At 69.5% G+C, this 55934-nt stretch carries 52 protein-coding genes, 1 tRNA gene and 3 pseudogenes (1 of these 56 running past the window's edge); 22 read left to right on the forward strand and 34 right to left on the reverse strand.

Annotated elements, in window-relative coordinates:
- The 4 genes and pseudogenes from ACIBTS_RS17040 to ACIBTS_RS17055 form a co-directional block, all read left to right on the forward strand.
- Positions 1–95, forward strand: a pseudogene (locus ACIBTS_RS17040) (carbohydrate ABC transporter permease); the annotation flags it as partial.
- 40 nt (positions 96–135) lie between these two features.
- Complete coding sequence (locus tag ACIBTS_RS17045; RefSeq protein ID WP_399320491.1) at positions 136–1449, forward strand: glycoside hydrolase family 36 protein; 1314 nt, start codon at positions 136–138, stop codon at positions 1447–1449.
- Positions 1449–3470: a beta-galactosidase gene (locus ACIBTS_RS17050; RefSeq protein ID WP_399320139.1), complete on the forward strand. Its 2022-nt coding sequence runs from the start codon at positions 1449–1451 to the stop codon at positions 3468–3470. Before ACIBTS_RS17045 ends, ACIBTS_RS17050 begins: the two co-directional genes overlap by 1 nt.
- Before the next feature lie 5 nt (positions 3471–3475).
- Positions 3476–3637: a hypothetical protein gene (locus ACIBTS_RS17055; protein ID WP_399320140.1), complete on the forward strand. Its 162-nt coding sequence runs from the start codon at positions 3476–3478 to the stop codon at positions 3635–3637.
- A 140-nt stretch (positions 3638–3777) separates the two neighbouring features.
- On the opposite strand, the gene ACIBTS_RS17060 is transcribed toward ACIBTS_RS17055, so the two are convergent.
- The 4 genes from ACIBTS_RS17060 to ACIBTS_RS17075 all read right to left on the reverse strand — a co-directional run bounded on the left by ACIBTS_RS17060 (position 3778) and on the right by ACIBTS_RS17075 (position 8619).
- Positions 3778–5208, reverse strand: a complete 1431-nt coding sequence (locus ACIBTS_RS17060; protein WP_399320141.1) for a GH1 family beta-glucosidase — start codon at positions 5206–5208, stop codon at positions 3778–3780.
- Between the two features lie 134 nt (positions 5209–5342).
- Complete coding sequence (locus ACIBTS_RS17065) at positions 5343–6260, reverse strand: carbohydrate ABC transporter permease (RefSeq protein WP_399320143.1); 918 nt, start codon at positions 6258–6260, stop codon at positions 5343–5345.
- An 11-nt stretch (positions 6261–6271) separates the two neighbouring features.
- On the reverse strand, positions 6272–7282 hold the full coding sequence (locus ACIBTS_RS17070) for a carbohydrate ABC transporter permease (RefSeq protein ID WP_399320492.1): 1011 nt from the start codon (positions 7280–7282) through the stop codon (positions 6272–6274).
- Between the two features lie 5 nt (positions 7283–7287).
- A complete protein-coding gene (locus ACIBTS_RS17075; protein ID WP_319675762.1) occupies positions 7288–8619 on the reverse strand; it encodes an extracellular solute-binding protein in 1332 nt (443 codons plus the stop codon).
- Positions 8620–9024: 405 nt separating this feature from the next.
- Here ACIBTS_RS17075 and ACIBTS_RS17080 point away from each other — a divergent pair, with 405 nt between their 5' ends.
- Positions 9025–10080, forward strand: coding sequence for a LacI family DNA-binding transcriptional regulator (locus ACIBTS_RS17080; protein ID WP_399320145.1), 1056 nt, complete (start codon positions 9025–9027; stop codon positions 10078–10080).
- A 60-nt stretch (positions 10081–10140) separates the two neighbouring features.
- Here the strand turns inward: ACIBTS_RS17080 and ACIBTS_RS17085 are convergent, their stop codons facing one another.
- The 5 genes from ACIBTS_RS17085 to ACIBTS_RS17105 form a co-directional block, all read right to left on the reverse strand.
- Entirely contained in the window at positions 10141–10656 is a 516-nt protein-coding gene (locus tag ACIBTS_RS17085) for a GNAT family N-acetyltransferase (RefSeq protein WP_399320146.1), read from the reverse strand.
- Positions 10657–10731: 75 nt separating this feature from the next.
- Positions 10732–10804: transfer RNA gene (locus ACIBTS_RS17090), tRNA-His, on the reverse strand.
- A 106-nt stretch (positions 10805–10910) separates the two neighbouring features.
- Positions 10911–11513 carry an oligoribonuclease gene (gene orn, locus ACIBTS_RS17095; RefSeq protein WP_319675759.1) on the reverse strand — a complete coding sequence of 201 codons (603 nt, stop codon included), beginning with the start codon at positions 11511–11513 and terminating at the stop codon, positions 10911–10913.
- Between the two features lie 138 nt (positions 11514–11651).
- On the reverse strand, positions 11652–12884 hold the full coding sequence (locus ACIBTS_RS17100) for a helix-turn-helix domain-containing protein (protein ID WP_399320148.1): 1233 nt from the start codon (positions 12882–12884) through the stop codon (positions 11652–11654).
- Positions 12885–13261: 377 nt separating this feature from the next.
- Positions 13262–13531, reverse strand: coding sequence for a hypothetical protein (locus ACIBTS_RS17105; protein ID WP_079665041.1), 270 nt, complete (start codon positions 13529–13531; stop codon positions 13262–13264).
- Positions 13532–13933: 402 nt separating this feature from the next.
- Between ACIBTS_RS17105 and ACIBTS_RS17110 the strand changes: the two genes are divergently transcribed.
- Both ACIBTS_RS17110 and ACIBTS_RS17115 read left to right on the forward strand, forming a co-directional pair.
- Entirely contained in the window at positions 13934–14461 is a 528-nt protein-coding gene (locus ACIBTS_RS17110) for a universal stress protein (protein ID WP_319673324.1), read from the forward strand.
- 174 nt (positions 14462–14635) lie between these two features.
- The gene (locus ACIBTS_RS17115; RefSeq protein WP_399320150.1) at positions 14636–15202 is read left to right on the forward strand and encodes a GPR1/FUN34/YaaH family transporter; all 567 of its coding nucleotides are present in this window, start codon (positions 14636–14638) and stop codon (positions 15200–15202) included.
- Between the two features lie 180 nt (positions 15203–15382).
- Here the strand turns inward: ACIBTS_RS17115 and glmS are convergent, their stop codons facing one another.
- Positions 15383–17200 (reverse strand): glutamine--fructose-6-phosphate transaminase (isomerizing), encoded by a 1818-nt coding sequence (glmS, locus tag ACIBTS_RS17120; protein ID WP_319673326.1) that lies wholly within the window; start codon positions 17198–17200, stop codon positions 15383–15385.
- Between the two features lie 24 nt (positions 17201–17224).
- A complete protein-coding gene (locus ACIBTS_RS17125) occupies positions 17225–17482 on the reverse strand; it encodes a hypothetical protein (protein ID WP_319673327.1) in 258 nt (85 codons plus the stop codon).
- Positions 17483–17667: 185 nt separating this feature from the next.
- On the opposite strand from ACIBTS_RS17125, the gene ACIBTS_RS17130 reads away from it, so the two are divergent.
- Positions 17668–19230, forward strand: a complete 1563-nt coding sequence (locus ACIBTS_RS17130; protein WP_399320152.1) for a purple acid phosphatase family protein — start codon at positions 17668–17670, stop codon at positions 19228–19230.
- A 67-nt stretch (positions 19231–19297) separates the two neighbouring features.
- Here ACIBTS_RS17130 and ACIBTS_RS17135 read toward each other — a convergent pair whose 3' ends face one another.
- The 11 genes from ACIBTS_RS17135 to ACIBTS_RS17185 form a co-directional block, all read right to left on the reverse strand.
- A complete protein-coding gene (locus tag ACIBTS_RS17135; RefSeq protein WP_399320154.1) occupies positions 19298–20170 on the reverse strand; it encodes a DUF4429 domain-containing protein in 873 nt (290 codons plus the stop codon).
- Between the two features lie 70 nt (positions 20171–20240).
- Complete coding sequence (locus ACIBTS_RS17140) at positions 20241–22010, reverse strand: IucA/IucC family protein (RefSeq protein ID WP_399320155.1); 1770 nt, start codon at positions 22008–22010, stop codon at positions 20241–20243.
- On the reverse strand, positions 22007–22564 hold the full coding sequence (locus ACIBTS_RS17145; RefSeq protein ID WP_399320157.1) for a GNAT family N-acetyltransferase: 558 nt from the start codon (positions 22562–22564) through the stop codon (positions 22007–22009). Before ACIBTS_RS17145 ends, ACIBTS_RS17140 begins: the two co-directional genes overlap by 4 nt.
- Positions 22561–23841 carry a lysine N(6)-hydroxylase/L-ornithine N(5)-oxygenase family protein gene (locus tag ACIBTS_RS17150; RefSeq protein ID WP_399320158.1) on the reverse strand — a complete coding sequence of 427 codons (1281 nt, stop codon included), beginning with the start codon at positions 23839–23841 and terminating at the stop codon, positions 22561–22563. Before ACIBTS_RS17150 ends, ACIBTS_RS17145 begins: the two co-directional genes overlap by 4 nt.
- Positions 23825–25267 carry a lysine decarboxylase DesA gene (gene desA, locus ACIBTS_RS17155; protein ID WP_399320160.1) on the reverse strand — a complete coding sequence of 481 codons (1443 nt, stop codon included), beginning with the start codon at positions 25265–25267 and terminating at the stop codon, positions 23825–23827. The genes ACIBTS_RS17150 and desA overlap by 17 nt, the downstream gene beginning before the upstream one ends.
- A gap of 95 nt (positions 25268–25362) precedes the next feature.
- Entirely contained in the window at positions 25363–26172 is an 810-nt protein-coding gene (locus ACIBTS_RS17160) for a siderophore-interacting protein (protein ID WP_399320161.1), read from the reverse strand.
- A 183-nt stretch (positions 26173–26355) separates the two neighbouring features.
- Positions 26356–27405, reverse strand: a complete 1050-nt coding sequence (locus ACIBTS_RS17165) for an ABC transporter substrate-binding protein (RefSeq protein WP_399320162.1) — start codon at positions 27403–27405, stop codon at positions 26356–26358.
- Between the two features lie 179 nt (positions 27406–27584).
- Positions 27585–28745, reverse strand: coding sequence for an acyl-CoA dehydrogenase family protein (locus ACIBTS_RS17170; protein ID WP_399320164.1), 1161 nt, complete (start codon positions 28743–28745; stop codon positions 27585–27587).
- A 6-nt stretch (positions 28746–28751) separates the two neighbouring features.
- Positions 28752–29687: a hydroxymethylglutaryl-CoA lyase gene (locus tag ACIBTS_RS17175; RefSeq protein WP_399320493.1), complete on the reverse strand. Its 936-nt coding sequence runs from the start codon at positions 29685–29687 to the stop codon at positions 28752–28754.
- 8 nt (positions 29688–29695) lie between these two features.
- Positions 29696–31891, reverse strand: coding sequence for an acetyl/propionyl/methylcrotonyl-CoA carboxylase subunit alpha (locus tag ACIBTS_RS17180; RefSeq protein ID WP_399320494.1), 2196 nt, complete (start codon positions 31889–31891; stop codon positions 29696–29698).
- A gap of 14 nt (positions 31892–31905) precedes the next feature.
- Complete coding sequence (locus ACIBTS_RS17185; RefSeq protein WP_399320165.1) at positions 31906–33522, reverse strand: carboxyl transferase domain-containing protein; 1617 nt, start codon at positions 33520–33522, stop codon at positions 31906–31908.
- Positions 33523–33631: 109 nt separating this feature from the next.
- Here ACIBTS_RS17185 and ACIBTS_RS17190 point away from each other — a divergent pair, with 109 nt between their 5' ends.
- From ACIBTS_RS17190 to ACIBTS_RS17205, 4 genes are all read left to right on the forward strand, one after another.
- Entirely contained in the window at positions 33632–34225 is a 594-nt protein-coding gene (locus ACIBTS_RS17190) for a TetR/AcrR family transcriptional regulator (RefSeq protein WP_319342056.1), read from the forward strand.
- Between the two features lie 130 nt (positions 34226–34355).
- Entirely contained in the window at positions 34356–35513 is a 1158-nt protein-coding gene (locus ACIBTS_RS17195; RefSeq protein ID WP_057574840.1) for an acyl-CoA dehydrogenase family protein, read from the forward strand.
- Positions 35514–35559: 46 nt separating this feature from the next.
- Positions 35560–36432, forward strand: a complete 873-nt coding sequence (locus tag ACIBTS_RS17200; protein ID WP_399320167.1) for an acyl-CoA thioesterase — start codon at positions 35560–35562, stop codon at positions 36430–36432.
- 353 nt (positions 36433–36785) lie between these two features.
- On the forward strand, positions 36786–37124 hold the full coding sequence (locus ACIBTS_RS17205; protein ID WP_399320169.1) for a hypothetical protein: 339 nt from the start codon (positions 36786–36788) through the stop codon (positions 37122–37124).
- A gap of 67 nt (positions 37125–37191) precedes the next feature.
- On the opposite strand, the gene ACIBTS_RS17210 is transcribed toward ACIBTS_RS17205, so the two are convergent.
- A complete protein-coding gene (locus ACIBTS_RS17210) occupies positions 37192–37983 on the reverse strand; it encodes a phosphatase (protein ID WP_319342050.1) in 792 nt (263 codons plus the stop codon).
- A 224-nt stretch (positions 37984–38207) separates the two neighbouring features.
- Here ACIBTS_RS17210 and speB point away from each other — a divergent pair, with 224 nt between their 5' ends.
- Together speB and ACIBTS_RS17220 are read left to right on the forward strand one after the other, a co-directional pair.
- A complete protein-coding gene (gene speB / locus ACIBTS_RS17215) occupies positions 38208–39188 on the forward strand; it encodes an agmatinase (RefSeq protein ID WP_399320170.1) in 981 nt (326 codons plus the stop codon).
- Complete coding sequence (locus ACIBTS_RS17220; RefSeq protein ID WP_399320171.1) at positions 39185–40876, forward strand: thiamine pyrophosphate-binding protein; 1692 nt, start codon at positions 39185–39187, stop codon at positions 40874–40876. The genes speB and ACIBTS_RS17220 overlap by 4 nt, the downstream gene beginning before the upstream one ends.
- Before the next feature lie 44 nt (positions 40877–40920).
- On the opposite strand, the gene ACIBTS_RS17225 is transcribed toward ACIBTS_RS17220, so the two are convergent.
- Entirely contained in the window at positions 40921–41223 is a 303-nt protein-coding gene (locus tag ACIBTS_RS17225) for a hypothetical protein (protein WP_399320172.1), read from the reverse strand.
- A complete protein-coding gene (locus tag ACIBTS_RS17230; RefSeq protein ID WP_399320174.1) occupies positions 41220–41639 on the reverse strand; it encodes an ATP-binding protein in 420 nt (139 codons plus the stop codon). The genes ACIBTS_RS17225 and ACIBTS_RS17230 overlap by 4 nt, the downstream gene beginning before the upstream one ends.
- 194 nt (positions 41640–41833) lie before the next feature.
- On the opposite strand from ACIBTS_RS17230, the gene ACIBTS_RS17235 reads away from it, so the two are divergent.
- The 3 genes from ACIBTS_RS17235 (at position 41834) to ACIBTS_RS17245 (ending at position 43372) form a co-directional block, all read left to right on the forward strand.
- Positions 41834–42682, forward strand: a complete 849-nt coding sequence (locus ACIBTS_RS17235; RefSeq protein WP_399320176.1) for a helix-turn-helix domain-containing protein — start codon at positions 41834–41836, stop codon at positions 42680–42682.
- Between the two features lie 13 nt (positions 42683–42695).
- Positions 42696–42893, forward strand: coding sequence for a DUF397 domain-containing protein (locus ACIBTS_RS17240; protein ID WP_399320178.1), 198 nt, complete (start codon positions 42696–42698; stop codon positions 42891–42893).
- A gap of 95 nt (positions 42894–42988) precedes the next feature.
- A complete protein-coding gene (locus ACIBTS_RS17245) occupies positions 42989–43372 on the forward strand; it encodes a contact-dependent growth inhibition system immunity protein (RefSeq protein WP_399320180.1) in 384 nt (127 codons plus the stop codon).
- Positions 43373–43415: 43 nt separating this feature from the next.
- Here ACIBTS_RS17245 and ACIBTS_RS17250 read toward each other — a convergent pair.
- The 4 genes and pseudogenes from ACIBTS_RS17250 to ACIBTS_RS17265 all read right to left on the reverse strand — a co-directional run.
- Positions 43416–43616, reverse strand: a pseudogene (locus ACIBTS_RS17250) (IS5/IS1182 family transposase); the annotation flags it as partial.
- Between the two features lie 712 nt (positions 43617–44328).
- The gene (locus ACIBTS_RS17255) at positions 44329–44517 is read right to left on the reverse strand and encodes a hypothetical protein (protein ID WP_399320182.1); all 189 of its coding nucleotides are present in this window, start codon (positions 44515–44517) and stop codon (positions 44329–44331) included.
- Positions 44518–44876: 359 nt separating this feature from the next.
- Complete coding sequence (locus ACIBTS_RS17260) at positions 44877–46253, reverse strand: IS1380 family transposase (RefSeq protein WP_399320184.1); 1377 nt, start codon at positions 46251–46253, stop codon at positions 44877–44879.
- A gap of 200 nt (positions 46254–46453) precedes the next feature.
- Positions 46454–46663 (reverse strand): hypothetical protein, encoded by a 210-nt coding sequence (locus tag ACIBTS_RS17265; protein WP_399320186.1) that lies wholly within the window; start codon positions 46661–46663, stop codon positions 46454–46456.
- A gap of 143 nt (positions 46664–46806) precedes the next feature.
- Here ACIBTS_RS17265 and ACIBTS_RS17270 point away from each other — a divergent pair, with 143 nt between their 5' ends.
- Positions 46807–47013, forward strand: coding sequence for a DUF1737 domain-containing protein (locus ACIBTS_RS17270; protein WP_399320187.1), 207 nt, complete (start codon positions 46807–46809; stop codon positions 47011–47013).
- A 3-nt stretch (positions 47014–47016) separates the two neighbouring features.
- Positions 47017–47712 carry a hypothetical protein gene (locus ACIBTS_RS17275; protein WP_399320189.1) on the forward strand — a complete coding sequence of 232 codons (696 nt, stop codon included), beginning with the start codon at positions 47017–47019 and terminating at the stop codon, positions 47710–47712.
- Positions 47713–47718: 6 nt separating this feature from the next.
- On the opposite strand, the gene ACIBTS_RS17280 is transcribed toward ACIBTS_RS17275, so the two are convergent.
- The gene (locus ACIBTS_RS17280) at positions 47719–48069 is read right to left on the reverse strand and encodes a peptidase inhibitor family I36 protein (RefSeq protein WP_399320190.1); all 351 of its coding nucleotides are present in this window, start codon (positions 48067–48069) and stop codon (positions 47719–47721) included.
- 237 nt (positions 48070–48306) lie between these two features.
- Between ACIBTS_RS17280 and ACIBTS_RS17285 the strand changes: the two are divergent.
- Together ACIBTS_RS17285 and ACIBTS_RS17290 are read left to right on the forward strand one after the other, a co-directional pair.
- Positions 48307–48504 (forward strand): annotated as a pseudogene (locus ACIBTS_RS17285) (AMP-binding protein); the annotation flags it as partial.
- Between the two features lie 130 nt (positions 48505–48634).
- Positions 48635–49006, forward strand: a complete 372-nt coding sequence (locus ACIBTS_RS17290; RefSeq protein WP_399320191.1) for a hypothetical protein — start codon at positions 48635–48637, stop codon at positions 49004–49006.
- 288 nt (positions 49007–49294) lie between these two features.
- On the opposite strand, the gene ACIBTS_RS17295 is transcribed toward ACIBTS_RS17290, so the two are convergent.
- The 4 genes from ACIBTS_RS17295 to ACIBTS_RS17310 form a co-directional block, all read right to left on the reverse strand.
- Entirely contained in the window at positions 49295–50119 is an 825-nt protein-coding gene (locus tag ACIBTS_RS17295; RefSeq protein WP_399320193.1) for an SDR family oxidoreductase, read from the reverse strand.
- 636 nt (positions 50120–50755) lie between these two features.
- On the reverse strand, positions 50756–51625 hold the full coding sequence (locus ACIBTS_RS17300) for an SGNH/GDSL hydrolase family protein (protein WP_399320195.1): 870 nt from the start codon (positions 51623–51625) through the stop codon (positions 50756–50758).
- 33 nt (positions 51626–51658) lie between these two features.
- Positions 51659–52729 carry a rhamnogalacturonan acetylesterase gene (locus ACIBTS_RS17305; RefSeq protein WP_399320197.1) on the reverse strand — a complete coding sequence of 357 codons (1071 nt, stop codon included), beginning with the start codon at positions 52727–52729 and terminating at the stop codon, positions 51659–51661.
- A 69-nt stretch (positions 52730–52798) separates the two neighbouring features.
- Positions 52799–53857: a glycosyl hydrolase 53 family protein gene (locus tag ACIBTS_RS17310; protein ID WP_399320199.1), complete on the reverse strand. Its 1059-nt coding sequence runs from the start codon at positions 53855–53857 to the stop codon at positions 52799–52801.
- A 678-nt stretch (positions 53858–54535) separates the two neighbouring features.
- Between ACIBTS_RS17310 and ACIBTS_RS17315 the strand changes: the two genes are divergently transcribed.
- On the forward strand, positions 54536–55934 hold the 5' portion of the coding sequence (locus ACIBTS_RS17315) for a rhamnogalacturonan lyase (protein ID WP_399320200.1). It continues 506 nt past the right edge of the window; 1399 of the gene's 1905 nt are visible here — the first part of the coding sequence; it begins with the start codon at positions 54536–54538; its stop codon lies beyond the right edge, outside the window.

Here is a 55934-nt window from a genome sequence, read left to right on the forward strand (position 1 = left end):
GCGCCCTGCTCACCGCGATCCCCACGCTGATCGTGTACTTCGTCCTCCAGCGCCAGTTCGTCAGCGGCCTGACCCTGGGCGCCAACAAGGGCTGAGCAGGCCGAGCTGCTCCGTCCCGTCGTGAAAGAGATCTCCGTGCAGCACCCCTTCACCCACGTTGCCACCGTCCCCGTGGACCCGCGGCGCGCCCGTGTCCACGAGGAGGGCTGGCAGTCCTGGAGCCCCAGCGGCGCCTACGCCCTCGACGCCGCCCCGTACCGCCCGACCAACGCCAACTGGGCGACGGTCTGCTACCGGCCGGGCGTGACCGTGCCCGCCGGGGTCTTCCAGGGGGAGGGACTGCTGGCCCTCGACCCCGGCGACGGCTCACCGGTACGCCTGTGGGCGGCACCGGACCCGACGCGCGAGGTGCCGTCCATCCGTCTGACGGCACAGGACGCGATGGCCGAGATCAGTGCCGACGGCCCGGTGAAGGAGTACACGGGCACGGGGATCCAGGCGGTACTCGCCGACTGGGCCGCCGGTCTCGGGTACCCCGCCCCCCGCCCGGCCCCCACCGTCTGGTGCTCCTGGTACGAGTACTTCACCGCCGTCACCGAGGACGACGTCCACGAGAACCTGCGCGCCATGGACACCCTCGACCTGCCCGTCGACGTCGTCCAGATCGACGACGGCTACCAGCGCGCCCTCGGCGACTGGCTCACGCTCTCCGGCCGCTTCCGCTCCCGTGCCGGCATCGCCGACGCCATCCGCGCCCGGGGCCGCCGGGCCGGCATCTGGACGGCTCCCTTCCTCGTCGACCCGAGCAGCGAACTGGCCGCCGGGCACCCCGACTGGCTGGTCGCCTCCGCCGACGGCGGCTTCGCGCACGCCGGCCACAACTGGGGCCACGACCTGCGCGTCCTGGACACCACCCACCCGGAGGCGGCGGCGTATCTGACGGACGTCTTTCGCACCCTGCGCGCCGAGGGCTACGACTACTTCAAGGTCGACTTCCTGTACGCGGGCGCCCTGGACGGCGTCCGGCACGACCGGACCGCGGACCCCCTGACGGCCTACCGCTCGGGCATCGAACTCATCCGGGCCGCGATCGGCCCGGAGTCCTACCTCCTGGGCTGCGGCGCGCCGATCCTCCCCTCCCTCGGCCTGTTCGACGCGATGCGGGTCAGCCCGGACACGGCACCGCACCGCCGCCCCGAGGCCGACGACTACAGCCAGCCCGGCCAGGACCCGGCCGAGTTCACCGGCGCCGGCCGCCAGTGGCAGCACGGCCGCCTCTGGGTCAACGACCCCGACTGCCTGATGGCCCGCCCCGCGGTGGAGACCCGCGAGCAGTGGGCGGCGCACGTCGAGGCGACGGGCGGTCTGATGGCCTCCAGCGACCGCCTGCTGTCGCTCGACGAGTGGGGCGTGTACACCACGCGCCGACTGCTGTCGGGAGGCGAGTGATGGAGCGCGCACTGAACGTCCCCGGCCTCGCCTACGGCGGCGACTACAACCCCGAGCAGTGGTCCGAGGAGGTCTGGGCCGAGGACATGCGGCTCATGGCCGAGGCCGGCGTGACCATGGTCAGCGTCAACATCTTCTCCTGGGCGCTGCTGGAGCCCGCCGAGGGCGTGTACGACTTCTCGCGCCTGGACCGCATCCTCGACATGCTCTACGCCCACGGCATCGCCGCCGACCTGGCCACCCCGACGGCCGCGCCACCGGCGTGGTTCTTCCGGGCCCACCCCGAGGCGCTGCCGGTGGACCAGGACGGCCGGGGACTGTCGTACGGCAGCCGCCAGACGTTCTGCCCGTCGAGCCCCGCCTACCGGGAGGCGGCACTGCGGATCGCCCGCGCGCTCGGCGAGCGGTACGCCGACCATCCGGCGGTCGTCATGTGGCACGTCCACAACGAATACGGCTGCCACAACGCGGAGTGCTTCTGCGACACGAGCGCGCAGGCGTTCCGCCGCTGGCTGCGAACCAGGTACGCCGATGACCTGAAGGCGCTCAACGACGCCTGGGGCACCGCCTTCTGGAGCCAGTGGTACTACGACTGGGACGAGATCATCCCGCCCCGGGCGACCGGCGCCGTCCCCAACCCCACCCACCGGCTGGACTGGCGCCGCTTCTGCAGCGACGAACTGCTGTCGCTGTGCACGGCGGAGCGGGACGAGCTGCGGGCGGCCGCCCCGTCGACGCCCGCCACTACCAACTTCATGGTGATGTACAACTTCGACGCGCTGGACTACTGGCGCTGGGCGCCGCAACTGGACATCGTCTCCAACGACCACTACCTGCGTTCCACGGACCCCGCCTCGGAGATCGACATCGCCATGAGCGGCGACCTGGTCCGCTCCCTGGCCAGTGGCCGCCCCTGGCTGCTGATGGAGCACTCGACGGGCGCGGTGAACTGGCAGCCCGTCAACAGGGCGAAGACGCCAGGGGAGTTGCGCCGCAACGCGCTCGCGCACGTCGCCCGCGGCGCCGACGGCATCGCCTACTTCCAGTGGCGGGCGGCGAAGGCGGGCGCCGAGCAGTGGCACTCGGCGATGCTGCCGCACGCGGGCACGGACAGCGTGATCTGGCAGGACGTCGTGGCGCTCGGCGCGGATCTGAAGGCGCTGGCGGAGGTGCGCGGCAGCACCGGCACGGCCGAGACGGCGATCGTCTGGGACTGGAACGCGAAGTGGGCGCTGGAACTCCCGTCCCAGCCGAGCGAGTCGATCCGGTACCTGGACCTGGTGCGCGCCTGGTACGAGCCGCTGTGGCGGGCGGGCGTCGCCGTGGACTTCGTCCGCCCGGACGCGGACCTGTCGGCGTACCGCCTGGTCCTCGCCCCGAGCCTGTACCTGGTCGACGACGCGGGCGCGGCGAACCTGACCGCGTTCACCGAGCAGGGCGGCACGCTGGCGGTCGGCTTCCACAGCGGGGCGGTGGACGAGAACTGCCATGTGCGGCTGGGCGGTTACCCGGGCGCGTTCCGCGAGACGCTCGGCGTCCGCACGGACGAACTGTTCCCGCTGCTGCCGGGCGAGACGGTCGGCCTGGACGGCGGCGGCAGGGGCTCCCTGTGGTCGGAGCGGGTACGGCCGGCCGGCGCGCAGACGGTGTCCTCGTACACGCAGGGCCCGCTGGCGGGCGTCCCGGCGATCACCCGACACGGCTACGGCACGGGCACGGCCTGGTACGTGGCGACCCTGCCCGACCCGCCGACCCTGGCGGCGCTGCTGGACCGTGTCCGGGAGGAGACGGGCGTACGGCCGGTGCTGGACGGCGGCCTGCCGACCGGCGTGGAGGCGGTCCGCCGCCGGGGGAACGACGCCGACTACCTCTTCCTCATCGACCACGGCGGGGAGGGCGCACAGGTCGGCGTCGCCGCCGGGGCGACGGAACTCCTCACCGGAAAGCCGGTGTCGCCGGACGGCTCGGTGTACGTCCCGCCGGGCGGCGTGGCGGTCGTACGGGAACCGCGCACGGCGTAGTCCCCGTGACCGAAGACATCCTCCGCATCCTCGGCCTGCGAGGCATCGTGGTCTTCGACGACGCTCGCGAGCGCATCACCTCCTGTACCGACTTGGACACCCTGGGCGTCTGGTTCGACCGGGCGCTCACGGCCGTGAACACCGACGAGCTGTTCGAGGTGGCGTAACCGGCGGCCGGCAGCCAGTCGAAAGACAGCGGGGCGCGGCACGCCCCCACCGCGTGCCGCGCCCCGTTCCCCGCTCCCCGGGTCAGGTGGCCATGTGTGGCCAAGTCATCAGGCCTTTTCGAGGCCAGGCCCTCTCGACGTCAGGCCGTCTCAGGCCCCGGCAGCGTCCCCGTCCTCGCCGCCTCGCCGTACCACCGGGCGCTCGACTTCGGGGTGCGGGCCAGCGTCGCGTAGTCCACGTACACCGCGCCGAACCGCTTCTCGTAGCCGTACGCCCACTCGAAGTTGTCCAGCAGGGACCACAGGTAGTAGCCCCGGACGTCCGCGCCGTCGGCGATGGCCCGGTGGACGGCCGAGAGGTGGCCGCGCAGGTAGGCGATGCGCTCCGGGTCGTGGACGCGGCCGTCGGGGTCGGGCTTGTCGTCGTAGGCGGCGCCGTTCTCCGTCACGTACAGCGGCAGGCCCGGGGCCTCCCGGGTGTAGCGCATGATCAGCTCGTGCAGGCCCGTCGGGTCGATCGTCCAGCCCATCTCGGTGCGGTCGCCGGGCGTCTGGTGGAAGGCGACGTCGTCGGCGGCCGGCCAGGGGGAGTGGTCGCTCGCGCCGTGGCCGTCCGTGCGCGGGCCCTTCACGGTGGCGTCCGCCGCCGAGACCAGCGTGGGCGTGTAGTAGTTCAACCCCAGCGCGTCCAGCGGCTGGTTGATGCTGCGCAGATCGCCGTCCAGGACGTACGACCAGTCCGTCAGGGACGAGGTCGCCGCCAGCAGGGTCTCCGGGTACGCGCCCCGCAGGATCGGGTCGTGGAAGACGCCGTTCGCCAGGTCGTCGATCTTCCGGACCGCCGCGAGGTCCGCCGGGTCGCCCGGGGACAGCGGACGCACCACCGACGAGTTGAGGCTGAGCGCCACCGTGTTGCGGGCCGGCATGGTCGCGCGCAGCGCCGAGGTGCCGAGGCCGTGCGCCAGGTTCAGGTGGTGGGCCGCCTTCAGCGAGGCCGCCGGGTCCGTGCGCCCCGGCGCGTGCACCCCGGAGGCATAGCCGAGGAACGCGCTGCACCACGGCTCGTTCAGCGTGATCCAGTTCTCCACGCGGTCGCCGAGCGCCTCCCCGACGATCTGCGCGTACTCCGCGAACCGGTACGCCGTGTCCCGCTCCGGCCAGCCGCCCGCGTCCTCCAACTCCTGCGGAAGGTCCCAGTGGTAGAGGGTGACGGCGGGCTTGATGCCCTTCGCCAGCAGCTCGTCCACCAGCCGGCGGTAGAAGTCCAGGCCCACCTGGACCGCGGGACCGCGCCCCGTCGGCTGGACCCGCGACCAGGAGATCGAGAAGCGGTAGGCCGTGAGGCCCAGCTCCGCCATCAGCGCCACGTCGTCGCGGTAGCGGTGGTAGTGGTCGACAGCGATGTCACCGTGCTCGCCGCCGGCCGTCTTGCCCGGCGTATGGCTGAAGGTGTCCCAGATCGAGGGCGTGCGGCCGTCCTCGCGCACCGCCCCCTCGATCTGGTACGCGGACGTCGCGGCGCCCCAGAGGAAAGCGGGAGGAAAGGTGACCGCAGTGACGGGCTCAGGCATGGAAGCGCTCCCATGAAAGGTCGTCGAGACCGACGAAGGTTGGGGGGAAGTGGTGCGAAGGGGGCCGAGACGGCGGTGACCCGGCCCCTGGGGAAGTCACGGGCGGGGGGCGTCGTACGGCGAGGCGGGCGTCGTCACCCCTTCACCGCGCCCTGCATGATGCCGCCCACGATCTGCTTGCCGAAGATCGCGAAGACCAGCAGCAGCGGCAGCGTGCCCAGCAGCGCGCCCGCCATGATCAGGGACTGGTCCGGGGTGTAGCCACGGCCCAGGCCCGCGACCGCGACCTGCACGGTCGGGTTGCCGGTCTGGCTCAGCACCAGGAACGGCCACAGGAAGTCGTTCCACGTCTGGACGAACATCAGCATGCCGAGCACCGCCATCGCGGGGCGCGCCGCGGGGAACACCACGTGCCACACCACACGCCAGCTGCTCGCGCCGTCCACCCGGGCCGCCTCGATGATCTCGTCGGGCAGCGCCTGGATGAGGTACTGCCGCATGAAGAACACCCCGAACGCGCTCACCAGCGACGGCAGGATCACCGCCTGCAGCTGATCCGTCCACTCCAGCTTGGCGACCATCATGTACAGCGGGATCACGCTCAGCTGCGGCGGCACCATCATCGTGCCGATCACGATCAGCATCAGCGCGCCCCGGCCCCGGAACCGCAGCTTGGCGAAGGCGAACCCGGCGATCGTCGACAGGAAGACGATCGTCGCCGCCGACGTGCCGGCCACGATCGTCGTGTTGACGAACGCCTTGCCCAGGTTCGCGTCGTTCCAGGCCACGTCCAGGTTGTGGAAGAGGTTGGAGCCGAACACGAACGGCGGCGGGTTCTGCGCCAGCCGGTTGTTGTCGCGGGAGGCGGCGATCGCCGTCCACACCAGCGGGAACAGCGAGCCGATGGTGAACAGGATCAGGATCGCGTACGCGATCGGGCCGCCGTGCAGCTGCCCGCCCGCCCGCGCGGACTTCGGCCGGTGCACCTTGCGGGCCGCCGGCCCGGCGTCCCCGGGTTCCACGGTCTTCGCGGTCGTTGTCGTCGTCGTCACGGCCGGTACTCCTAACTACTGGCGCGCAGCCGGCGCGAGATGACGTAGTTGACGATGCCGACCACGATCAGGATGAGGAACATCGTCCAGGCGATCGCCGAGGCCCGGCCCAGGTGCTGGTTCACCCAGCCCTGCTCGTACAGGTACAGGCCCAGCGTCTGGAACTGGTGCTCCGCGCCGCCCGACGCGCCCTTGTTGGCGTCGAACAGCAGCGGCTCGCCGAAGACCTGAGAGGCGCCGATCGTCGACACGACGACCGTGAACAGGATCGTCGGCCGCAGCGAAGGCAGCGTGACGTGCAGGAACTGCCTCCAGCGGCTCGCGCCGTCCAGCGCCGCCGACTCATAGAGGTCCTGCGGGATCGCCTGCATCGCGGCCAGATAGATCAGCGCGTTGTAGCCCGTCCACCGCCAGATGACGATCGACGACACCGCGATCTGCGACGGCCACTTGTCGTTCTGCCAGTCGATCGCGTCGATCCCGACGAAGTGCAGCGCCCAGTTGATCATGCCGTAGTCGCGCCCGAAGAGCAGCACGAAGACGAGCGAGGCGGCCGCGATCGACGTCGCGTACGGCGCGAGCATCGCGACCCGGTAGAAGGTCGAGGCCCGCAGCCTGTAGTTGAGGATGTGGGCCAGGCCCATGGCCATCAGCAGCTGCGGAACGGTGGAGATGATCCCGATCGTCAGGGTGTTCTTCGCCGCGTTCCAGAAGAAGTCGTCGTCGAAGATGCGCGTGTAGTTGCGCATCCCCACCCACGTCATGTCGGTGGGCGCGGTCAGCTCCACCTGGTGCAGCGAGGCCCAGCCGGTGTAGAGCAGCGGAAACAGGCCGAACGCGAGGAAGAGCAGGAAGAACGGCGAGACGAACGCGTACGGGCTCCAGCGGATGTCCCGCTGCCAGCGGCGGGAGAGCCGGGTCCGGCGCCGCTGTTCCGCCTCCGTGAGGACGGCGGGCGGGCGGCCCGGGGCCGCGCCCCCCTCCTTCACGGGGGGCGCGGCGGTGTCGTGGCGGGTGGCCATACGGGTCACTTGTCCAGGTTGTTGTCGATGGTCTTGGTCGCCGCGTCCCAGGCGTCCGCCGCCGACTTGCCCTTCGTCACCAGGATGACGCCGTTGTCGCTCAGACCCTGCATGATGATCTGGTCCTTCGGGCCGATCACCTGGACCGGGGCGGCCTTGGCGGCCTCGGCGAAGATCGTGCCGATGTTCTGCTCACCGGTCATCTGGTTCTTCGCGCCGGTGACTTCGGGCATCGTGTACGTGCTCGGCGCGCTCGGGAAGTTGCCCTGCACCTTGAACAGCTTCGCCTGCTGCTCGGGCGCGGTCAGCCAGGCGGCCAGCTTCTCGGCCTCCTTCACGTGCTTGCCGCTGGAGGGCACGCCCAGGAAGGCGCCGCCCCAGTTGCCGGACTTCGGCGCCACCGCGACGGCCCACTTGCCGGACGATTCGGGCTTCGACTTGCCCTTGATCGTGCCGAGCATCCACGGCGGGCAGGCGATGGTGGCGAACTTGCTGTTGGCGATCGTCGTGTCCCAGGTCTGCTGGAACTGCGTCTGGGGCTGGACCAGGCCCGCCTCGGCGGCCTTGGCGGTCAGGTTGAAGCCGGCTTTGACGGCGGGGTTCGACTTGTAGATGATCTCGCCGGAGGAGTCGTAGAACTTCTCCTTCTCACTGCTGAGGACCGCGTTGAGCAGCCCGCCGGGGGAGTCCATGAAGTACGTGCCCGAGGGCGCCTTCTTCTTGTACTGCTCGCCGACCGAGATGAACTTGTTCCAGTCACCCGCCCACAGTGCGCCGACCGCCTTGGGGTCGGTGGGCAGACCGGCCTGCTTGAAGAGGTCCGTGCGGTAGCAGAGGGCCATCGGACCGACGTCGGTGCCGAGGCCGATCGTCTTGTTGTCCTTGGCCGTGGCCTGCGCCCACTTCCATTCCAGCCAGTTGCTCTTGCTCACCCCCGAGACCTTGGACATGTCCTGGAACTTGCCCGCCTGGGTCGCGACGACCTCGGCGATGTTGGCCACTTCGATGGCCTGGACGTCCATCAGACCGCTGTTGGTGGTCAGGTGGTTGACGAGCGCGGGGTAGTAGTTCTCGTTCCGCTCGACGACGTTCTCGGCGATCTTGATGTTCGGGTTGAGCTTCTCGTACTCGGCGTAGAGTCCGGCTTCCTTGTAGCCGAAGGTGCCGAAAAGGCCGAGCGTGATCGTGGTCTTGCCCTTGCCGCCGCCCGACGACGCGCCGTCCGAGGCGTTGTCGTCGCCGCTGTCGTCGGCACAGCCGGCCAGCAGACCGGCGCCCAGTGTCGCGACGGTCGCGAGGACTACCGCCCGGCGGGCGGTTCGGGTACGTGCTCGCATTGCGTCCTCCTGTTGCCCTGACGTGCCGACCCCCCGGCCAACTGCATTGTTGGGCCCGTTAGTTACTCGCTGCGGCTCGGGCGGGGAACGTGCGGGATGTGTATGTGTCAGGTACCGTGGGAGCGCTCCCACAGGTGATGTGTTGAAGAGTCGTCGGTTCGGGCGGGGGTGTCAAGGGCGGGGGCCCGGAGAGATGCGTTCAGTTATCGGCCCGTTAGCTAACTCGCCCGGACAGCGCTTTCTCGCCAGGGGAGGCCGAGTTGGGCCCGTCACGCGCGCGGCGCCGACGGCTCGCGCGGTGGTTCCGGGGCGCGCGCCGCCCGGCGACGGCGGCCCGACCGGGCCGGATCGGACAGGACTGTTAGATTCCAGGCCAGCGCGAACAACGGCGGGAAGGCGGAGCCCATGGCAAGCCACGGAACGCGGGGGCGGAGCGGTGGCCGGCCGACCCTCGAAGAGGTGGCCGCACGTGCCGGCGTCGGCCGCGGCACGGTCTCCCGGGTGATCAACGGCTCGCCCCGGGTCAGCGACGCGACCCGCGCGGCGGTGGAGGCGGCGGTCGCCGAGCTCGGCTATGTCCCGAACACCGCGGCCCGCGCCCTCGCCGCCAACCGCACGGACGCGATCGCGTTGGTGGTCCCCGAACCGGAGACCCGTTTCTTCGCGGAACCGTACTTCTCGGACATGCTGCGCGGTGTCGGCGCGGAGCTCTCGGAGACCGAGATGCAGCTGCTGCTGATCTTCGCGGGTAGCGACCGCGAACGCCGCCGGCTGGCCCAGTATCTGGCGGCGCACCGGGTGGACGGCGTCCTGCTGGTCTCGGTCCACGCCGACGACCCCCTGCCCGATCTGCTCGCCCAGCTGGAGATCCCGGCGGTGATCAGCGGCCCGCGCTCGGCCGGGGAGACGCTTCCCTCGGTGGACTCCGACAACTACGGCGGCGCCCGCTCGGCGGTCGAGCATCTGCTGGCCCGCGGCCGCACCCGTATCGCCCACATCACCGGCCGCCTCGATGTCTACGGCGCCCAGCGGCGCGTCGACGGCTATCGCGACGCCCTGCGCGACGCGGGGTACGAGGTGGACGAGGGTCTCATCGCCCCGGGCGACTTCACCGAGGAGGGCGGCCACCGCGCGATGCGTGAACTCCTCGCCCGCACCCCCGCCCCCGACGCGGTCTTCGCCGGCTCCGACGTCATGGCGGCCGGCGCCCGCCAGGCCCTGCGCGAGGCGGGCGTGCGCATCCCGGAGGACGTCGCCCTGGTCGGCTACGACGACTCGGCCATCGCCCGCCACATGGACCCGCCGCTGACCAGCGTCCGCCAGCCCATCGAGGAGATGGGCCGCAGAATGCTGGACCTGCTGCTGACCGAGATCGCGGACCGCCGCCCGGCGGTGTCCCGGGGCCTGGAACGCCGACAGGTGGTGCTGGCCACGGAGTTGGTGGGACGGGCCTCGTCCTGAGGCAGTCCGGGCGGGAGCATCGCCAGGGCGGTCGGGAGCCCCGGCGCCGGACGGTGTGGGTCACTGCCGCAAACGCGACCGCCACCGGATCTCGCCGTCGTGTTCCTCGCCCGTCGGCGACAGTCCCGCCGCCGCGGCGACGGCGGCCGAGGCGTGGTGGTCCGGGTGGATGTGCGCGATGACCGTGTGCACGCCCTGCTCGCGCAGCCACCCCACGAGCCCTCGCGCCGCCTCCGAGGCGAGGCCGCGGCCCTGCCAGGGGACGCCGGTGACCCAGGCGATCTCGGCGGTGCGGCCCCGGTCCGTGACCGTCGCCTGGACGGTGCCGGTCAGGCGGCCGGCGTCGCGCAGGCGCAGGACCCAGTTGCACCAGGAGACGGCCGGGTCGGGGGAGCCGGCGACAAGACGTCCGTAGCGGGTGTGCAGGGCTTCGGGGGTGCTGGGGGCGCCGCCGATGAAGGTGTGCAGGGCGGGATCGGCCAGCACGGTCGCCATCTCCGCCGCGTGGTCCACACGCAGGGGGAGCAGGTCGAGACGGGCGGTGCCGATCGGTTCGGCGTGGACTGCCGGCCCCATGAACGAACGCTCCCGTTCTCGGAAACACATCAGCCGGTGACCTCCCTTGCGGGAAGTCACCGGCTGATGACTCAGGGTGAGTGACGGGACTCGAACCCGCGGCATCCTGGACCACAACCAGGTGCTCTACCAGCTGAGCTACACCCACCACGTCCGGCAGTTGGACTTTGTGGTCTCCCTACCGGCCGAGAAAAAGTGTACAGGGTCCGAAGGGGTGCTCGCGCACGGCTTTTCCGGGCGCCTCCCGCGGCCCGCTACTCGGCGCGCAGGACGTGCTTCGCGGCGATGGCCTTGGCCGTGTCGGAGTCCGGCCCGGGCTGCGGTACGAAGACGGCCTCGCGGTAGTAGCGCAGTTCCGCGATGGACTCGCGGATGTCGGCGAGCGCGCGGTGGTTGCCGTTCTTCTCCGGGCTGTTGAAGTACGCCCGCGGGTACCAGCGCCGGGCGAGTTCCTTGATGGAGGAGACGTCCACGATGCGGTAGTGGAGGTAGTTCTCCAGGGCCGCCATGTCCCGCGCCAGGAAACCGCGGTCGGTGCCGACGGAGTTGCCGCACAGGGGCGCCTTGCCGGGCTCCTTCACGTGCTTGCGCACATACGCCAGCACCTGCGCCTCGGCCTCCGCGAGCGTCGTCCCGCCGGCCAGCTCGTCGAGCAGCCCGGACGAGGTGTGCATCGCGCGCACCACCTCCGGCATCGTCTCCAGTGCCTTGGCCGGCGGGCGGATGACGATGTCCACACCGTCGCCGAGGATGTTCAGCTCGGAGTCGGTGACGAGGGCGGCAACCTCGATGAGAGCGTCGTCCGACAGCGAGAGGCCGGTCATCTCGCAGTCGATCCACACCATGCGATCGTTCATGCGACCACCCTAAAGCTGACGTCGAGTTTTGGGACGCCCCGCGTTTGTGTGGGCCTTGTCCGGGAGTGCACGTCCGCGAGGGCCGCGTCGAACGCCGGACGGGTCGAGTCGGTCCACCCGTCCGGCGTCACGAGGTACTCAGCTACCGCTGCGCTGCCCCGGCAGACTCGCCCGCGACGTCGCGTACGCCTCGCGCGCGTGCTCGGACGGCAGGGACGCCGACGAGCCCACCGCGCCGGCCGCCGCGGTCGCCGTGCGCCGGATCTGCGGTGGGACCGGCCCCGGCCCCTCCGGGTGCAGGGACGGCGGCGGTGGCGGCGACGACGGCTCGCTGTCCGCCGTGCGTTCGCCCTGCGGCCTGCGCGCCCGGTACGCCGCCCGGTACGCCGCCGGGGACGAACCCAGCTGGCGCCGGAAGTGGCCGCGCAGGGCCACCGGCGAGCGGAAGCCGCAGCGGCCCGCGACCTCGTCCACCGAGTAGTCCGACGTCTCCAGCAGACGCTGCGCCTGCAGCACCCGCTGGGTGATCAGCCACTGCAGTGGCGCACTTCCGGTCAGCGACCGGAAGCGGCGGTCGAAGGTGCGGCGGCTCATATAGGCGCGTGCCGCCAGCGTCTCCACGTCGAACTGCTCGTGGAGGTGTTCCAGCGCCCAGGCGACGACCTCGGCGAGCGGGTCGGCGCCGATCTCCTCCGGTAAAGACCGGTCGAGATAGCGCTCCTGGCCGCCGGACCGTCGCGGTGGGACGACGAGACGCCGGGCCAGCGCGCCCGCCGCCTCGTTGCCGTGATCCGTCCGCACGATGTGCAGACAGAGATCGATTCCGGCCGCGGTGCCCGCCGACGTCAGGACGTCGCCGTCGTCCACGAAGAGTTCTCGTGGATCGACGTGCACCGACGGGTAGCGCTTGGCCAGCGTCGGTGCGTACATCCAGTGGGTCGTCGCCGGGCGGCCGTCGAGCAGGCCTGCGGCGGCCAGCACGAACGCGCCGGTGCACAGGCCCACGATGCGGGCGCCCTCTTCGTGTGCCCGGCGCAGCGCGTCGAGCGCCTCCTCCGGCGGCGGCGAGGTGATCGAACGCCAGGCCGGCACGACGACCGTGCCCGCCCGCGAGATCGCCTCCAGGCCGTGTGGCGCGGTGAGTTCCAGGCCCCCTGTGGTCCGCAGCGGGCCTTCTTCGCCGCCGCACACCAACAAGCGGTAGCGCGGCACGCCGGCGTCCTGGCGGTCAATCCCGAACACCGACAACGGAATGGAACTCTCGAAGATGGGGCCGCCGCTGAACAGCAGCACCGCGACGATCTCCTTGCGGCGTCGCCCGGACAGTTTCCGGGCCGCGGCTTCCGGCGCGGCAGTGGAGTCGTGGCTCATCCTGCTAAGCCCCCCTCGGTGGTCGCGGCTCCTCGGTTGTGTCGCTCCTGCACGTTTCCCCTCGGTCCTGCACGAGTCCCCCGCCGTAGACAGTCAAGATCGAATCTACTGTGTCGCATGATGCCGGCGTGGCCAGTTCACCACCCGGCAGATTGTCGACATGGCAACTTGGCGTGAAGCATTCGATCACGAAGCGTTGCACTAGTGGGCCGTGCAGGGAAGTGCGCCTCGGTGCGGTGGCCAATCCACGTAGGGTGCGCAGGGCCCCGGAGGCCCTTTCCGTGCAGGTGGAACGGGGGGTGGGGGGTGGTTACGGCAAGGAATGCACAGGGTCGGGAAGTTGGCTGAAAAGAAGCGGGTCCGTGCGCGAAAACCGGTCAACCGACCGGTGAGTTTCCCCCAGAGTGACGACCGCCACGATGTGACCCTGTTCCGGTGCGCTGATGGCGCCCCCGGTGGTGCGCCTGCGGCGCGCGCTCGTCGTCGAGCAAGCGGGCCGCGCACCGCTCGGACCGGCGCAGCAGCACCCGGCAGACCGCCGTGACGGCGGCCAGGCCGAGGGCCGTGCCGGCGGCGCCGGCCAGCGAGGTGCCGTACCAGAGGAGGACCACCGGGACCAGGACACAGCTGAAAGCCGCCCAGCGCATCAGATCGGTCGTCCGGTCGTCGCGGGGGGCGGTGTCGCGGGCGGCGGGGGACGTGGGCACGGGGCGGGCTCCTTCCTGGGGCGACGGTGCGGCGGGCGGCGGGGCGGTGCGGGGGGTGGCGGTGCAAGGGGTTCAACGCCCGTTCGGGCGGTCGGTCACTGTCGGGGGTCGGTTCCGCGTAAATGAATCCTGCGCAAACCGCCTGTACGGGGCAGCAACCATTGCGTTACGGGCGTCCGCTCGTGCATGCTCCCTGGAACCCCCGCCGGGGGCGTGCGGGAACTGGGCCCAGGAGGCGTGCCGCCGTACCCTTGGGGGTATGGGGTTGGGAAGACAATTCCCGGACAGCTCCGCCGCTCACCGCCGTCCCACCCGTATAAGGATCGATACGCCGAGACAGCCATGGCCGGTCACGAATTCTTCGAACCCGCGGACCGCAAGCGGCCCGTCGCCGACCCTACGGCGGCCGAGCCCCTGGCGGCGGAAGACGTACGCCACACCTGCGATCCCGCCTTCAAGCACGGTGTGGTCGTCGGCTTCGACGGCTCCACGTCCAGTGAGCGTGCGCTCGCGTACGCCATCGGCATGGCCCATCGCTCAGGCTCGGGCCTGATCATCGTCCATGTCGCCAACCGGCTGCCCACCACGGTGTGGGCCGGCTGCGAGCCGCCCGTCTTCGTCGATGTGCCGGACCACCGCACCGAGGTGCTCGGTCTGGAGCTCGCGTGCGCGGACTACCTCGCCGAGGTGCCCTGGATCCTGGTCGAGCGCGGCGGCGACATCTGCCACGAACTCGAAGAGGTGGGGCGGGAGTACGAGGCCGACGCGATCGTCGTGGGCTCGACCCACGGCATCGTCGGGCGCATCTTCGGCTCCGTCGCGGGGCGGCTCGCCAAGCGGGCGAAGCGGCCCGTCATCGTCATTCCCTGACACGCCGTTCTCCCGGGCGGGACGAGATCCGGGCACCTGGCCCTGCTGCCGTCCACTCCCCTTGTGCGCAGCGTAATACTACCGACGCGTAGAGGTGTTTGTGCCCTTGTGAAGGGCATATATCGCTCACACACCTGCACATGCGTGAAGCATGAAGCGTGAAGGGAGCTTGCCGTGGACAACGACGTCTCTGCGGGAAGCAGCATCACCACCATCGCCGGCCGACTGGCCCTCGGCGTCACCCTGTTGGCCTTCGGCCTCGGGTACACCGACCTCATCGACGGCGTGACGGCTGCGGACGCCGTATCCATCGCCCACTACGTCGGCGGCGTCGCACTGTTCGTCGCCGGCCTGTTCGCCCTCCGGGACCGCGACACGGCCACCGGAACCGCCTACACCGTCCTCGGCGCCTTCTGGTTCACCTGGGCGGTCTCCGCCGGGACCCAGGTCTCCGACAATGCCGCGGGGCTCTTCCTGGTCCTGTTCGCCCTCGTGGCGCTCTCCCTGACCGTCGCGGGCGGCGACCAACTGACCCAGGGCACCTACGGGTTGTTCCTCGTCGGGCTCGTCCTGCTCGCCGTCGCCCGGTTCGCCGACAGTTCCTCCCTCGGCAAGGTCGGCGGCTGGTTCGCCGTCGCGGCGGGGGCGGTCGCCTGGTACGCGGCGACGGCGGCGCTGGCGCACTGGCCTACGGCGTTTTCGCGACGGGCTGCCCGCCCGGGGGTGACGGCCACGGGCTGAGCGGCAGCCGAGGCCGGGGAGTTGGGCTGCCCCGGCGAATGGAGCGGACCCCCCGTGAATGGTGGCATCACGGGGGGTCCGTTCCGTTTCGCCAGCCTCTGCGGGCCGGTGGGGTTGTTCGCGCCCACGCGGCGGAGCCGCACATCGATACAGCCCCGCGCCCCTGAAAGCTAAAAGCCTCTACTCGACCGTCACTGATTTTGCGAGGTTGCGGGGCTTGTCGATGTCCCTGCCGAGGGCCTTGGCCGTGTAGTAGGCGAGGAGTTGGAGGGGGATGCCCATGAGGATCGGGTCGAGTTCGTCCTCGTTCTTCGGGACGACGATCGTCTGGTCGGCCTTCTCCTGGCACTCGTGGGCCACGGCGAGGATCCTGCCGCTGCGGGCCTTGATCTCCTCCAGGGCCGCGCGGTTCTTCTCCAGCAGGTCGTCGTTCGGGACGATCGCGACGGTGGGCAGGGCGGGCTCGATGAGGGCCAGCGGGCCGTGCTTGAGCTCGGAGGCCGGGTAGGCCTCGGCGTGGATGTACGAGACCTCCTTCAGCTTCAGCGAGGCCTCACGGGCGACGGGGTAGCCCCGGACGCGGCCGATGAAGAGCATCGAGCGGGCCTCGGCGAACTCCTCGGCCAGCTTCTTGATCTCCTCCTCGTAGGAGAGGATCTCGGCGATCTGGCCGGGCAGCTTGCGCAGTCCCTCGATGATGCGCTTGCCGTCGCGCACGGAGAGGTCGCGGGTGCGGCCGAGGTGCAGCGCGAGCAGCGCGAAGGCCACCGTGGTGTTGGTGAAGCACTTGGTGGACACGACGCAGACCTCGGGGCCGGCGTGCACGTAGACGCCGCCGTCGGCCTCGCGGGCGATCGCCGAGCCGACGACGTTGACGACGCCGAGCACCCGGGCGCCCTTGCGCTTGAGCTCCTGGACGGCCGCCAGCACGTCGTAGGTCTCACCGGACTGGGAGACGGCGATGTACAGGGTGTCGGGGTCGACGACCGCGTTGCGGTAGCGGAACTCGGAGGCGGGCTCGGCGTCCGCGGGGATGCGGGCCAGCTCCTCGATCATCTGGGCGCCGATCATGCCCGCGTGGTACGAGGTGCCGCAGCCGAGGATCTTCACGCGCCGGATCTGGCGCGCCTCGCGGGCGTCCAGGTTGAGGCCGCCGAGGTGCACGGTGGAGAAGCGGTCGTCGATGCGGCCGCGCAGCACGCGGTCCACGGCGTCGGCCTGCTCGTGGATCTCCTTGTGCATGTAGGTGTCGTGGCCGCCCATGTCGTAGGAGGCGGCCTCCCACTCGACGGTGGTGGGCTCGGCGGTGGTGCGGGTGCCCTCCGTCGTGTAGGTGCGGAAGTCGTCGGCCTTGAGGGTGGCCATCTCGCCGTCGTCGAGCGTGACTATCTGGCGGGTGTGGGCGACCAGCGCGGCGATGTCCGAGGCGACGAACATCTCCTTCTCGCCGATGCCGAGGACGACCGGCGAGCCGTTGCGGGCGACGACGATGCGGTCGTTGAAGTCGGCGTGCATGACGGCGATGCCGTAGGTGCCCTCGACGACGCGCAGCGCCTCGCGGACCTTGTCCTCGAGCTTGTCGGCCTGGGCGCGGGCGATGAGGTGGACGAGGACCTCGGTGTCCGTCTCGGAGAGGAACTCGACGCCGTCCGCCTCAAGCTTCTTGCGCAGGTCGGAGGCGTTGTCGATGATGCCGTTGTGGACGACGGCGACCTTGAGGTCGGCCGACATGTGCGGGTGGGCGTTCACGTCGGAGGGGGCGCCGTGGGTGGCCCAGCGGGTGTGGGCGATGCCGGTCGTGCCCTTGAAACGCGCCGGGACCTTGGCCTCCAGGTCACGGACCCGGCCCTTGGCCTTGACCATCTTCAGGCCGGCCGTCTTCGGGGCGGTGACGACTATGCCCGCGGAGTCGTACCCGCGGTACTCCAGGCGCTGCAGGCCCTCCAGGAGCAGGGGAGCGACGTCACGCTTCCCGATGTATCCGACGATTCCGCACATATACAGGTATCCCCAAGCTTCGGTTCAGCCGTAGACGATGCGCCGCAGTTGCCTGAGCGTGAGCTCGGGCGGGGCCACCGCACGGTATTTCAGGTCCGCCTCGATCCGTTCGAAGATCTCCGTGTTCACCAGGCCCTGGGCCTGGAGCTCGCGGTGGCGGCGACGGACGTAGTTCTCGGTCGTCTCGTCAAAGTAGGCGAGCACGTCCTGGATCACCCGCAGTGCCTCGCCCCGCTGGAGGGGCGTGGAGCGCGTCAGGTGATCAACAAGTTCGTCGTGCACCCGTAGATCCTGAGGGACGCGAGCCGGTTTCGCAAGAAACGTGCCCGATTTCGGGCAGGTCCCTGATGGGGAGACTTGGGGGAACGTTGAATGTGTTATGAGCCCCTGTTCGCGATCCGTCCATTTGGCGTCTTGCGGCCCGTCGCTCGAGGCCACGAGTTTCAGACGTCATGGACACTCCTCGCATGGGCGTACCCGAGCAGCTCGCCGACCGTATGAGCATGGCCGAGCAGCACGAGTACCTGCGCGCCAAGTTCTCCCGGCGCACGATGATCAGAGGCGGCGCAGTCACGCTCGGCGCCGTCACCGGTGGCGCGTTCGTGACCGGCGCCACAGCCCAGGCCGCCGTTCCCACGCAGCCCCTCACGCACACCGAGTCCGTCGACGGCGCCCTCGTCGCGCCCTTCGGCCGCCACCTCGCCTACGGCAACGACCCGCGCACCGAGATCACCGTCTCGTGGCAGGTCCCGGTCGCGGTGAAGAAGCCCTTCATCCGCATCGGCGCCCACCCCTGGGACCTCTCCCGCAAGATCGAGGCCGAGGTGCGCACCCTGTTCACCCCGGCGGGCGTGGGCGTGAGCGGCAACCACACCCAGTACTACGTGCACGCCAAGCTCACCTGCCTCAAGCCCGGCAAGACGTACTACTACGGCGTCGGCCACGCCGGCTTCGACCCGGCCGAGCCGCACCTGCTGGGCACCCTCGGCACGTTCACCACCGCCCCCGCCCACAAGGCGCCGTTCACCTTCACCGCCTTCGGCGACCAGGGCGTCAGCTACCACGCGCTGGCCAACGACAGCCTGATCCTCGGCCAGAACCCGTCCTTCCACCTGCACGCCGGCGACATCGGCTACGGCGACCCGGCCGGCCAGGGCAAGACCTCCGACACGGTCTTCGACTCGCGCACCTGGGACCAGTTCCTCGCCCAGACCGAGTCCGTCGCCAAGTCCGTGCCGTGGATGGTGTCGTACGGCAACCACGACATGGAGGCCTGGTACTCGCCCAACGGCTACGGCGGCGAGGACGCCCGCTGGAGCCTGCCCGACAACGGCCCGGACGCCAAGAACCTCCCGGGCGTCTACTCCTTCGTCTACGGCAACACGGCGATCATCTCGCTGGACCCCAACGACGTCTCCTTCGAGATCCCGGCCAACCTCGGCATCTCCGGCGGCACCCAGACCAAGTGGTTCGAGGCGCAGCTGAAGAAGTTCCGCGCCGCCAAGGACATCGACTTCATCGTCGTGTTCTTCCACCACTGCGCGTACTGCACCTCCACCGCGCACGCCTCGGAGGGGGGCGTGCGCCAGGAGTGGGTGCCGCTGTTCGACAAGTACCAGGTGGACCTGGTCATCAACGGCCACAACCACCAGTACGAGCGCACCGATGTCATCAAGGGCAACACGGTCACCAAGAAGCTGCCGATCGGCGGCACGGCCTACTCCGAGACCGAGGGCGTCGTCTACGTCACGGCGGGCGCGGCGGGCCGCAGCCTGTACGCCTTCACCGCCCCGGACTCCTACGAGGGCCACGAGCACGAGGTCGACTCCGTGGCCTCCTTCGTCAACCTCAAGGACGGCAAGCAGAACGAGACCGTCACCTGGTCGCGCGTCCGCTACCTGAACTACTCGTTCCTGCGCGTGGACGTCACCCCCGCGCCGAAGGGCCACTACACGACCCTGAAGGTCCAGGGCATAGCCGAGACGGGCGACCGGATCGACCACTTCACGGTGGCCCGCAAGGCCAAGTAACCGTATGCGTGCGTGCGCCCGGAAGGCGGGGCGCACACCCCACGCCGGCAGGCGGTCCTCACCCGCGCTACATGCGCTTGAGGACCGCCTGTTTGGCCATCGTGAACTCCTCGTCCGTCAGGACGCCATCGCGGTGCAGTTCGCCGAGCTCGCGCAGCCGGCGCAGCAGCGCGTCGTGGTCGCTGCCCGGCAGCGGGTCCGGCTCGGGCCGCTGCGCCGGTACGGCGTCCTCGGGGGCGGCGGCCGGGTGCGGCAGCCGGGCCTGCACCGCGGCCGCGACCAGCGCCATCAACGGGTCCTTCTTGAAGCCCCACAACTGCACCGCGTTGGCGTCGTACTGCGGCGGTGCCGTCGTGACCGCGCCGCGCACCCGGAACCGCAGGAAGCCGCTGTCCAGACCGCCCGCGGGATGCCACTCGACGCCCACGATGTCCTCGACGGCGAGGGTGCGGGCGCCCGCCGAGGACTTGGCCTCCTCCGTCTTCCAGTTCCACTCCAGGCGCACCTGCTCGCCGTCGAAGCTCGCCGTGCCGTCCCCGGCGGAGGCCGACAGGGGCACGGCCGGCCCCGGCAGCAGATACCGGTCCACCGGCCCGGCCGGGACCCGGTCAAGGAGCAGCGCGCTGCGCACCTCGTCCACGACGTACTCGGCGACGCCGTACCGGTCGGACTCGACGATGAGCTGGTAGGGGTCGTGCGGCTCGGCCAGCCGTCCGCCGGTCGCCTGCAGCAGCGGGTCCGCGCCGTCGCGCAGCCGCAGCCTCAGCCGCCCGGTCTTCTTGCCCTGCTCGAACGAGATTCCCGCCAACGCGCCCAGGGGGACGACGAGTTCACCCAGTTCCCGGCGGAGCAGACCGACGTATCTGTCGCGCCCCGGGGTCAGCCGCAGGGCGTCGCCGTCGAAGACCCAGGTGCCGTCCTTCTGGATGATTTCCGCCATGGGGCGATTGTTCCAAAGAACGGGGCGGGCGCCCCCGAGGACCGTACTCGGGGGCGCCCGCCTGTCGTGATCAGAACCCTGAGACGGGATTCTTCAGGGTGCCGATCAGCTGGAGGGCGCCCGACGGGTCGGCCAGGTCCACCATCTGCCTGTTGTCGCGCAGCTGGAGCCGGTTGAGGCAGGACAGGGCGAACTCGGGCGCGAACAGGTCGTACTGGCGGAACCTGTCGGCCAGTTCGGGGTTGGCGCCTTGGTAGGCGCGGGTGACCTCGGCGACCGTGCGCCAGAAGTCGTCCTCCTCCAGGATGCCCTCGGTGGCGAGGCCGGCCGCGAGGAAGCGGAAGAAGCAGTCGAAGACGTCCGTGAAGATCGACAGCAGTTTCGTGTCCTCGGGCACGTCGACGCGGATCCGCCGGACCTCCGGCGGCAGCACCGCGTCCGGGTCCATGACGGCGATCTCCTCGGCGATGTCCTTGTAGACCGCCCGCTGCACGACCCCGTCCTTCAGCACCAGGATCGTGTTCTCGCCGTGCGGCATGAAGGCCAGGTCGTAGGCGTAGAAGCTGTGCAGCAGCGGGGTGTAGTAGGCCTGGAGGTAGTGGCGCAGCCACTGGGCCGGCGCCAGGCCGGACCGTTCGATGAGCGCGCCGGCCACCGACCGTCCCTCGTGGTCGACGTGCACCAGGGAGGCCATCGTGGCGAGCGACTCGCCGTCCTGGAGCGTCGGCACCGGGCTCTCCCGCCACAGCGCGGCCAGCATCTTGCGGTACGGCGAGTAGCGGTCCGTCGCCGCCTCGTACTCCAGGTGCCGGTAGCCGACGGCCGCCCGCTCCCGGATGATCGACAGACCGGTCGACTTCAGCACCGGGTCGTTGTCGATGAGCTGCGCGAGCCAGTCGTTGATGGCCGGGGTCGCCTCCATGTAGGCGGCCGACAGCCCGCGCATGAAGCCCATGTTGAGGACGGACAGGGCCGTCTTCACGTAGTGCTTCTCGGGGTGCGAGGAGTTGAAGAACGTCCGGATGGACTGCTGGGCCAGGTATTCGTCGTCGCCCTCGCCCAGGCACACCAGGTGCTGGCGGGCGATCTCGGCGGCGAAGGTGACGGTGAGCTTGTTCCACCACTGCCAGGGGTGGACGGGGATGAGGAGGTAGTCGGCGGGGTCCAGCCCCCGCTCGCGCAGCCGGCCGGCGAACCGCTCGACGGTCGCCTCGCCCAGCTCCTCCCGCACGAACGACTCGTAGTCGATCCCGACGCCGGCCGTGAACGCGGCCCGTGAGCGGTGCGCGGCCAGCCACACCAGCCGGACGGGGCTCGCCGTCTCCGGGGCGTACGACAGGTACTCGTGGATGCCGAAACCGAGCCGCCCGTTGTTGGCGACGAAGCAGGGGTGGCCCTCGGTCATGCCGGTCTCGATGGCCTGGAAGCCGTCGCGCACCAGCTCGGCGGAGGTCACCTGGGGCTTGGTGAGCTTGTAGCAGGCGCTGGACAGGGTGGAGGAGATCTCCTCCAGGTAGACCGGCAGGATCTCGTCGCTCAGGCCCAGCGTCTTCTTCAGCTCGATGAAGAAGTCCAGTGCGGCGAGCGGGAGTTCGACGCCGTCGCGGGTGCGGGTGATCGAGCCGGCGTCCACCTGCCAGTGGTCGAGGGCGCGGCGGACGGCGGTGAAGCGGTAGTACGTCAGCCCGTCGTCGCTGCGGACGACGTACCGGCCGTCCCGCTCCTCGGGAGTGATGAGCCGCTCGTGCGCGAACTCCGCGAGGGCCTTGCGGACGAGGAGACGGTTGGCCTTCTCCCAGCGTTCGGGGGAGAGGTGGGCGACGGCGTCGGCGAGGCTCAAATGGTCACCCCCTGCGCGGCGGCACGGTGCCTGTCGACGAAGCGCTCCCGGGTGCAGAAGCTCAGCAGGGCCTTCTTCTCCGGCTTCCGGATCTCCCGCTCGGGCACGAACCCGACGGCCTCGTTCAGGGCGTGCACGGCCTTGTTGGACACGTCCGGCTCGACGACGACGCGCCGCACCGCCGGGTCCTCGAAGAGGTGGGCCATGACGGCGGTGATGACCGCCCGGGTGAAGCCGTGCACCGGCGTGTCGGTCGGCGGGGTGAGGAAGTGCATGCCGACGTCGCCCGGCCGCGGCTCGTACAGGCCGACCAGCTCGCGGTGGGCGGGGTCGTACTTCTCCATCAGGAAGGCCGGGACACCGTCCTCGTCGAGGCCGAGCAGCGCGTGGTGGTGCTCGTCGGCCGCGATGTCCATGTAGGCGCGCTCGACGTCCACCAGGGTCGCGTCCTGCATCATCCAGAAGGCGGCCTTGGGGTGGGTGACCCAGGCGTGCAGCAGCTCGGCGTCCTTCAGCGGGTCGAGCGGGCGGAAGGTGAAGGTCGTAGGGCTCATACGGCGAACTCCTGGAACGCGATGGTCTTCTCGACCGGGTAGTACTCGCCGCCGAGCAGCTCTCGGATGATGCAGCTGTTGCGGTAGGCGCCCATCCCGAGGTCGGGCGAGGTGATGCTGTGCGTGTGCACGCCCGCGTTCTGCAGGAACACGCCCCGGCCCGTGGTGTCGATGGCGTAGTTGCGGGCGACGTCGAAGTTGCCCTGGGAGTCGTAGCGCAGTCTGTCCTTGACCGGCGCGAGGAACTCCGGCTCGGCGTACCGGTAGCCGGTGGCCAGGACCAGGCCCTGGGACTCGATCTCGAAGTCCTTCTCCTGCTCCTCCTGACGGAAGGACAGGGTGTATGACCCGTCGGCGTAAGTGGCGTCGGTGAGCGTGGAGTTGGTGAGCAGTCGGGTGGGGACGAGGCCGCCGAGGTTCTTCTGGTAGAGCAGGTCGAAGATCTCGTTGATCAGGTCGCCGTCGATGCCCTTGAAGAGGCCCTTCTGCTCGGCCGTGAGGCGGTAGCGGGTGCGCTCCGGCAGGGCGCGGAAGTAGTCGATGTACTCCGGGGACGTCATCTCCAGCGTGAGTTTGGTGTACTCCAGCGGGAAGAAGCGCGGGGAGCGGGTGACCCAGTTCAGCCGGTAGCCGTGGACGTCGATCTCGCCGAGCAGGTCGTGGTAGATCTCGGCGGCGGACTGGCCGGAGCCCACCAGCGTGATCGATTCCTTCTTCTGCAGCTCCGCCCGGTGCCGCACGTAGCGGGAGTTGTGGATGAAGTCGCCGCCCAGGCCGGCGCAGGCCTGCGGGACGTAAGGGGAGGTGCCGGTGCCGAGAACCAGGTGACGGGCGCGGTACATGTCGCCGGCCGTGGTCCGTACGGCGTACAGCGCGTCGCTCTCGTCGTACGTCACCTCCGCGACCGTCGTCGAGAAGCGCACGCTGCTGAGCTTGCCGGCGGCCCAGCGGCAGTAGTCGTCGTACTCGACGCGCAGCGGGTAGAAGTTCTCGCGGATGTAGAACGAGTACAGCCGCCCTTTCTCCTTCAGGTAGTTGAGGAAGGAGTACGGCGAGGTCGGGTCGGCGAGGGTGACCAGGTCCGACATGAACGGCGTCTGGAGGTGGGCGCCGTCGAGGAACATGCCGGCGTGCCACTCGAAGTCCGGCTTGGACTCCAGGAAGACGCCGTCGAGTTCGTCGATGGGCTCGGTGAGACAGGCCAGGCCGAGGTTGAAGGGGCCGAGCCCGATCCCCACGAAGTCATGGACGCGGCTGGCTTCATGAAGCGCGGTCAAGGGAGTCTCCCAGGTACTGCTCGGCGTGGCCGGCGATCAGGTCGAGGACGGCGGCGATGTCGTCGGTCGTCGTCTCGGGGTTGAGCAGGGTGAACTTCAGGTAGTGGCGGGCGCCCACCTTGGTGCCCGCCACGACCGCGTCGCCGGAGGCGAACAGGGCCTTGCGGGCGTGGAGGTTGGCGCGGTCGATCTCGGCCGGGTCGGTGACGACGGCCGGGATGTGGCGGAAGACCAGGGTGGAGAGCGAGGGCTGCACGACGACGTCGAAGCGGGGGTCGGCGGCCAGCAGTTTCCAGCCCTCGACGGCCAGGTCGCAGACCTCGTCGAAGAGCTGCCCGATGCCGTCGGCGCCCATCGTGCGCAGCGTCATCCACAGCTTGAGCGCGTCGAAACGGCGGGTGGTCTGCAGGGACTTGTCGACCTGGTTGGGGATGCGCTCGGTGACCATGCGGCGCGGGTTGAGGTACTCCGCGTGGTAGGTCGCGTGCCGCAGGGTCGAGGCGTCGCGCACCAGGACGGCGGACGAACTCACCGGCTGGAAGAAGGACTTGTGGTAGTCGACGGTGACGGAGTCGGCGCGCTCGATGCCGTCGATGCGGTCCCGGTACCTGAGGGAGGCGAGCAGCCCGCAGCCATAGGCGGCGTCGACGTGCATCCAGGCGCCGTACTGGGTGCACAGTTCGGCGATCTCGGGCAGCGGGTCGATGGACCCGAAGTCGGTGGTGCCGGCGGTGGCGACGACGGCCATGGGGACGAGGCCGGCCTTCTTGCAGCGCTCCAGCTCGTGGGCGAGCGCGACGGTCTGCATGCGCTTGTCGTGGTCGACGGGGATGGAGACCACCGAGTCCTGGCTCAGTCCGAGGAGTTGCGCGGACTTCTTCACGCTGAAGTGGCTGACCTCGGAGGCGAAGACGCGCAGTTTGGCGGGGGAGTCGGTCTTGGCCTCCTCCCGCGCGAGCAGCAGGGCCTGGAGGTTGGACTGCGTGCCGCCGGAGGTGAACACCCCGTCGGCGGCCGGGCCGAGGCCGATGCGCGCGGTCGTCCAGTCGATCAGTTTCCGCTCGATGAGGGTGCCGCCGGCCGACTGGTCCCAGGTGTCGAGGGAGGAGTTGACGGCGGACAGGACCGCCTCGCCCAGCAGGGCGGGGATGACGACCGGGCAGTTGAGGTGGGCGAGGTAGCGGGGGTGGTGGAAGTAGATCGCGTCGCGGAGGTAGACCTCCTCCAGCTCGTCCAGGACGGCCGCGGTGTCGTGCAGCGGCCGGTCCAGGTCGATCCCGTCGATGCGGGGCGCGAGGGCGTCGACCGTGACGCCGGTGAACGGACGTTCGGTGGCGGCGAGTTTGGCGGCCACCCGCTCGACTCCTTCGGTCACGGAGCGGCGGTACTGCTCCGCGGTCGTGTCATTGAGCAGGTGCGAGCGCATGAGGGGCCCTCCGAGGGTCGCTGCTTGACTTAGGTAAGCCTAACCTAACTAACATTGGCGAAGCCCTGTCCCTGTGGTGACCGTGATCACGTCGGTCACTCGCTCTCGCGGAGCTGTTCCTCCGTCAGGCCCTGACGCCAGTACCCGACGAAGGTGACCCGCCGCCGGTCGACCCCGCGCTCCCGCACGAAGTGCCGGCGCAGCGCCTTCACCGACCCCGACTCGCCCGCGATCCAGACGTACGGGTGCGTGGCGGGCGGGAGCTGCGCTCCCCGGAGGGCGTCGAGGGGACTCTCCCCGACCGTCCAGGTGATCTCGGCGTCCGCCGCGGTCGCCAACTCCTGTACGTCCCCGGCGTCATGCACCTGCAGCCACGCCCGCACCCGCTGGCCGGCCGGCAGCGACTCCAGGATCGAGGCGATCGCCGGCAGCGCGCTCTCGTCGCCCCACAGCACGACCAGATCGGTGTCCTGCGGAGGCCGGAACCGGATCGCCCGGTTGTCGGCGATCGCGGGGCCCAGCAGGACCACCCGGTCCCCGGCGGCGGCCCGGGCGGCCCACGCGCAGGCGGGGCCGGCCGGTGTGTGCAGCACGAAGTCGATGTCGATCTCGTCGGGCTCGCGTCGCAGCGCCCGGAGCGTGTACGACCGCATCACCGCCCGTACGTCGTCCGGCAACTCGCGCCACCCCTGCCACCAGCCGTCCCCGAGCTCGAAGGGAACGGCGGGCTCCGACTGCCCCGGCTGCGGCAGGAAGAGGGAGAGCGACTGATCACGCCCGTCGGAGAAGAAGTACCGCAGGTCCTCGCCGGAGAAGGTGACCCGGACGAGAGAGGACGAGATCTGCCGGGTTCGCACGACGTGAAGGGAGAAGAACCGGAAGGGGGCGGCGACGGCGGTGGTCATGGGGGGACTCCTGAGACTTCGTCAGGTTGTAAGTGGGGGTGGGGCAGCCAACTCAGGGGCGCGGGGCTGTGTCGATATGCGGCTCCGCCGCGATGGGGGTCCCCCCGCTCGAGCGAAGCCGAGAGTGGGGGAGCGACCAGCCCCAACCGGCCCGCAGCTCACACACGACCTCAAGCACCCTGATCAGCTGACCTTCTTCGCCTTCTCGAGAGCCTCGGCGAGATTCCCAAGCAGCGGCACACACTTGTCGTACGAAAGGATCGGTTCCGGCGACCGGGCGATGACCTGCCCCGCCTTCACCGCGGGCAACTTCTTCCAGGTGGCCTCCGTGATCGCCGAAGGCTGAATCGTCGTGGACCGGTCGTCCATCATGATGATGTCCGCCGGGTACTTGTCGACGTTCTCCCAGCTCAGCGACTCGTACCAGCCACCCCCCTGCTTCTTCGCGCTCTCCGGCGGCTCGACGAAGTTCACGCCGAGCGCCTTGAAGTACTCCAGGTCGATGGAGAGGTTGGTGCCGGAGACGTAGAACAGCTCGGCGCTCGCGGAACCGGCCATCACCTTGATGTCGGGCTTGGCCTTCGCGGCGGCGCGCAGCCGGGCGGCCGCGTCCTCGAACCTCTTCTTCGCGGCGGTGACCCCGGCCGCCGTCATATCGGCCCCGAGGGACTCGGCCAGCTCCCACATGCGCTGCAACGGAGCGGTCAACTGGCGGTCGTAGACGGAGACGCCGACGCTCGGGGCAAGCTTCGCGATCTTGTCCTTGGAGGCCTCGGGGACGTACCAGAGGGTGCCGACGTCGTCGAACATCGTGGAGATGAGGACGTCGGGCGCGAGGGCCGCGTACTTCTCGACGTTGAACTCGTCCCAGACGTTGCCGAGGATCTCGACCTTGGTGATGTCCATGTCGCCTGCCTGGACGTCGGCCTTGCCGGTGGTCGTCCTGGTCGGGCCGAACACGCCCTTGACCTGGATGCCGTAGTCGTGGAGGGCGGCGCCGACACCGGTGAACGCGACGATGTTCGCGGGGGACTTGTCGAGCTTCACCGTGGTGCCGCGGTCGTCCTTGAACGTCCAGGGGCCGGACTTGCCCGACGTGCTCGCCGACGACCGGGAGCCACTGCTGCTCGCGTCCTCGTCCCCGCAGGCGGCGAGGGCGGCGCCGAGTCCGAGGGCGCCGGCGGCGGCGAGGATGCCACGGCGGGTGGGGCGAGCGGCACTGGCGTTGGGCATGGCTCTGGCTACTTTCGAACGGGGCGGATCACCCGAGGACGGTTCGAATGTAGGTTAGCCTAACCTCAGTTTCTGTCCAGGGGGCGGCAAGAGGACGGCAAGAGGACAGCAAAAGGGCGGCCTCAGGGAACGCCCTGAGACCGCCCTGAGGCCGCCCTGAAACCGCCCGGTCGGACCGATCAGCCCGCCAGGCCCAACTCCCTCGCGATCAGCATCCGTTGCACCTCGCTCGTGCCCTCCCCGATCTCCAGGATCTTGGAGTCGCGCCACATCCGGGCCACCGGGTACTCGTTCATGAAGCCGTACCCGCCGTGGACCTGCGTGGCGTCGCGGGCATTGTCGACGGCGATCGTCGACGAGTAGAGCTTGGCGAGCGCCGCCTCCTTCTTGAAGGGCTCGCCGGACACCAGACGGGAGGCCGCGTCGCGCCAGGAGAGGCGGGCGGTGTGGGCCTTCATCTCCATGTCGGCGATCTTGAACTGGATGGCCTGGTTGGCGCCGATCGGCCGGCCGAACGCGTGCCGTTCCTTCGCGTACTTCACCGACTCGTCCACACAGCCCTGCGCGAGCCCGGTGGCGAGGGCCGCGATGGCGATCCGGCCCTCGTCGAGGATCCGCAGGAACTGCGCGTACCCGCGGCCCGCTTCGCCCAGCAGGTTCGCCGCCGGGACCCGCACGTCGGAGAAGGACAGCTCACGGGTGTCCGAGGCGTTCCAGCCGACCTTCGAGTAGGGCGCGGCGACCGTGAACCCCGGGGTGCCGGACGGCACGATGATCGCCGAGATCAGCGGCCCGCCGTCCGGCTTGCGGCCCGTCACGGCCGTGACCGTGACCAACCCCGTGATGTCCGTGCCCGAGTTGGTGATGAAGCACTTGGTGCCGTTGATCACCCACTCGTCGGTCTCCGGGTCGATCCGAGCCGTCGTCCGGGTCGCGCCCGCGTCCGAGCCGCCGTCCGGCTCCGTCAGCCCGAAGGCGCCCAGGATCTCGCCGGAGCACAGCCGCGGCAGCCACTGACGCTTCTGCTCCTCGGTGCCGAACAGATGGATCGGCATCGCGCCCAGCGAGACACCCGCCTCCAGGGTGATCGCCACGGACGAGTCGACGCGCGCCAACTCCTCCAGCGCGATGCCGAGGGCGAGGTAGTCGCCGCCCATGCCGCCGTACTCCTCCGGGAACGGCAGCCCGAACAGGCCCATGCGGCCCATCTCGCGGACGATCTCGTACGGGAACTCGTGCCGCTCGTAGAAGTCGCCGATCTTGGGCGCGACGACGTCGTGCGCGAACTCCTCGACGGTGCGCCGGAGTTCTTCCAGCTCGGGGGAGAGACGGTGGTCCATGTCGGGTCACTGCTCCTTGTGGGGCTGTGGTGTCCTGCCGAGGGCGCGGACGGTGCGGGACGGGCTGGGTCGGCCCAGTTGGTCGGCCATCCACACGCTGGTTGCGACGAGACGGCCGAGGTCGACCCCGGTGTCGACACCGAGGCCCTGAAGCATCCACACGAGGTCTTCGGTGGCGAGGTTGCCGGTGGCGGACTTGGCGAACGGGCAGCCGCCGAGACCGCCCGCCGAGGCGTCGACGACGGTGACGCCGTGCTGGAGCGCGGCAAGGGTGTTGGCGAGCGCCTGGCCGTAGGTGTCATGGAAGTGCACACCGATCACGTTCGTCGGCACGCCCTGCTCGTTGAGCGACGACAGCAGTTCCAGGACATGGCCCGGGGTGGCGACGCCGATCGTGTCGCCCAGGCTCAGTTCGTCGCATCCCATGTCCCGCAGCGCCGTGCAGACCCGCACGACCTGGTGCAGCGGGACCGATCCCTCCCAGGGGTCGCCGAAGCACATCGACACATAGCCGCGGACGTGCGCGCCCTCGTCCTTCGCCCGCCGCACCACCGGCTCGAACACGGCGAGCGACTCGTCCACCGTGCGGTTGAGGTTGGCCTTCGCGAAGGACTCCGTGGCGCTGGCGAACACGGCGACGCGCCGCGCGCCCAGCGCCAGCGCCCGGTCCAGCCCGCGTGCGTTCGGCACGAGGACCGGCAGTGCCACCGGCAGGCCGGAGACGAGCGGGAACAGCTCCTCGGCATCGGCGAGCTGCGGCACCCACTTGGGGTGGACGAAGCTCGTCGCCTCGATCGTCGTCAGGCCCGCGTCGGCCAGCCGGCGCACGAACTCCGCCTTCACCGCCGTCGGCACGGTCGACTTCTCGTTCTGCAGCCCGTCGCGCGCGCCGACCTCGTGGATCCTGATCCGCGCGGGCAGCTCCGGGGCCGGTACGACCATGGGGAGTGTCACAGGTCCTCCTCTGCCGATGCCTCTGCCGATGCCTCTGCTCCTGCCGATGCCTCTGCTCCTGCCGAGGTCTCCGCGGGGGTCTCTGTGGGGGCGATGACGGCGAGCACCTGGTCCATGGCGACCGTCGTCCCCGGGGCGACGTCCAGCTCGGCGACCGTGCCGGCGTGCGGGGCGGAGATGACGTGTTCCATCTTCATCGCCTCGACGACCAGCAGACTCTGGCCCGCGATCACCTCGTCGCCGACGGCGACCTTGACGACCGTCACCGTGCCGGGCATCGGCGCGGTCAGCGAGTCGGCGCCACCGTGCGCGGCGCCGGACAGCGACGCGGCGACCGGATCATGGTCACGCACCTGCCAGGCGTCGCCGTCCCGGCCCAGCCAGGTGCCGTCCGGCAGCGCGACGAAGGTGTGACGGACGTCGTCGAGCCGGAAGCCGAACCGATGTCCGGCCGCGCCCCGCGGGGGCACGCCCGCGGACCCCCGCAGGGGCCGGTCCGCGCCGGGCAGGAGCAGCTCCGTCGCGTCGCCCGGCGTGCTGCGCACGCGCACGGTCACCGGCTCGTGGCCGGCCGCCTGGAGGTGGTGCGGTGTCCAGGCCCGCTCGCCGCCCAGGCGCCAGCCGTCGGCGGCGGCGAACGGGTCCGCCCAGCCGGAGCGGGAGTGAGCGCCGACTGCGGACGGGGCCGCCCAGCCGGAGCCGGAGTGAGCGCCGGAGGCGGACGGGGCGTCGGAGCCGGAGTGGGCGTCGGAGCCGGAGTGGGCGTGGGTGTCGGGGGCGAGCGCACCATGGCGCAGCAGCGCCGCCGCCGCGTAGACCTCCTGCGGCACCGTGTCCGAGATCAGCCCGGCCACTTCGCGCTCGACCAGCCCGGTGTCCAACTCGCCCGCCACCACCGCCGGATGGGCGAGCAGTCGGCGCAGGAAGCCCGCGTTGGTCTGTACGCCCAGCGTGACCGTCTCCGCGAGCGCGGCGCGGAGCTTGCGGAGCGCGGTGGCGCGGTCGGGGCCGTACGCGATCACCTTGCTCAGCATCGGGTCGTACAGGCTGCCGACCTCGGTGCCCTCGCTGAGCCCGGAGTCGGTGCGCACGCCGTCGCCCTGCGGCTCGTGCAGCCTGAGCACCGTCCCGCCGGAGGGCAGGAACCCGCGCGCGGGGTCCTCGGCGCAGATGCGTGCCTCGACCGCGTGCCCGGTCAGCCGGATGTCCTGCTGTCCGAAGGACAGCGGCTCGCCGGCCGCGACCCGCAGCTGCCACTCCACCAGGTCGAGCCCGGTGACCAGCTCGGTGACCGGATGCTCCACCTGGAGCCGGGTGTTCATCTCCATGAAGAAGTACGACGACGGGTCCTCGCCGGGGACGATGAACTCCACCGTGCCCGCGCCCCGGTACCCGCAGGACCGCGCCGCCTGCACGGCCGCCTCGCCCATCGACGCACGCGTGGCCTCGTCGAGGAGCACGCTCGGCGCCTCCTCGATGATCTTCTGGTGCCGGCGCTGGAGGGAGCACTCGCGCTCGCCCAGGTGCACCACGTTGCCGTGCCCGTCCGCCAGGACCTGGATCTCGATGTGCCGGGGCCGGTCCACCCACCGCTCGACGAGCAGCGTGTCGTCGCCGAAGGAGGCGCGGGCCTCGCGGCGGGCGGCGGCGATCTCGTCGGCCAGCAGTGCGGCGTCCCGCACCAGCCGCATGCCCTTGCCGCCGCCGCCCGCGCTCGGCTTCAGCAGCACCGGGACGCCGATCTCGTGGGCGGCGGCGACGAGCTGGTCGTCCGTCAGCCCGCTGCCGCTCGATCCCGGGACGACAGGCACCCCGGCCGCCCGCACGGTCTCCTTCGCCCGGATCTTGTCGCCCATGAGGGAGATGGCGTCGGCGGGCGGCCCGATGAAGACGAGCCCCGCGTCGCCGCACGCGCGCGCGAAGCCCGCGTTCTCGGCCAGGAAGCCGTACCCGGGATGGACGGCCTGCGCGCCCGTCCGCGCGGCGGCCGCCAGCAGCCGCTCCACGGACAGATAGCTCTCGGCCGCCGCGGCCGGACCGATCCGTACCGCCGTGTCGGCCTCCCGGACGTGCCGGGCGTCCGCGTCGGCGTCCGAGAAGACGGCCACCGAGCGCACGCCCATCGACCGCAGCGTCCGGATGACGCGGACGGCGATCTCCCCCCGGTTGGCCACAAGCACCGTGTCGAACATTGTCGTCATGCCCCTCACATCCGGAAGACGCCGAACTGGGGGTCGCCCAGGGGCGCGTTGGCGCAGGCGGTCAGTGCCAGCCCCAGCACCTGCCGGGTCTCCATGGGGTCGATGACCCCGTCGTCCCACAGGCGGGCCGTCGCGTAATAGGCGTTCCCCTGGCGGTCGTACTGCGCACGGATCGGATCCTTGAAGGCCTCCTCGTCCGCGGTGGGCCAGGACTCGCCGCGCGCCTCCAACTGGTCCCGCTTGACGGTCGCGAGCACCGAAGCGGCCTGCTCGCCGCCCATGACGGAGATCTTGGCGCCCGGCCACATCCACAGGAAGCGCGGCGAGTAGGCCCGGCCGCACATGGAGTAGTTCCCGGCGCCGTACGACCCGCCGATCACGACCGTCAGTTTCGGCACGCGTGTGCACGCCACCGCCGTCACCATCTTGGCGCCGTGCTTGGCGATGCCCCCGGCCTCGTAGTCCCGGCCGACCATGAAGCCGGAGATGTTCTGCAGGAACACCAGCGGGATCCCGCGCTGGTCGCAGAGCTCGATGAAGTGGGCGCCCTTCTGGGCGGACTCGGAGAACAGGATGCCGTTGTTGGCGACGATGCCCACCGGGTGACCGTGGATCCGGGCGAAGCCGGTGACCAGGGTCTGCCCGAACTCGGACTTGAACTCCGCGAACCGGGAGCCGTCGACCACGCGCGCGATGACCTCCCGTACGTCATAGGGGGTGCGGGAGTCGACCGGCACGGCGCCGTACAGCCCGTAGGGGTCCACCTTGGGCTCGACGGACGGCCGCACCTCCCAGGGGAGGGGACCGCGCGCGGGGAGCGTGGAGACGATGTTCCGCATGATCCGCAGCGCGTGCGCGTCGTCCTCCGCGAGATGGTCGGTCACGCCCGACACACGCGCGTGCACCTCGCCGCCGCCCAGTTCCTCCGCGGTGACGACCTCACCGGTGGCGGCCTTCACCAGCGGGGGCCCGCCCAGGAAGATCGTCCCCTGGTTGCGCACGATGACGGCCTCGTCGCTCATGGCCGGGACGTACGCCCCGCCGGCCGTGCACGACCCGAGGACGGCCGCGATCTGGGGGATGCCCGCCCCCGACATCCGGGCCTGGTTGTAGAAGATCCGCCCGAAGTGCTCCCGGTCCGGGAACACCTCGTCCTGCATCGGCAGGAAGGCGCCGCCGGAGTCGACCAGGTACAGACAGGGCAGGCGGTTCTCCAGCGCCACCTCCTGCGCGCGCAGGTGCTTCTTCACCGTCATCGGGTAGTAGGTGCCGCCCTTGACGGTGGCGTCGTTGGCGACGATCACGCACACGCGCCCGGCGACCCGCCCGATCCCGGCGATGACCCCGGCGGCCGGAGCCTGCCCGTCGTACATCCCGTCGGCGGCCAGCGGCGCGAGCTCCAGGAACGGCGAGCCCGGGTCCAGCAGGGCGTCGACCCGGTCCCGGGGCAACAGCTTGCCGCGCGCGGTATGGCGGGCCCGCGCCTTCTCGCCGCCGCCCAGCCGGGCCGCGGCGAGCTTGCCGCGCAGCTCCTCGACGAGGACGCGATGCGCCTCCTCGTTGGCCTGCCAGGCCTCCGACGCGGGGTTCGCCGCGCTCGTCAGCTCCGGTGCCTGCTCCATCCTGCGGTTCCCCTCACCCGTGACTGACTGCTCGTCCTAGGCTGTTAATGAGCGTTAACCATTTCCTTCAGGTTAACGACCGCTAACCTCCCTGTCTAGAATTGCTTTCATGGCCACGAGAACCGACGCCCCCACCCGCCGCGAGCAGATCCTCAAGGAGGCTGCGCGGCTGTTCGCCGAGCGCGGGTTCCATGGCGTCGGGGTGGACGAGATAGGGGCCGCGGTCGGTATCAGCGGTCCGGGGCTGTACCGGCACTTCCCGGGCAAGGACGCGATGCTCGCGGAGCTGCTCGTCGGCATCAGCGGCCGACTGCTGACAGGTGCGAAACGGCGCCTCCAGGAGGCCGACGGCGTGCCCTTCGAGGCGGTCCTCGACTCGCTCATCGAGGGGCACATCGACTTCGCCCTCGACGACCGCCCTCTGATCACCCTGCACGACCGCGAGCTGGACCGCCTCCGGGACAGCGACCGCAAGCTGGTGCGCCAGCTCCAGCGGCAGTACGTCGAACTGTGGGTGGAGGTCGTCCGCGAGGTCTACCCTGCGTTGACGGAGCCGGCGGCCCGTTCGGCGGTGCACTCCGTCTTCGGCCTGCTGAACTCGACCCCGCACCTCGGCCGGCCGGGCGCCCTGCCGGGCCGCGGGGTGACCGCGGAACTGCTGCACCGGATGGCCAGGGGGGCGTTCGCGGCGGCCGGGGCGTGACGAGCGTTACCCCGGGCGCACCCTGGACGGCCTCTGTACTCGCCGGTACGGTTGTCTGAGCAAGCGCTTAGACACGCATGCGCTTGGACAGGGCGAAGTTCGCGATGCAGGTACGTGGAGGTGGCGGAGAGTGCGCCGTACGGTGTTCAACGAGGACCACGAGGCGTTCCGGGAGACCCTCCGGGCCTTCATCGAGGCCGAGGTCGTCCCCGTCTACGACGAGTGGTTCGCCGCCGGCCAGGCGCCGCGCGACTTCTACTACAAGCTCGCCGAGCTGGGCGTCTTCGGCATCCGCGTCGACGAGGAGTACGGCGGCGCAGGCATCGACTCCTACAAGTTCGAGGCCGTCCTGTACGAGGAGACGGCCCGCGCGGGCATCACGTTCGGCGGCTCCGGCGTGCACGTCCTGCTCGGGCTGCCGTACATCAAGCTCCTCGCCACCGACGAGCAGAAGAAGCGCTACCTGCCGAAGTTCGTCTCCGGCGAGGAGATGTGGGCGATCGCGATGACCGAGCCGGGCACCGGCTCCGACCTCGCGGGCATGAAGACCACCGCCAAGCTGAGCGAGGACGGCACGCACTACGTCCTCAACGGCTCCAAGACCTTCATCACCGGCGGCGTCCACGCCGACCAGATGATCGTCTGCGCCCGGACCGACGCGCCCAGCGCCGACGACCGCCGGCACGGCATATCCCTCCTCGTGGTGGACACCAAGTCCGAGGGCTACTCGATCGGCCGCAAGCTGGACAAGCTCGGCCTGAAGACCTCCGACACCGCCGAGCTGGCGTTCGTCGACGTCAAGGTGCCCGTCGAGAACCTCCTCGGCGAGGAGAACAAGGGCTTCTACTACCTCGGCCACAACCTCGCCTCCGAGCGCTGGGGCATCGCCTACGGCGCGTACGCGCAGGCCAAGGCAGCCGTCCGGTTCGCCAAGCAGTACGTGCAGGAGCGCACCGTCTTCGGCAAGCCGGTCGCGCACTTCCAGAACACCAAGTTCGAGCTGGCCGCCTGCCAGGCCGAGGTGGACGCGGCCGAGGCCGTCGCCGACCGCGCCACGGAGGCCCTGGACGCGGGCGAGCTGACCCCGGCCGAGGCCGCCAGCGCCAAGCTGTTCTGCACCGAGGTCGCGCACCGCGTCATCGACCGCTGCCTCCAGCTGCACGGCGGCTACGGCTTCATGAACGAGTACCCGATCGCCCGCCTGTACGCGGACAACCGCGTCAACCGGATCTACGGCGGCACCAGCGAGATCATGAAGTCGATCATCGCCAAGGACATGGGCCTGTAAGGCCCGCGAAACCCCAGGAAACGACTGGCGGGTACAACTGTCTGCCATGAGCCAGGCACTTCAGGATCTCCTCGATCTGCTCGACCTCGAGCAGATCGAGGAGAACATCTTCCGCGGCCGGTCCCGGTCCGCCGTCGTCCCACGCGTCTTCGGCGGGCAGGTCGCGGCCCAGGCACTGGTCGCCGCCGGACGCACGGTCCCCGAGGACCGTCTCGCCCACTCCCTGCACGCGTACTTCCTGCGCACGGGCGACCCGGGCGCGCCCATCGTCTACACGGTCGACCGGATGAACGACGGCCGTTCCTTCACCGCGCGCCGCGTCATCGCCGTCCAGCACGGACAGCCGATCTTCGCGCTGTCCGCGTCCTTCCAGCGGTACGAGGAGGGCTTCGAGCACCAGGCACCCATGCCCGCCGCCCCGGACCCGGCCACGCTCCCCACCTCCGAGGAGCGACTGCGCGGCTACGACCACCTCGCCCCCGAGATCGTCGAGAAGTTCCTGGAGGCCCGCGAGGCGGTCGATCTGCGCTATGTCGACGAGCCGCCGTACGGCCGGTACGGCGAGCCGCGCGAACCGCACTCCCAGGTGTGGTTCCGCGCCAACGGCAAGCTGGCCGACGACCCGCTACTGCACGTCGTCCTCGCCACCTACGTCTCCGACATGACGCTCCTGGACTCGATCCTCCTCGCGCACGGCCGCGGCGGCTGGGCCGTCGGCGACGTCGTGGGCGCGTCCCTGGATCACGCGATGTGGTTCCACCGCCCGTTCCGCGCCGACGAATGGCTCCTCTACGACCAGGAGTCCCCGTCCGCGCACGGCGGCCGGGGCCTCGGCCAGGCCCGCATCTACACCCAGGACGGCCGGCTCGCGGTATCGGTGGTCCAGGAGGGCGTGGTCCGCGTTCCCCGCGGACGCTGACGGACAAAGGCTGACGGGCGAAGGCTGACGGACAAAGGCTGACGGACAAAGTGATCGGGCCGCCGCCCGACATGACGCACGGCGGATGCGGGATTAGGCTCTTGGAGTGAAAGCCGCAGCGCACGGCACGCCCGGCCGACGAGGCTTCCGGACACCGGACCTCAGCCGCAGCGTCGGTCCGCGAGAACCACAGGCGGACGGACTGCAGGCGTCGGCGGTGAAGCAGTCGTGCAGGTCATGACCCAGCGGTGACCCAGGTCGACGCCGCATCCCTTTTTCCTGGCGGCGGCGGCCATCCGCCTCGCGTGTTCCTTCCGGGACCGCGGGGGACGATGGACGAAAGGGTTCCTCTCATGCGAGCACAGCGCGCGAGGCGTGTCCTCGCGGCGTCGGCTGCCGGTCTGCTGATGGCGGGTGGCGCCGCGATCGGCTCGGCGGGCGTCGCCTCGGCGAACGACTCCCACAGCCACGACCACAGCAGCTTCAGCCGGGACTGCGACGACCACGATCACGGCTGGTGGAACAACGACGACGACTGCGACAACAACGGCCGTCACGACAACGACAACCACCGCGACCACCGCGACAACGGAGACCACGGCAACCGAGACAACGGAGACCACGGAGACCACGGCAACCGAGACAACGGCGACCACGGCAACCGAGACAACGGCAACGACCACGGTCGGTAACGGCTGATCCGACGTCTCCCCGACGCAGTGCGACGTGCGACCCACAGCGGGCCGCACGTCGGCTGCTTCAGGGCGCCAACCCCGCCTCGGCCAGCAGATACGCCGTCATCGGGTCGTAGTGGCGGGGGCTCACCACATGGTCGTCGAGGGGGACCGCCACCTGGACGGTCCCCTCGGACTCCGCGATGAACAGCGCCGGATCGTTGCAGTCGGCGTACCCGACGGAGTCCACACCGTGCTGCCCGGCGTAGCCCGCCCAGCCGTGGTCGGCGACGACGAGGTCGGGCAGCGGCCGGCCCGCCCGCTCCAGCGCGGTGAGGATGGCCTTCATCGGCTCCCCCGAGTGCGTGTGCCACAGCGTGGCCCCGTGTTCGAGGACCGCCACGTCCGCGACCTGCCAGACGTACCCCTCGTCCGTCTGGAGCCCACTGGGGATGACGACGATCTCGCAGCCGGCGGTGCGCAGCGCGGCGGCGGTGGCGCGGTGCACATCGAGCAGACCGCCGGGGTGACCGGTGGCGAACAGCACCCGCTGCCGCCCGTCGGCGGCCTTGCGCAGCCGCGCCGCCAGCCGGTCCAGACCGCCGGCCGTCAGCTCGGGGTCGATGGTGTCCTGGCCGTAGCGGTACTCGGGATCGTCGTTCACGCCGACCCGCTCGGCCATCACCGCGAGCACGTCCTGCTCGTCGCTCCAGCGGTCGCCGAGTTCCAGCCCGAGCCAGAAGTTGCGGACGCCGTTCGCGAGTTGGCGGTAGTGGGAGAGGTTGTTCTCGCGAGGCGTGGCGACATCCCCGGCGATACGGGTTCTGACGAGGTGGTCGACGAGTTCGACGCGGCTGGGCGTCCCGGGTATCGGCATGCCTCCCATTGTGGGGCAGCCGACTGTGCGCGTCCTGGCTGTTCCGGACGCCGGGACACACGTCAGTGGATGTACGTTCCCTCCACCCCGCGGCCCACAGCTGGACGAAACGTACACTTCGCAGCCGCTTTCCCGCTGCCTAGGGTCGGTGGTCGTCATCCTCAGTACAGTCGCCAGAGAAGCAGTGCATACGCGACAAGGCATAAGAAAGAGGGCATTTCTCCATGAGCAGCACCGAGACGCCTCGCGGCCCCGTCGACTCCTCCCGCATCCCGAGGTATGCCGGACCCGCGACCTTCGCCCGGCTGCCCCGCCTCGACGAGGTCGGCCGCGCCGACGTCGCCGTGGTGGGCGTGCCGTTCGACTCGGGCGTCTCCTACCGGCCGGGCGCCCGCTTCGGCGGCAACGCGATCCGCGAGGCGTCGCGGCTGCTGCGCCCCTACAACCCCGCGCAGGACGCCTCCCCCTTCGCCCTCGCCCAGGTGGCGGACGCCGGCGACATCGCCGCGAACCCCTTCAACATCAACGAGGCGGTCGACACCATCGAGGCGGCGGCGGACGACCTGCTGGGCACGGGCGCGCGCCTGATGACCCTGGGCGGCGACCACACCATCGCGCTGCCGCTGCTGCGCTCGGTCGCGAAGCGGCACGGCCCGGTGGCGCTGCTCCACTTCGACGCGCACCTCGACACCTGGGACACGTACTTCGGCGCGGAGTACACGCACGGGACGCCGTTCCGCCGGGCGGTGGAGGAGGGGATCCTGGACACGGAGGCCCTTTCCCATGTCGGCATCCGCGGCCCGCTCTACGGCAAGCAGGACCTCGACGACGACGAGAAGATGGGCTTCGGCATCGTGACGTCGGCGGATGTGATGCGGCGCGGTGTGGATGAGGTGGCGGACCAGCTGCGGCAGCGCATCGGCGACCGCCCCCTCTACATCTCCATCGACATCGACTGCCTCGACCCGGCGCACGCGCCCGGCACCGGCACGCCGGAGGCGGGCGGCATGACCTCGCGCGAACTCCTGGAGATCCTGCGCGGCCTCGCGTCCTGCAACCTGGTCTCGGCGGACGTCGTCGAGGTGGCCCCCGCGTACGATCACGCGGAGATCACGTCGGTGGCCGCCTCCCACACGGCGTACGAACTGACCACGATCATGTCCCGCCAGATCGCCCAGGCCCGCAAGGAGAACGAGGGCAAGTGACCCACGACCACGACCTGGAACTCCGCCCGACGGCCGCGCAGACGGAGGCGGCACTGAACCCCCCTCCGGGCCGCACCGGCGGAGACCTGGTCGTGGAGACGCTGTCCGGGCTCGGCGCGACGACGGTCTTCGGCCTGCCCGGCCAGCACGCGCTCGCCATGTTCGACGCCCTGCGCCGCTCCTCGCTGCGCTACATCGGCCTGCGGGTGGAGAACAACGCGGGCTTCGCCGCGGACGCCTACGGCAGGATCACGGGCGAGGCCGCGCCGCTGCTGCTGTCGACGGGCCCGGGCGCGCTGACGTCGTTGGCCGCGCTCCAGGAGGCGGCGGCCGCTTCGGCGCCGGTCCTGGCGATCGGCAGCCAGATCCCGACGGCCGGGCTGGGCGGCGGCCGCCACGGCTATCTGCACGAACTCCCCGACCAGGCCGCCTCGTTCCGGGGCGTGGTGAAGTCGGTCCACCAGGTCCGCACCCAGTCACAGATCCCGTCGGCGATCGCGGAGGCCTGGAAGTCGGCGCTGACGGCACCGCACGGCCCGGTATGGGTGGAGATCCCCCAGGACGTCCTGCTCGCCGAGACGATGCTGCCCGTGGTGACGGCGCCGGACGCAACCCCGGAGGACCTGGTCCCGCGCCCCGAACTGACCGCACTGGCAGCCCACTTGCTGTCCAACGCCGCCCGCCCGGCGATCATCGCGGGCGGCGGGGTGGTGAGGGCGGACGCGTCCCGCAAGCTGCGGCAGCTGGCGGAGAAGATCAACGCCCCCGTCGTCACGACCTTCGGAGGCAAGGGCGCGTTCCCGTGGACGCACCCCCTCTCCCTCCAGTCCTGGCTGGAGGACCGCCACACGACGGACTTCCTTCAGGACGCGGACGTCCTGCTGGTGATCGGCTCCGGCCTGGGCGAACTCTCCTCCAACTACCACACGTTCAAGCCCCGAGGCCGGATCATCCAGATCGAGGCCGACCTCGGCAAACTGGAGTCCAACCACCCGGCGCTGGGCATCCACGCGGACGCGAGACTCGCACTGCAGGCGCTGCTGGAAACGGTGGAGGAACGCCGGGATGAAACGGCGAGGAACCGGGTCAAGGCACTGCTCGCGAAGGTGGCCGACCGTATCGCCGCCCAGGAACTGACCCTGGAACAGGACCTGTTGAGGTCGATCCGTCGCGCCCTCCCCGCCGACTCCCCATCCTTCTGGGACATGACGATCCTGTCCTACTGGGCCTGGTCGGCCTTCGATGCGAACTCCCCCAACACCATGCACTCCGCTCAGGGCGCCGGCGGCCTCGGCTACGCCTTCCCGGCAGCGCTGGGCGCGGCAGCGGCCGACCCGACCCGCCCGGTCCTGGCGGTCTCGGGCGACGGCGGCGCCCTCTACTCCATCGCGGAGCTGGCGACGGCGAAGCAGTACGCCCTGCCCGTCACCTGGCTGATCATCGACGACGGCGGCTACGGCATCCTCCGCGAATACCTGGCAGAGGCTTTCGACGAGCCGACGCCAACGGCAACAGAACTGACCCGCCCGGATTACGTGGAGTTGGCGGAATCCTTCGGCGTCCCGGGCGTGCGGACATCCCCGGAAACCCTGGAGGCGGACCTGAGGAAGGCCCTGTCGGAGCCGGGCCCGTCGGTGCTTGTGCTTCCGGCGGTACTGCGGATGTTCGCGGCGACGCATCTGGGCTGACGGGCGGGGACTATTCCGGCGCTGGGAAAACGTGCAGAGGCTTCTCAGCCGATGTAAGCGGCACGAACGGCCAAGTCGGAGGGCCCGTCGAACATCGCGCGCGTCAGCGCGGCCATCGCCTCGGAGTCCTCGCCCAGGGATGACGAGAAGGACAGCGGAATGCTCCGTGCGATGTGATCAAGAGCCACTTCTTCCGGGGTGCGCCCTTCCAGGAGTGCCAAGGTACGCAGGTTCAGATGGTCGGGCTCTGGGGCGGGGGTGTCGCACACGGGGACCTCCTCAGGCGCGCCGTTCGGCGTGATGTGTGGCGATTGTGGCAGTACCGTCGCACGGGCGGTGCTCATCATGGAAGCGCCAGTTCCACCCACGTCGCCTTTCCGATGCCGTGCCGGCGGGGGCAGCAGCCCCAGCGTTCTGCGAGGACCTGTACGAGGGTGAGGCCGCGGCCTCCTTCGTCCTCGAGGCTCGTTGCCCGTGGCTCGGGTCGGCGGTTGTTCGCGTCGGCGACCTCCACGCGCAGGCGTCCGTCGTAGGTGGCGAAGCGGAGGCCGATCTCGCGGCGGGGCGGGGTGGAGGCGTGCCGGAGGGAGTTGGTGAACAGCTCCGAGAGCAACAGCTCCGCCGTTTCGGCCACTTCGCCGTCGATCTTCCAGTCAGTGAGCTGGGTGCGGAGCAGTTCGCGGGCGCGCGGGGCGCTGCGCGAAGTGTGGGGGAGCTGCCAGGTGACTTCGGTGACAGCGGAGTTTGGGGTGGCTTCGGGCATGGTGGTCCCCTCCTTGCCGGCAAGTGCACTGAGTGCGCACTGTGTCGCTGTGGGTAATCGTGGTTGCTTGTCGAGCGACTTGCAAGTGAAACGACTAAGTTCGATTGCTGCGCCTGTGGCGCTGGGTACTCTTATGGGCACGGAGAGGTGCACCAACTGGGGGCGATGTGGCTGCTGGGGAATACAGGCCGACTGTGCGCAAGCGGGTGCTCGGCACCAATCTCCGGCGTCTGCGGGAGGAGCGCGGGTTGTTCCTGGAGGACGCGGCCGAGCAGCTCAGTTGTCACGCGGCCAAGGTGAGCCGCATCGAGTCGGGGCGCAGCGGAATCCGGCAGCTCGATCTCAAGGTGCTGCTCGATCTCTATGGGGTGAAGGACCCGTCGGAGCGGGACGGCTGGCTGGCGTTGGCGCGGGAAAGTCGGCGGCAGCGGTGGTGGAGGGTCCTGGAGGACGAACTCCCCCAGGAGTTCCTGGACTTGATCGGCCTGGAGGATGAGGTGTCCGAGTGCCGTGGCTTCCAGCCCGGCATCGTGCCCGGGCTGTTTCAGACCGAGGCGTACGCGACGGCGGTCATCCAGGGAGGTATTCCCGGGGCGTTGGACGGTGCGCAGAAGACCAAGGTGCGCGTGCGCATGGAGCGGCAGAAGGCGCTGACGCGGACGGATCCAACTCCCCTCAAGGTATGGATGATTCTCGGTGAGGCCGCGCTGCGCCAACAGGTCGGTGGGCCCGGCGTGCTGAGGGAGCAACTGCTGCACCTGGTTGAGTTGGCCCAGCTTCCGAATGTGACTTTGCAGGTACTACCCTTCACCGCAGGAGCCTGCCAGGGTGGGCCTTATCCCTTCCTGATCTACAGTTTTCCTCCTCCAGCGGGGCTGGAAGTGGTTCTCCTGGAGAACTTCGCGAGTCACGCGTATCTGGAGACCAGGGAGGACACGGCTCGGCTGGGCGGCGCCTTCGATCACCTCCGTGCCGCAGCCCTCAGCGCGATGGAATCCGAGTCTCGGATCATGGGGATCGTCGAGGGGCTGACCGACTCGTAAGGAAGAGCAGCACATGTCGTCGCAGCGGACCACTTGGTTCAAGAGCAGCTACAGCGGCCAGAACGGCGAATGCGTGGAGGCCCGTCGCAGCACGACTGGCATCGACGTCCGTGACTCGAAGCACCTGCCTGGCCCTGTGGTCGCTGTCGGGGCCGTGGCATGGCTGTCGTTTCTCGGCGGGGTGCAACGGGTCGCGGCCGAGGGCTCGTAGTCCTGGCTGAAGCACAGGCCTGCCGCTCGAGGAAGCCCTGCCTGTAAGACCGCGTTTGAGATCTGACATGGGACGATCGGTTGGTGTCTCGACTCATGAACCGCGACCGCTCCCTTGAGGAACTTGAGCGCGACCGCTGGTCGGCCCCGTCAGGCGACGAAACCCGGCTGATGGCGACCGTGCGCGAGCTTCGACGCAAGCCGATCGGCGGCCTGACGGTCGAGGACATGCGGTTGCTGATCAGGCAAGACGTGGGCCTTGCCATTCTCCTACCCCTGGCGGTGGATGTCCTCCGGGTCGACCCACTGGCGGAACGCGACATGTACGAGGGCGATCTGCTGGCCGCCGTGCTCACCAGGAGTGCGAAGGTCTGGAGGGAGTCTCCCGAACTCGGGCGGGACGTCCGCCTGATCGTCTCTGAGTTGGCCGACGTCCCGCCTTCCCCGAAACGCGAGGTCGAGGGGTTCTTGGCTTTGTAGCTCGCCGATAGCATCTGCCGGCGTCGAGGGACCGGCAGGCTGTCTACGAGGATCGCCACACGAGCGGTCGTGGGCCGGGGCGCGTCGCAGCACGGCACCGGGTGAGCCGGCGGACCATGACGCCGATCACGGCCCATCGAATCATCGTCTCGGAGTGGGCCGGGCTGGTCTCGTAGTCCCGGGCAAGCCGCCGGTGGGCGGTGAGTCACGAGAAGATGTGCTCTACCGCCCACCGCTTTTCAATGCCGGATCGCCAACTCAAACAACAGGGTAAAATGTTTTGTCAGATCAGCAGTCGACTGGATCGGAAATCCGAAGGTAGCGCACTACGACCTTAGTGTCGCCGTCATACACAAGGAGTTGTAGTTCGTCGCCTCCGGGAGCCTGATAGTCGAATACTTGCATACCGGGTCGCCAGCTTGCGCGTCGCGCGGCGCGTCCACCGACTGGAACTCGCACTGCCCGCCGAATCGGACGCTTAAAAATGGCACCATCTGCGTCACTGCTGAGCTTTCCGTATACAAAAGCCCTACGCCGCAACCCGTGCTGCCAAGAGACACGACAGGGGATGGGGACATTTTCGCCCCATGCAGATTCCCTCGCGCGCCGAGCCGACCGTCTCGCAAGTACTGTCCGGGCCGAGACACCCGCAATTATCGCAGAAAGCGCAAACGTGATAAATTCCAGCATTTAAGCAAACTTTCCAGATGTGGGTCCGGTGTCATCCGCAAGAAGCTTCGAGCTTACCCTCACGTAAAATCAGACACCTAACTAATAGAGTCCGACCGCCTCGCCGGGGTCCGCGACAACGGCAACGACCTGTGGTTCAGCAAGAAACACAAAGCCTTCGGCGGAAACGTGCAGTGCCTGTCCGTCCAAGTGGCGCTGGAGGTTCGATACGGCCTTCGGCGGGGAAGCGGAGCCCGTCTCCCCGCCGAATTTTGGAGTTCGGTCCTTCAGGACTCCTCAGGGTCTCCGAATTCTCTCACGAAATCGTTCAGCAGATGAACCATATCCTCCTCTGACCGGTAGGGCACACCAGCCCAAGGCCGATAGAGGGACAGTCCTTCCGCAAGGAATTCAAACGCCTCGGAATCCGAGAGCTGCTCTACGGCGAGCTTCTCCATGGATGCGATGAAGCCCATAGATCGATCTTCGCCAGAAATGAATTTCCGGGCCATTTTGAGAATTTCTTCTTCTGGGATCGCGGAATATCGAATTCCTTTGGGATCATGGCGGTGACTATGTGATTAGGGTTGCTTACATAAGCTGTGAAGATCATGTGTCAATCGAACATGCTGGTCAATGGTGTCAGGTGTCACGTTTGACTCCGTTCAACTAGCCTCGATCTTTCGCGAGGGTCCGCCGACGGAGTCGGTGGACCCTTTGGCTTTCCGGAGCTGGCGATAGGCAGGCCGGCGGCCCGGTTGTCGCTTCGGGTGGGCGCCGGGTTCCACTGCCCGGGGCGGGTGATGTTGTCGTCGGGATGGCGGAGGTTTGCTGGTCAGCCGGGGGTGGGCAGGAGCGCGAGCCGTTCGAGGGCTGTGGTGATCTCGCCGGTCCAGGGCCAGTGCTGGGTGAGGCGGAGAATCCTGCGTCGGCCGGTGGTGACGAGCTGAGCGGCCGCGGAGAACAGGCGGAAACGCAGGCGGCGGGGTTCCCAGAGTCGGGCCTTGCCGGTGAGAGCAAGCATGGACATCCAGGCCAGCAGGTCGAGGGCGATCTGGACGATCTCCAGCCAGACCTTGTTCTGGGCTGTTGTGTGCAGGGGCAGGTTGCGCAGGCCGGTGGCCCGGGCGGCCCGGATCCGGTCCTCGGCCCGGGCCCGCAGCCGGTGACGGAGCTCGAGCTCGGCGATCGGCCGGTGGGGGGTGTTGGTCGCGAAGCACGTGATCCGCATGCCGTCCGCGTCCGTGATCCTCAACTGGGCGCCAGGGTGAGGCCGTTCCTTTCGGACGATCAGTCGCATGCCCTTGGGCCAGCCGTCCAGGAGCTTGCCGGTGAGCTCGGCGACCCAGGCTCCGTCACGGGCCTCACCGTCGGTCTCGACGGCCGGAGTCCAGGCTGAGGCGGGGACCTTCAGCACGTGTTCGTGGATCGCTTCGGTGATCACCATGCCGACCGAGTAGGACAGCCATCGTCCTCGCCTGGCGAGCCAGGACACGAAGTCGTGGGTGCCGCCGGCGGAGTCGGTGCGGATCAGGGTCTGTCGCCCTCGCCGGTAGTGCTTGGGCAGTTGTGCCAGGGCGAGTTGGGCGGTGGTGATGTGGTCGGCTGCCGTGTTCGAGCCCGCGTTTCCCGGCCTGAGGAGGGCGGCGACGGGCTCGCCGGTTCCGCCCGGTCCGTGGTCGAGGAAGGCCGTCAGGGGGTGATGGCCGTAGGTCTTCTTCCAGGTCGGGGCCGCGTCCTGTTTGTCGGAGTGGGCGATCACGAGGACGCCGTCGAGGTCGATGACGACCTGACCGTCGGCGTCCGGGGCGTTCTTGCCGGCCAACGACCAGGCACGCTGGCGGACTTCGGACCGTGCGGACCGGATGGCCTGCAGGGCTTTCTCGCCGGAGGCGGCGAGGGCGTCGATCAGGCGGGAGATGGTCGGGTCGGAGGCGACCGGACCGAAGACGGCCGGCTCGCACCGCAGCATCGCGACGTCCGCGAGGCAGTCCCCGCCCATCGCGACCGCCAGGGCGACGTCCAGGAGGGCCTTGCCGGGATCGTGGACGGCCCGCGGTTTGCGCCACGGACCCAGAGCCTGGGATATGGCCTGGTCAAGACCGATCTTGCGGACCGTTTCGACGAGCAGGACCGACCCGGCCTGGGAGACGACCTGGCGGCCGTCGTCCTGGACACGGACGCGGGGATAGGACCCGATAGAGTGCTTCACCTGGGAAGTGCCTCCGGCGGTGGCAGGAACAAGGACCTCGACAATCCTCATTCTTGCTGGTCAGGGGCACTTTCTGCTTTCCTGACCGCCTGCCGGACAGCCCACTTCATGAAAGCGCGAGGCTAGGCACTGATGCCTGCCAGTTGAAGGCGGTGGCGGCGAAGAGGCGTGATTTTCGAGGCGTGAGCCGATGACCTCCGTCAGCCCAGCAGATGGCTGATCCCGCCCTGGCCGTCCCTGCCGTTCCAGATGACCGCCGCTAGCCAGAACGGGTACCAGCTCACGCGCTCCGGCAGGAAGCGGGCTCCGAAGAACCAGGCGAGGGTCAGGGCGACAGGGAGCAGGCAGCAGCCCCATCCGCGTACGCCGGGGGTGGTCGCGGGGGTTGGGGGTGCGGGGTTCTCGGGCACCCTGGGCACGCTAGGCGGGGGCGGTGACCTGCGCATGAGTACGGGTACTCACACGTCCGTCGGCGACGACGAACTCCTCTCGCAGCATGGCGAATCCGATCTGAACCGCCCGTCGGCGGAGTTGTGTCGGAGATACTCATGGCATGAACCCGCCACCGGACGGTCTGCCCGTCTACCGCGTCCTGACCGGCCCCGACGATGCGTCGTTCTGCCACCGCGTCAGCGAGGCACTTGCCCTGGGATACCGCCTCCACGAAGGTCCGGCGCTGACGTTCAACGGCAGCGACGTCATCATTGCGCAGGCGCTGATCTGGTCCGGCGTCCACGCAGCAGACGCCGTGGGGGAGTAGGCCATGTCTGATGTGAACGGATCGTCCAACCCCGTCGGCAGCCCGAGCCCTGTCTCCAGGCCCGGCCCCGTTACCGCCGATGACGTGCAGGACGCCGTTCGGCTGGCCGTTGCCGTGCTTCGGGGTGCGGGCGCGGCGGCCGACTGGGATGCCAACGCAGGCTCGCTGGAGTGGAGTTGTTGGGAGACCGTCGAACATCTCGCTGATGATCTGTTCGCCTACGCCGCTCAACTCGGGCCCGAGCAGCCGCCCTTGGAGGCCGAGGTGCCCTTCGTCTGGAGTCGGAAGAAGCCAGGGGCGCCGGCGAACGTGATCTTTGCCGATCGTGCGGCCGGGCCGGACGGCCTTGTGCAGGTGCTGGACGCCTGTGGGGCGATGCTCGCGGCCGTGGTGCGGACGGCGCCGACGACCGTCAGGGCGCATCACGTCTTCGGGGTTTCCGACCCCGAGGGCTTCGCCGCCATGGGGGTCGTCGAGACGCTGGTGCACCTGTACGACGTCGCCGAGGGGCTCGGGGTCGAGTGGGAGGCGCCGGACGCCGGGCTCTGTGACCGGGTGCTGGCGCGGCTGTTTCCCGATGCGCCGACCGGCGCCGACCGGTGGCCCACGCTGCTGTGGGCCACCGGTCGGGGGGAGATTCCGGGGCGGGCGCGACTCGGTCAGTGGCGGTGGCACGGCGCCCCGCGGGGTGAGCGGTAGGAGGCCTCAGCAGGCGCCCGGGCCCACTCCGTCGATCCTGCCGCCGAAGTCGCCCTGGTAGCGCGAGCGCCAGTCGCCGTTGAAGACGTCCCGCTTCTCGACCGGCCCCCAGTTGATGAAGCAGGCGCGGGTACTGGCGACGAACGAGCCGACGTGGTCGTGGAGGTAGGGCGGCATGTCGCGGTAGCCGCTGCGGGCGGTCCACTCCCAGCTGCTGCCGCCGAAGCCCTCGCCGCTGTAGAAGCAGACCGAGCCGTCGGGACAGGACGGCGCCGCCGCGGCCGAGGCGTCCTGGGTCGGCAGGACGAGAGCGGTCAGTGCGAGGGCGGCGGCGCAGGACCAGGCGCGAAGTTTCATGAACGTCTCCGGAGGAGGAAATGGGGATGCGTGGCGCCTCGGCGGACCGCCGTGGCTGCCTCCATGCTTCCGGCCCGGCCCGCGACATGCCCGGGATGAAGATCCACATCACCGATGTGAGGGAAGTGGTCAGGTGATATGGAAAGTGGCTTGAATCGGTAAAAGGAAGTCCCATACGTTCTCCCTCGCCCCTGCAGTACTGCATGGGCACATCAACTTCATATTCGCGGCGACCGGGTGCCTTCAGAACTCGTTGAGGAGGCCGAGCGCCGCTTCGGCGCCCGCTTCTCCACCCTCTACGGGCAGACCGAACTCAGCCCCGCCGTCACCCAGACCAGCCCCGACGACAGCGCCCACGACAAGCTGCACACCGTCGGCCAGCCCCTGTGGCAGGTTGAGGTCAAGATCGTCGGCCCCGCCGACGCCGATCCGCTGCCCGTGGGCGAGCCGGGTGAGATCTGCGCCCGTGGATACCAGGTCATGCTCGGCTACTACGACCTCCCCGAGGCCCACCGCGCAGACCGTCGACCGCGACGGATGGCTGCACACTGGCGACCTGGGCGTGATGGACGAGCGCGGCTACGTCACCGTCACCGGCCGCCTCAAGGACATGATCATCCGAGGCGGGGAGAACATCTACCCCGCCGAGATCGAGGCAGCGCTCAGCACCTACCTCAAGGTGCGGCAGGCTGCCGTGCTCGGCCGCTCCGACCCGGCGTGGGGCGAGCAGGTCGCCGCCGTGATCAACGCCACCGATCCTGCCGACCCGCCCACCGCTGCCGAACTCCACGACCACCTGCGCGCGGCTCTGGCCCCGTACAAGACACACCGCCACTGGTACCTGGCCGACGCCATTCCGGCCAACGCCATGGGAAAGATCCAGAAGTTTCTCCTGCGACGGCAGATCAGTGACGGGAACCTGAAGTCGCTCCCCTGAGTCACCCGTCCGTCCCGCAGCACGGGGTGCACGAGGGGATGGTCTCGTTCTCGGGCGGGCCGCTGCTCGGGCTCACCCGGCGTCGAGGTCTGGTCGGAGCGGAGCATTGCCGACCGTCCCTTGCCTGCCCATCGGTTGAGAGCTGCCAAGCCGGAGGACAGGTGGCTACTTCACAAAGCTCGACCGGCGAGCGTGCGGTTGCTCGCTGTGGAAGTGCGCACGCCCGCCGACCGCTCCCGTGGCCGTGGGGGCGGTCGGCGGCCCTGACCGGCGCTGCCGTCGCACGGGTTATGCGGCGTTGCCCTGGGCTTGGGTGGAGACGTCGGCCCATTCCTGCCAGGTCTTGAGGCGTTCGGCGTAGACCTGGGGGACGAGGTGGAGGGGGGCGGTGCCGAAGAAGACGCGCAGGGGCGGGTTGTCGGCGTCGACGATCTTCAGCAGGGCGGGGCCGGTTGCGGCGGGGTCGCCGGACTTGACGTCGCTCCAGGCGGCGGCGACGGCGGTGCGCAGGTCGTCGTAGGCGGGCAGCTGTGTGGCGAAGGTGGCGGAGGAGCCGGCCCAGTCGGTTTCGAAGCCGCCGGGCTCGACGAGGGTGACCTTGATGCCGAAGCCGGCGACCTCCTGGGCGAGGGCCTCGGTCAGGCCTTCCAGGGCCCACTTGGAGGCGTTGTAACCGCCCAGGTTGGGGAAGGAGGCGACGCCGCCGACCGTGGAGATCTGCACGATGTGGCCGCTGCCCTGGGCCCGCAGGAGGGGCAGGGCAGCCTGGGTGACCCACAGGGCGCCGTAGAAGTTGGTCTCCATCTGACCGCGGACCTGCTGTTCCGTCAGCTCCTCGACCGTGCCGAACAGGCCGTGTCCGGCGTTGTTGACCACGACGTCGAGCCGGCCGAAGTGCTCGTGCGCCCGCTGGACGGCCTCGAACGCGGCGGCCTTGTCGGTGACGTCCAGCTTCAGCGGCAGGACCGCCTCACCGTGGGCGGCCACCAGATCCGCCAGGGAGTCGGTGTTGCGGGCGGTGGCCGCGACCTTGTCACCACGCTCCAGGGCCGCCTGGACGAACTGGCGGCCGAAGCCACGCGAGGAACCGGTGACGAACCAGATCTTGCTCATGGGAAAGCGCTCTCCTTCGAGATGAAGTCTTATGGAAAGACTGTACATCGACATGATACTGAGTATCAAGTCGAATCGCAGGGTCGGCATTGTTGAGGGCAGTAAGAGTGGCGGGGACGGTGGAGGGTCACCGAGCAGAGGCATGTGAGAGCACAGCTGAGACGACGAAGCCCCACCGGAGCTCCGGTGGGGCCTCCGTATGAGTCGGCCAGGACGGCGCGCGCCGGTGGGCGGCACCCGTCGCGCGGCCCGACGGCGGCCGCTTCTTCTCTGCCGGCGACGTCGCCGGCAGCTCCATCATCGGCCCCGGCCGTCGGCGCAACCGCTGCGTGAACGAGGACCTCCGCGGCCGGTGACCAGTGAACGGAGTCGCCCCGAGCATGCCAAGCCCGGGGCGGTGCCCTCTCCGCGCGCTCCAGCGCGACGCGCTGCCCGGCATCTCGTCGCAGCGACCCCGGCGCCCCGCCGACCACCACCCACCCAGGAGGCACCCCGTGACCGACCAACCGCACGTCGAGACCCTGCAGCCGCACGCCACCGTCAGATAGGGACGACTGCGACGTCGGTCTGCGGCACAGCCGTCATTTGAGGCCACCCGCGAACCGAGCGGCCCCGGTTCGCGCCCACCGCCGCGTGCTACGTGAGATACGCGGCGAGCGGAAGGTTCTGGCGACGCACGTCACCGGCGACGAGCCCTGCGACCCGCTGGGCGCCGTAGGTGTCGAAGTGGGTGTGGTCGTTGCAGAAAAAGGTGCCCAGGGGACCGCTGCCTCCGTAGTCGCCGTTGTTCGGGCAGAAGTGCAGACTGTTGTAGAGCGAGACACTGAGCGTCTGCAGGTCGATGACCGGCGCCCTGGTGGCGGATCCGGCGGCGAAGGTCTCGCCCACGAAGCCGCGGTTCTTGGTCGCTGTGCCGCCGGAGCAGGTGATGGCGGCCACCGGGGTGAGCAGCACCGGGTGCGCGCCCCGGGCCAGGGCGGCCTGCGCCATCATGGTCATCAGCTGTTGGTACCGGGCCGGGCCGACGTGCCGGGGGCAGGTCGAGGAGGAGTCGTTGATGCCGAACTGGATGAACAGGTAGTCACCGGCCTTCATTCCGGTGCTCGAGTTCAGCATCGCCTGCCAGCGGGACGAGTACGTGGTGGACGTGAGGCGGCACTCACCGTCCGAGCCCTTGGTGCTGCTCACGTTCCCCTCGTACAGCCAGGTCTGGATGCTGCGGCCTCCCACGGCCTGGTTCTTGACGGTCACGTCGCTGGTGAACAGGGCGTCGAACTGGCTGCCCCAGCCGACCGGACAACGGCCGGAACTCGGGTTGGCCATGGTGGAGTCGCCGGCCAGCCACACGGTGACCGGCGCGGCGACCGCCCGTGCGGCCGGGGCCTGGGAGCGGGAGGCACTGGTGCAGTTCGTGACGACGCGGTCCGCCGCGGATGCGGCGCTGACACCGAGGCTCGACAAGGCGATCACGAGCGCGGTCGTGATGAGAATCCGTAAGTTCCTCAAGGGTCCCTCCTTGGGACTGGCGCCGGGCGTCGGTCAGCGCAGGTACGCGGCCAGGGGCAGGCGCTGCTCGCGGATGCTCTGGAGCACCAGCCCGCCCATCCGGCTCGCGCCGTACTGCGAGAAGTGGGTGTTGTCCGTGACACCGTCGACGGATGAGCGCAGGAAGAGCTGTGCCGAGGCGGACGGTCCGAGGGACTCGACCAGTGTCTTGCTCTTGGTGGTCAGATCGATCACTGGCACGTTCTGCGCCGTGCCGACCGAGCGCATCTCGGCGGGCAGGTTCACTCTGAGGCCGTTGACGTGCAGTGCCGTGGGCGTGAGCCGGCTGCCGTCGAACAGCCGGCGGACCGGCGGGGTCACCAGGACCGGGACGCCGCCCTTCGCACGGACCTGCGTGATCATGGAGGTGAGGTTGCTCCGGAAGGCTGACGCGCTGGTCTGCTTGTCGTTGTGGCCGAACTGGATGAAGACCGCGTCGTTTGCCTTGACCTTCGCCAGCAGTGCCGGGAAGAGCGCCGAGTTCCTCAGGAAGCTGCCCGAACTCTCCCCCGAGTCTGCGTAGTTGGCGACGGACGCTCCGGGGCTCACCGCCGGCGTGATCGTCTGGCCCCATCCCGTGTACGGGGCCACGGGCTGGTCGCACACGGTCGAGTCTCCGGCCAGGTAGGCGACCAGCGGCTGGGTCGCCGGTTTCACGGAGACGGCCGACACCTTCGGGTCGGTCCCCGCGAACCGGATGTCCAGACCGGGGTTTCCGGTGCCGCCCTGGCCGGTCGGCTGCCCTTCCGGCTGCCGCACGTTGACCGTGAACGAGTACGTGGCGGCGGCACCGGCCGCCGTCTTCGTCGCCGGAAGCATCAGGCGCCGGGCCTCCACCCACATGTCGGTCTCGGCGGCAGTGGCACCACCGATGGAGACAGTCACGTCGTAGTTGCCGGGTGAGACCGCGTAGTGACACTTGATCGGCGCAGTGCCGGAACAACCGGCCGGCAGCGCCCGCGTGGCGGCATCGGCATGCGCCGCACCGGTGCCGACCAGCGTCGCGAGGGTCAGCAGACCCACCACTCCCAGCCTGACCCCGTACCCTTCGAAACTTGATGTCATGCCCATTACAATCACCAATCCCCATCCTTGACCGGAGAGTTGCCCGGGTTGAGGTCCATGGCCCGTCGCTCAGGCCTGGGTGAAGCCGTTCATGATGATGGAGGGCCGCTTCGTGGCGGAGTCCCAGGCGCCCATGTTGTAGCCGGTGAACGGGGACATGCACTCCGGCTCCCAGTAGAAGATGCCCTGCCCGCCGTTGGCCTTGAGCGCCTTGATGTAGGCGATCAGCGCGGCCTGGGTGGCGGAGGCGCGGTCCACCCGGCCACCGAACTCGCTCTGCAGGAACGGCTTGCCGTAGGCGTCGGAGATCTTCTTCATGTTCGCCACGATCCCGGGGGCGAGACTCGCGCTGCCGTAGGAGGAGAACACCGACATGTCCCACTTGCCGCCGTTGGCCGCGTAGCGGCTGAAGAACGTCGTCATGGAGTCGTACTTCTGCGGCTGGGCCAGGTGGATGCACACCGTCGAGTTCGGGGACACCGCCTTGACCTGTGTGTAGGCGGCGTTGAGCAGCCCGGTCATCTGCGCCCCGTTGGAGACGCTGCCGACCGGGCGGCAGATCCCGCTGTTGATCTCGTTGCCGATCTGCACCCAGGTGGGCAGCACGTCGTTGTTCTTCATGACCGTCATGGTCTGGTTCACGTACGTGCCCATGGCGGTGCGCATCTGGCTGTAGCTCATGTTCCGCCAGGCCGCCGGCGGGTTCTGCACGCCGACGGAGTTCCAGGTGTCGCCGAACATGTAGTCGAGCATGATCGACATGCCGGCGGCCTTGACCCTCTTGGCGAAGGCGGCCACCTCGTTGATGCCGCAGTGCCCGTTGGCCGGGTCGTTGGAAGGGTTGACGAACGTACGCAGGCGTACGGCGGTGATGCCGTATCCCTTGAGGATGGTCAGCAGGTCCTGGGTCTGCCCGCCGGCGTTCTTCCAGGAGTAGCCGCGCGCCTCCATCTGAGGTGCCCAGCTGATGTCGACGCCTTTGACGAAGCTCGCCGCGGCCTCGGCAGGCGTCTCGAGTTCGGCGAACGCGGCGGCGGTGGCGATCGCCCCGGCGGTCGCGGTGGTGGCCCTGAGCAGGGTTCGCCGGCTGATGCGCGCGGCAACTGGTGTGGGGGGCTGCGGGGACATGGTCGGTCCTTTCCTTCCGCCGGCCGCGGGTGAGACGTCGCGGTCGGCGGAGAGCGGGTCAGCGAGAAAGAGACTTCCAGGAGCGAGGCGGGTCATGGGGGCAACCGACGCTCAGGCTCGAGGAGTTGGTTTAGCGCGTGCGATCCAGCCGATGCTGCCTCCCTCGGTGTGGCGACAACTGAGGCAGGAGTGCTTGCGAGTGGCACGTGTCGGAGACGGCGGCCTTGGCATGCCAGGGACGCTCCTCCAGGTCGGAGCTGTGAACGATCACAGAGGTGTTGCGATGGAGGTGCTCCATCGCATCACAACGAACCGGAGGTGCATCACGCAGCTTCTCGATCGGGCACCAAGCTGTCAACCATTGCTCACCGATCCATGGAAGAAGCAGTGCGATCCTGTGGGCGGGTGCTCGCCGCGCCTCGGCTGTGGGCTGTCTGAATCGGCTGGAGTCATCCCAGTTCAAGTGCCCTTTCAGAAGGAATGCAGCGACGGGGACGAGGTTGCGCACGGGTATCTCGTCGACTCGCACTCGAACACGCTCGAACAGGAAAGCCAACAGAATGCTTGACGGGCCATCAGTGGATTCCTACCCTCGCAGCGAATGGGAGCGTTCCCATGCTGTGGTCAGACCGCCGTCTCCGCGATCTTCACATCACCCCCCCCACATCGGAGGTCATCGTGACCGACCCGCACCGGCATCCGCGCACCGCATCGCCCCCAAGGCGATTCCAACGCCGGTCGAGCAAGCGGCTGTTCCGCGGCCTGACGTCCGCCACCGCACTGGTCCTCTCCGCACTCACCGGACTGCCGCAGACCGCGCACGCCGCGACCGCGCGGCAGGTGGAACGCCTGGATCGGGGCCTGACCAGCGTCCACACCGGCAGCGGGAACCTGGTGTCGTGGCGGTGGCTGGCCACTGATCCGAACGATGTGGCCTTCAACGTCTACCGTGGCGGCACCAGGCTCAATTCCTCGCCCCTGACCACCTCGACGAACTACTTGGACGCCAGTGCCCCGGACTCGGCCGACTACACGGTGCGCGCGGTGGTGAACGGCATCGAGCAGGCGCCGTCCGAGCACGCGCTCCAGTTCCGCACCGGGTACAAGGACGTGCCGATCTCCCCGCCGCCCGGGGGCACTTCACCGGGCAACTCGCCGTACACCTACGAGGCCAACGACGCCTCCGTCGGCGACCTCGACGGCGACGGCGCCCTGGACATCGTTCTGAAGTGGCAGCCGACGAACGCCAAGGACAACTCCCAGTCCGGCTACACCGGCAACACGATCGTCGACGGCATCAAGCTCGACGGCACTCGCCTGTGGCGTATCGACCTGGGCCGCAACATCCGCTCCGGCGCGCACTACACACAGTTCCAGGTGTACGACTACGACGGTGACGGCAAGGCCGAGGTCGCCATGAAGACCGCCGACGGCACGAAGGACGGAACCGGCGCGGTCATAGGCAGTTCCGCGGCCGATCACCGCAACTCCTCGGGCTATGTGCTGTCCGGCCCCGAGTACCTGACGATGTTCAACGGGCAGACGGGCAGGGCGATGCAGTCCGTCGACTACGTCCCAGCCCGAGGCACGGTGTCGTCCTGGGGGGACTCCTACGGCAACCGCGTGGACCGGTTCCTGGCGGGCACGGCCTACCTGGACGGCTCCCGCCCCTCGGTGATCATGGCTCGTGGCTACTACACCCGCGCGGTGATCGCGGCCTGGGACTGGCGGAACGGACAGTTCACCCACCGGTGGATCTTCGACTCCAACGCCAACAGCGGCTACGCCGGCCAGGGCAACCACCAGTTGTCGGTCGCGGACGTGGACGGGGACGGCAAGGACGAGGTCGTCTACGGCGCGATGGCGGTCGACGACAACGGCAACGGCCTGTGGACGACGCGGAACGGCCACGGGGACGCAATGCACGTGGGCGACCTCGACCCGTCCCGGCCAGGTCTGGAGGAGTTCAAGGTCGACGAGGACAGCTCCAAGCCGTCCTCCTGGATGGCGGACGCGAGGACCGGCCAGATCCTCTGGTCCACCCCGGCCGCCGGTGACAACGGTCGGGGCGTGTCCG

The organism is Streptomyces sp. NPDC050121 (genome assembly GCF_044460385.1).
GTDB classification, from domain to species: domain Bacteria; phylum Actinomycetota; class Actinomycetes; order Streptomycetales; family Streptomycetaceae; genus Streptomyces; species Streptomyces soliscabiei.

Coding starts and splice junctions, on each gene's coding strand:
- ACIBTS_RS17200 (WP_399320167.1), top strand. CDS start 35,560: ATGAGCCAGGCACTTCAGGATCTCCTCGATCTGCTCGACCTCGAGCAG.
- speB (WP_399320170.1), top strand. CDS start 38,208: ATGAGCAGCACCGAGACGCCTCGCGGCCCCGTCGACTCCTCCCGCATC.
- ACIBTS_RS17050 (WP_399320139.1), top strand. CDS start 1,449: ATGGAGCGCGCACTGAACGTCCCCGGCCTCGCCTACGGCGGCGACTAC.
- glmS (WP_319673326.1), bottom strand. CDS start 17,200: ATGTGCGGAATCGTCGGATACATCGGGAAGCGTGACGTCGCTCCCCTG.
- ACIBTS_RS17170 (WP_399320164.1), bottom strand. CDS start 28,745: ATGGACCACCGTCTCTCCCCCGAGCTGGAAGAACTCCGGCGCACCGTC.
- ACIBTS_RS17100 (WP_399320148.1), bottom strand. CDS start 12,884: ATGAGCCACGACTCCACTGCCGCGCCGGAAGCCGCGGCCCGGAAACTG.
- ACIBTS_RS17225 (WP_399320172.1), bottom strand. CDS start 41,223: ATGATGAGCACCGCCCGTGCGACGGTACTGCCACAATCGCCACACATC.
- ACIBTS_RS17080 (WP_399320145.1), top strand. CDS start 9,025: ATGGCAAGCCACGGAACGCGGGGGCGGAGCGGTGGCCGGCCGACCCTC.
- ACIBTS_RS17190 (WP_319342056.1), top strand. CDS start 33,632: ATGGCCACGAGAACCGACGCCCCCACCCGCCGCGAGCAGATCCTCAAG.
- ACIBTS_RS17245 (WP_399320180.1), top strand. CDS start 42,989: ATGAACCGCGACCGCTCCCTTGAGGAACTTGAGCGCGACCGCTGGTCG.
- ACIBTS_RS17070 (WP_399320492.1), bottom strand. CDS start 7,282: ATGGCCACCCGCCACGACACCGCCGCGCCCCCCGTGAAGGAGGGGGGC.
- ACIBTS_RS17135 (WP_399320154.1), bottom strand. CDS start 20,170: ATGGCGGAAATCATCCAGAAGGACGGCACCTGGGTCTTCGACGGCGAC.
- ACIBTS_RS17240 (WP_399320178.1), top strand. CDS start 42,696: ATGTCGTCGCAGCGGACCACTTGGTTCAAGAGCAGCTACAGCGGCCAG.
- ACIBTS_RS17160 (WP_399320161.1), bottom strand. CDS start 26,172: ATGACCACCGCCGTCGCCGCCCCCTTCCGGTTCTTCTCCCTTCACGTC.
- ACIBTS_RS17270 (WP_399320187.1), top strand. CDS start 46,807: ATGAACCCGCCACCGGACGGTCTGCCCGTCTACCGCGTCCTGACCGGC.
- ACIBTS_RS17165 (WP_399320162.1), bottom strand. CDS start 27,405: ATGCCCAACGCCAGTGCCGCTCGCCCCACCCGCCGTGGCATCCTCGCC.
- ACIBTS_RS17210 (WP_319342050.1), bottom strand. CDS start 37,983: ATGCCGATACCCGGGACGCCCAGCCGCGTCGAACTCGTCGACCACCTC.
- ACIBTS_RS17145 (WP_399320157.1), bottom strand. CDS start 22,564: ATGAGCCCTACGACCTTCACCTTCCGCCCGCTCGACCCGCTGAAGGAC.
- ACIBTS_RS17175 (WP_399320493.1), bottom strand. CDS start 29,687: ATGGTCGTACCGGCCCCGGAGCTGCCCGCGCGGATCAGGATCCACGAG.
- ACIBTS_RS17185 (WP_399320165.1), bottom strand. CDS start 33,522: ATGGAGCAGGCACCGGAGCTGACGAGCGCGGCGAACCCCGCGTCGGAG.
- ACIBTS_RS17110 (WP_319673324.1), top strand. CDS start 13,934: ATGGCCGGTCACGAATTCTTCGAACCCGCGGACCGCAAGCGGCCCGTC.
- ACIBTS_RS17255 (WP_399320182.1), bottom strand. CDS start 44,517: ATGGGCTTCATCGCATCCATGGAGAAGCTCGCCGTAGAGCAGCTCTCG.
- ACIBTS_RS17105 (WP_079665041.1), bottom strand. CDS start 13,531: ATGCGCTGGGCGGCTTTCAGCTGTGTCCTGGTCCCGGTGGTCCTCCTC.
- ACIBTS_RS17230 (WP_399320174.1), bottom strand. CDS start 41,639: ATGCCCGAAGCCACCCCAAACTCCGCTGTCACCGAAGTCACCTGGCAG.
- ACIBTS_RS17060 (WP_399320141.1), bottom strand. CDS start 5,208: ATGCCTGAGCCCGTCACTGCGGTCACCTTTCCTCCCGCTTTCCTCTGG.
- ACIBTS_RS17085 (WP_399320146.1), bottom strand. CDS start 10,656: ATGGGGCCGGCAGTCCACGCCGAACCGATCGGCACCGCCCGTCTCGAC.
- ACIBTS_RS17280 (WP_399320190.1), bottom strand. CDS start 48,069: ATGAAACTTCGCGCCTGGTCCTGCGCCGCCGCCCTCGCACTGACCGCT.
- ACIBTS_RS17180 (WP_399320494.1), bottom strand. CDS start 31,891: ATGTTCGACACGGTGCTTGTGGCCAACCGGGGGGAGATCGCCGTCCGC.
- ACIBTS_RS17295 (WP_399320193.1), bottom strand. CDS start 50,119: ATGAGCAAGATCTGGTTCGTCACCGGTTCCTCGCGTGGCTTCGGCCGC.
- ACIBTS_RS17290 (WP_399320191.1), top strand. CDS start 48,635: ATGGACGAGCGCGGCTACGTCACCGTCACCGGCCGCCTCAAGGACATG.
- ACIBTS_RS17075 (WP_319675762.1), bottom strand. CDS start 8,619: ATGCGAGCACGTACCCGAACCGCCCGCCGGGCGGTAGTCCTCGCGACC.
- desA (WP_399320160.1), bottom strand. CDS start 25,267: ATGCGCTCGCACCTGCTCAATGACACGACCGCGGAGCAGTACCGCCGC.
- ACIBTS_RS17275 (WP_399320189.1), top strand. CDS start 47,017: ATGTCTGATGTGAACGGATCGTCCAACCCCGTCGGCAGCCCGAGCCCT.
- ACIBTS_RS17130 (WP_399320152.1), top strand. CDS start 17,668: ATGGGCGTACCCGAGCAGCTCGCCGACCGTATGAGCATGGCCGAGCAG.
- ACIBTS_RS17205 (WP_399320169.1), top strand. CDS start 36,786: ATGCGAGCACAGCGCGCGAGGCGTGTCCTCGCGGCGTCGGCTGCCGGT.
- ACIBTS_RS17310 (WP_399320199.1), bottom strand. CDS start 53,857: ATGTCCCCGCAGCCCCCCACACCAGTTGCCGCGCGCATCAGCCGGCGA.
- orn (WP_319675759.1), bottom strand. CDS start 11,513: ATGAACGATCGCATGGTGTGGATCGACTGCGAGATGACCGGCCTCTCG.
- ACIBTS_RS17305 (WP_399320197.1), bottom strand. CDS start 52,729: ATGACATCAAGTTTCGAAGGGTACGGGGTCAGGCTGGGAGTGGTGGGT.